The sequence below is a fragment of the Pseudomonas sp. 1D4 genome, assembly GCF_001728925.1.
GTDB lineage: Bacteria > Pseudomonadota > Gammaproteobacteria > Pseudomonadales > Pseudomonadaceae > Metapseudomonas > Metapseudomonas otitidis.
The window spans coordinates 110,242-166,954 of the sequence record NZ_LXJQ01000004.1 but is presented as its reverse complement, the minus strand read 5'-3'; the positions used below and the strand labels follow the sequence as shown (position 1 = coordinate 166,954).

Genomic DNA, 56,713 nt, shown 5'->3' with positions numbered 1-56,713 from the left:
CTTCAGGCGCTTGCCGCGCAGGTGCAGGGGCTCGAACAGATGAGGGAAGGCAGTCATGGGGGCCTCGGCGAGGTCGTTTCTTATAAATTCATTACTTGTTTGTTTTCAGTAAAAATCAACTTGTTTTTTTAATGGCGTCGTCCTAGCGTGAAAGCCCCCCTCGACGGGGCATCCCTGAACAACAACAAGACTGGGAGCACGTTCATGCGAAACCACACCTCATCTCTGTTCCACCGGCGCAGCGCGCCGTTCCTGCCCCGCCTGCTCACCTGCCTGGCCCTGCTGCTGCCCGCCCTGGCGGCCCAGGCGGCGCCCGACATGGTGGTGGTCGGCTACGGTGGCGACGGCCAGAAGGCCCAGGACGAAGCCTTCTTCAAACCCTTCGCGGCCGAGGATGGCCACCGGCTGATCCAGACCGAATACAACGGCGAGATGGCGCGCATCCGGGTGATGGCCGAGACCGGCCACGTGGACTGGGACCTGGTGCAGATCGAGGGGCCCGACCTGGTGCGCGGCTGCGAGAGCGGCCTGTTCGAGGCGCTGGACTGGTCGCGCCTGGGCGGCCGCGAGGCGCTGATCGACCAGGCCGCCCAGGACTGCGGCTCGGCTGCGATGGTGTGGGGCGTGGCCCTGAGCTACGACGCTGACCGCCTGAAGACGGCGCCGACGTCCTGGGCGGATTTCTGGGACCTGGAGAAATTCCCCGGCAAGCGCGGCCTGCGCAAGCGCGCCGTGTACAACCTGGAATTCGCCCTGCTGGCCGACGGCGTGCCGGTCGGCGAGGTGTACAAGGTGCTGGCCACGCCGGCCGGGGTGGACCGCGCCTTCGCCAAGCTCGACCAGATCAAGCCGCAGATCCAGTGGTGGGAGGCCGGCGCCCAGCCCACCCAGTGGCTGGCGGCAGGCGATGTGGTGATGACCTCTTCCTACTCCGGGCGGGTGGCCGCCGCGCACCAGAGTGGGCGCAACTTCGCCCTGGTACTGCCCGGCAGCCTCTACGGCATGGACTACTGGGCGGTGATCAAGGGCTCCCGGCACCTGCCCCAGGCCGAACGGCTGGTCGCCTACATGAACCGCAAGGCGCCGCAGTTGGACTACATCGGCCGCATCCCCTACGGCCCGACCAACCGTGAGGCTGCCGCCGCGCTGGATGCCGAGCAGGCGCGCTGGATTCCGGCCACGCCCCAGGCCCTGGCGGACGCCCTGCCCATGGACGTGGAGTTCTGGGTCGACCACGGTGAGGAGCTGGAGGAGCGCTTCAACGCCTGGGCGGTGCGCTGATAGGGTGCCGCTACCCGGCCCGCCCTGGCGGTGGGCCACTTCACCTTCCACCGACCCCGGAGCCTTCCATGACGCCGCTGCACGCCCCGCTGCCCCCTTCGTCCTGCTCCCCCGAGGAGCGCACCCTGCGTCAGGAGCTGGCCGCCTGCTACCGGCTGGTGGCGCACTTTCGCATGACCGACCTGATCTTCACCCACATCTCGGTACGCCTGCCGGGGCCCGAGCACCATTTCCTGATCAACCCCTACGGGCTGATGTTCGACGAGATCCGCGCCAGCGACCTGGTGAAGATCGACCTGCAGGGCCGCCCGGTGGAGCCGACCCGCCACAAGGTCAACCCAGCGGGCTTCGTCATCCACAGCGCCATCCATGCCGCCCGCGAGGACGCCCGCTGCGTGCTGCACACCCACACCCGCGCCGGGTGCGCGGTGGCCGCCCAGCCGGCCGGGCTGCTGCCGGTGAACCAGATTTCCATGGAGTTCTACGGCCGCGTGGCCTACCACGGCTACGAAGGGGTGGCGCTGAACCTCGACGAGCAGAAGCGCCTGGTGGCCGACCTCGCCGACAAGCCGGTGATGATCCTGCGCAACCACGGCCTGCTGACGGTGGGGGAGACGGTGGCCCAGGCCTTCCTGCGCATGTACTACCTGGAGAAGGCCTGCGACATCCAGCTGGCCGCCCAGGCCGGCGGCGAGCTGCTGCTGCCGTCCCACGAGGTCTGCGAACACACCCAGCGCCAGTTCAACGAACCCGCGCGCCCGCTGGCGGACGGCGAGTTGAGCGACCCGGATGCCAACGAACTGGCCTGGCAGGCGCTGCTGCGCCTGCTGGACCGGGTGGCACCGGACTACCGCGACTGAGCCGCCCCGCCCGCCGTGCGACGGGCGGGGCCGCCGGTCAGCGCAGCTCGGCCAGCAGGCCGCTCAGGTAGCGCTGCCCTTCGTCATCCAGCGCCTGCAGGGGCAGGCGCGGGACGCCGACGTCCAGCCCGGTCAGGCGCAGGCCGGCCTTCACGGTGGTGGGCAGGCCCCGGCGGGTGATGTAGTCCAGCAGCGCCAGCTGGCGATAGAAGGACTCCCGCGCCTCGTCCAGGCGCCCCTCGCGCACCGCCTCGTAGAGCGCCAGGTTGTGCCCGGGGATGAGGTTGGGCGCGGCGGTGCACCAGCCTTTCGCCCCGGCCACCAGGGCCTCCAGCGCCAGCGGGTTGCAGCCGTTGTAGAAGGCCACCTGGCCGTCGGAAAGCAGGTGCAGCCGGTGCATGCGCTGGATGTCGCCGGTGCTCTCCTTGACCATCGTGACGTTCTCCACTTCCCGGACGATCCGCAGGATCAGCTCCACCGGCAGGTCCGTGCCGCTGGTGCCCGGGTTGTTGTAGAGCATCACCGGGATGCCGATGGCCTCGCCCACCGCGCGGTAGTGGGCGAGGATCTCCGCCTCGCTGAGCTTCCAGTAGGACACCGGCAGCACCATCACCGCGCTGGCGCCCAACTGCTCGGCCAGGCGGGCGCGGCGCACGGTGCGCGCCGTGGTCAGGTCGGACACGCTGACGATGCTCGGCACGCGGCCGGCGACGGTGCTCAGGCTGAACTCCGCCACCGCGTCCCATTCCGGGTCGCTGAGGTAGGCGCCTTCGCCGGTGCTGCCCAGGGGCGCGATGGCGTGCACGCCGCCGTCCAGCAGGCGTTCGATGGAGTGGCCGAGGGCCGGCAGGTCGAGGGCGCCGTCCGCGCCGAAGGGGGTGATGGTGTAGCCGATGATGCCGTGGAGGAGGGAAGAGGACATGGGTGCACCTGGGGCAATGGGCGAAAGGTCTTGTGCGGTGGCGCGGTCAGCTCAGGCAGTCGCCGTGCTGACGCAGGCTGCGCCGTGCGTAGTAGCTGAAGGCCGCGCCATGGCGCTTGGGCGTGGAGATCCAGTCATGGGCCTCGCGGCCGAGGGCCGGCGGGATGGGGCGGATCTCGCCGGCGGACATGGCCAGCAGCTGCATCTTCGCGGCACGCTCGAACAGCAGCGCCAGCACGCAGGCTTCCTCGATGCTGGCACCGGTCACCAGCAGGCCGTGGTGAGAGAGCAGGATGGCGCGCTTGTCGCCCAGGGCGGCGGAGATGATCTCGCCCTCTTCGTTACCCACCGGCACCCCCGGCCACTCCTTGAGGAAGGCGCAGTCGTCGTACAGCGGGCAGAGGTCCATGTGCGAGACCGCCAGCGGCACTTCCAGCATCGACAGGGCGGCGGCGTGCAGCGGGTGGGTGTGGATGATGCAGTTCACGTCCGGGCGGGCGCGGTACACCCAGCTGTGGAAACGGTTGGCCGGGTTGGCCATGCCCTGGCCCTGGAGCACCTTGAGGTCCTCGTCGACCCGCAGCAGGTTGCTGGCGGAAATCTCGTCGAAGCCCAGCCCCAGTTGCTGGGTGTAGTAGGTGCCGGGCTCCTCGGCACGGCAGGTGATCTGCCCGGCCAGGCCGGAATCATGGCCGCCCTCGAAGAGGATTCGGCAGGTCAGGGCCAGTTTTTGCCGGGCCGTCCACGTATTATCCAGCAGGCTGGTCTGCATCTGCCGTTCGGCATGCTGGATCAGTTGGTCTTTGGGGAGGTGCATGGTGGTTGCCATGTGAGCGCCCTTTTTCGGGGTGACGCGAGTGGGGCTCGCGGTCATGTCGAAGCGAATGACACAAACAAAGCTAAATGACACAAAGTGTCATTGGCAAGAGAAAGTTTCCCGCACCGACGCCAAAGGGGCGTTCTGCATGTCCATGCGATTGAAATTGTTGAGAAAAAAACTGGGGATGACCCTGGAAACGCTGGCCGAGAAGACCGGCATGACCAAGAGCTACCTCTCCAAGGTGGAGCGGGGCCTGAGCACGCCGTCCATCGCCACCGCGCTGAAGCTGTCGAAGGCGCTCAGCGTGCCGGTGGAGGAACTGTTCGCCGAGGAGGGTGCCGCCAGCGAGGGCTACAGCCTGGTGCGCCACGACGAGCGGCAGCCGCTGGCGCGGGACGACGAGGGCCCGGCCTACGCCTCCCTCGCCCGGCAGATCGGCGACCGCGCGCTGCTGCCGTTCATCGTCCATCCCCCCCGGGACTTCAGCCATTCGACCTTCAAGGAGCACCTGGGCGAGGAGTTCATCTTCGTCCACCGGGGGCGGGTGGAGGTCGACTTCCTGTCCGAGCGCCTGACCCTGGAAACCGGCGACGCGCTGCACTTCAACGCCCAGAAGCCGCACCGCCTGCGCTCCCTGGGCGAGGAGCAGGCCGAGTTGCTGGTGGTGGTGCACAGCGAGGAGTGAGGCCGCTTCCCGGCCCCGTGCGGTTGAACGAACAGGAGCGTGGTGATGAATACGGAAGTGCGGTTTTCCCGGCTGGAGCCGGAGCAGCGCAAGGCCCTGCTGGTGGACGCCACCCTGGTCTGCCTAAAGCGCTACGGTTTCCAGGGCGCCTCCGTGCGCAAGATCTGCGCCGAGGCGGGTGTCTCCGTCGGCCTCATCAACCACCACTACGAGGGCAAGGATGCGCTGGTGGCCGAGGCCTACCTGGCAGTCAGCGAGCGGGTCATGGGCCTGCTGCGCTGCGCCGTGGAATCCGCCCCGGGGGCTGCCCGGCGGCGCCTCTCGGCCTTCTTCCAGGCCTCGTTCTCGGCGGAGATGCTCGACCCCCAGTTGCTCGACGCCTGGCTGGTGTTCTGGGGCGCGGTGACCCACATCGAATCCATCTGCCGGGTCCATGACCAGTCCTACGGCAACTACCGCAGCCTGCTGGCCGACGCCCTCGCCCTGCTGGCGGACGAGGAGGGCTGGCCCGCCTTCGACGCCGGTCTTGCGGCCATCAGCCTCAGCGCACTGCTGGACGGGCTGTGGCTGGAGTCCGGCCTCAACCCCGCCACCTTCACCCCCGAGCAGGGCGTGCTGATCTGCGAAGCCTGGGTCGACGGCCTGCAGGCCGGCGCCTACCGGCGTTTCCTGGGGGTGTGATCGAGCCGGCTGTGCGGGCCCTCAGTCGCCCGTCCGGCTCAGCCATTCGATGAACAGCGAGAACAGCTCCGCCTGGGAGCCGATCCCCAGCTTGATGTAGAGGTTCTTGCGGTGCATGCGCACCGTCTCGGGAGAGATCGCCAGGGCCTTGGCGCTGGACTTGGCCGAGTGACCGCGCAGCAGCAGGTGGCACACCTCCAGTTCGCGGGCCGTTAGGCGGCCGTCGCCGAAATGCCGGAACGCCTGCTGCAACTGCGCGGCGAAGCTCGGCTCCGCCTGGGCCGGGGGCGCGGTCTGCGCCCAGTGGCGGCGGCCCAGTTCCAGCACGGTGGGGGCGAGGGCGCGCAGCAGGGCCAGTTGCCCGGGCTCGAAGGGGCGGGCGCTGAGGCCGTTGTAGAGGCTGACGGACACCCGCTCCCGCGGGCTCAGTTCGAGCATGAAGTAGCAGTCCTCCACCGAGCCGGCGCCCAGGTAGTAGGTCTTGTAGTACTGGCTGCTGAAGAAGTCGTCCGGGGCGATCTCGCCGAGGGTGTAGAAGCCCTCGGCCAGGCCCTGGTCCACCGCCAGGCAGAACGGGTCCAGCAGGTAGCCACGGGAGAAGTAGCGTTCGAGCAGCAGCTCGCGGTTGCCGGGCGGTATGCCGCGCTCATGGAGCAGGGTGGGGGCGCTGCCGATGCGCTCCAGGCTGACCATCACCGACTCGATCGGCACCAGGCTGGCGAGGGCGTCCAGCAGGCGGCCGGGGAACGCCTCGGTGCCGCAGCTGGCGATGGCACCGGCGAGGAGTCGGTGCCAGTCCTGCAACCTGTCCAGTTCCACCTGCTGCACCTGTGTCGTCGCCCCGGCTCGCTGAGTTCGCGGCAGCATACCCCAGGGAAAAGGCGACGCCGAGCGTGGGGCCGTACCCTCAAATGGGGTATGTCCGTAGCGGGAGCGGCTGCCTAGGCTCGGGGCATCAACCAGCAGGAGTCCCCCCGATGTCCGTGTCCGTCCCGTTGCCGCCGCCCACCCGTGAACAGGCCCGCCTGGCGGCCCTGGACCGTGCCCACTACCTGCACGGCTACCACCTGTTCGACGAGCACCGCGTGCTCGATTCCCTGCAGATCGCCGGAGGGGAGGGCGCCTACATCCACGACCTGGCCGGCAACCGCTACCTGGATGCGGTGGGGGGCATGTGGTGCACCAACATCGGCCTGGGGCGCGAGGAGATGGTCGAGGCCATCGCCGAGCAGGCGCGCCAGCTCGCCTACTCCAACCCCTTCTGCGACATGGCCAACCCCCGGGCGGTGGAGCTGTGCGCCAAGCTGGCGGAGCTGGCGCCCGGAGACATCGACCACGTCTTCCTCACCACCGGCGGCTCGACTGCCGTCGATACCGCCATCCGCCTGGTGCACTACTACCAGAACTGCCGGGGCCTGCCGCAGAAGAAGCACATCCTCAGCCGTCGCCACGCCTACCACGGCTCCACCTACCTGGGCATGTCCCTCGGCGGCAAGCAGGTGGACCGCGAGAGCGGCTTCGACTTCATCCAGGACGGCATCCACCACCTCAGCGGGCCCTATCCCTACCGCGCCCCCGCAGGCATGAGCGAGGCCGACTACCTGGAAAGCCTGGTGGCCGAGTTCGATGACGCCGTGCGCGCAGTGGGGGCGGACAAGGTCGCGGCCTTCATCGCCGAGCCGGTGTTCGGCTCCGGCGGCGTGATGGTGCCGCCGGAGGGCTACCACGCCCGCATCTGGGCGCTGTGCCAGCGCTACGACATCCTCTACATCGCCGACGAGGTGGTCACCTCCTTCGGTCGCCTCGGGCACTTCTTCGCCAGCGAGGCGGTGTTCGGCATCCAGCCGGACATCATCACTACCGCCAAGGGCCTGACCTCGGGCTACCAGCCGCTGGGCGCGTGCCTGTTCTCCGAGCGCATCTGGTCGGTGATCGCCGCGCCGGATCAGGGCCGCTGCTTCACCCACGGCTTCACCTACTCCGGGCACCCGGTGGCCTGCGCGGCGGCGCTGAAGAACATCGAGATCATCGAGCGGGAGGGGCTGCTGGCCCACGTCGAAGACGTCGGCCGCTATTTCGAAGCGCAGCTACGCACCTTGCTGGACCTGCCCATGGTGGGGGACGTGCGCGGCATCCGCTTCATGGCCTGCGTCGAGTTCGTGGCCGACAAGGCCAGCAAGACCCTGTTCCCCGAGGCGCTGAACATCGGCGAGTGGGTCCACCTGCGGGCGCAGAAGCGCGGCCTGCTGGTGCGGCCGATGGTGCACCTGAACGTCATGTCGCCGCCGCTGATCCTCACCCGCGAGCAGGTCGACTTCATCGTCCGCGTGCTGCGCGAAAGCATCATCGAAACCCAGGAGGACCTGAAACAGGCCGGTCACTGGTAGCGCCGCTGCGGCGCACCCGCGCCGCCCACTCCCCTGCAGAGGAAAGCCCCCCCGATGGACGACAACAAGAACAAGGTCCTGCGCTTTCGTGATGTCACGCTGTTCACCGTCTCGGCCATGCTGTTCATGGACCAGATCGCCCTCGCCGCGTCGCTCGGCTCCACCAGCCTGTTCTGGTGGGGCTACGTGCTCCTGCTGCTGTTCATCCCCATGGGGCTGATGACCGCCGAGCTGGGCACTACCTTCCCCGGCAGTGGCGGTGTCTACCACTGGGTGCGCCTGGCCTTCGGGTCGCGCTGGGGTGCCCGGCTGTCGTGGATGTACTGGGCCAACAACGCCCTGTGGATGCCCTCGGTCTACATCCTCTTCGCCGCCATGCTCAGCGAGTTCTTCCTGCCCGGGTTGGGGCTGTGGAGCAAGATCGCCATCGGCGTGTTCCTGGCGTTGCTCACCGCCGTGTTCAACGCCATCAACCTGCGCATCGGCAAATGGCTGCCGAACCTGGGGGCGCTGATGAAGCTGGTGGCGGTGCTCGCACTGGGCATCGGCGGCATCCGCTACGGCCTGGAGCACGGCTTTGCCAACGCATTCAACCTGGAGGCGATCCTGCCGTCTTCCGGGGTGCAGTTCGCGGCGCTGGGGGTGATGGTCTACGGCATCATGGGCACCGAACTGGCCTGCTGCAGCGCCCCGGAGATGCGCAACCCGCGCCGCGACATTCCCCGCGCGGTGCTGGTCTCGGGCCTGCTGATCGCCGCCTTCAACGTGTTCGGCACCCTCGGCGTGCTGGCCGCGCTGCCGCCGGAGCAGACCGACGTCACGCAGATCTTCTCCGTGTCGCTCTACCAGATGTACGGCCATGAAGGCCTCGGCGGCGCATTCGCCACCCTGGTGGCCTGCTTCGTGCTCTTCACCCTGTTCACCAACATGGTCACCTGGAGCATGGGCACCAACCGGGCTGCCGTGGCGGCGGCGATGGCCGGGGAGTTGCCGGCGCTGTTCGGCCTGGTCCACCCGCGCTACCGCACGCCCATCGGCCCGGCGCTGCTGGCTTCCGGCGTGAGCATCCTGGTGATGCTGGTGTACGGCCTGGTCGCCGACAGCGCCGAGGAGCTGTTCTGGACCCTGCTGTCCATCTTCGCAATGATTTTCATGATGCCGTACGTGCTGATGTGCCTGGCCTTCATCCGCCTGCGCCTGGCTGACCCCACGCCGCGAGCCTTCCGCCTGCCGCTGGGCAATGCCGCCGCCTGCGCCTGGGCGGGCCTGGTCGGCTTGCACGTGGTGGCCGGCATCGTGCTCTTCGTGGTCACCCCCGGCGAGCCGATGGACTGGGGCAAAGCCTCCAAGATTCTCTGTGGCGTCGGCCTGGCGCTGCTTATCGGCGAAGTGCTGATCCGCGGCCAGGCGTTGCGCCAACTGGCGCCCCGTCCCTTGCTCGGCAGTCGCTGAGGCCGGCACCGACCCTGGGCCTGGCTGACCAGTGGCAGCCGGGCCCGCGTGCCTGCTTGTTGATCGGCCGTTCAGTAGTGGCTAGGCTGCTGCAGCCACCCTGGCCTCGGCCTCGGTGTCACCGTCCGACAACCAGAACAAGAAACGCCCCGGCACGCCGGAGGTGAAAGGTGATGGCGATGGTTCCCCGCGTATTGGTCGTCGATGACGATCCGGTGATTCGTGAGCTGCTGCAGAGCTACCTGGGCGATGAGGGTTACGAGGTGTTCTGCGCGGCCGATGCCGAGCAGGCCGAAGCCGTGCTGGCCAAGACCTCCCACCTCGGCCAGCCCGTGGAGCTGGTGCTGCTGGACGTCCGCCTGCCCGGCAAGGACGGCCTGACCCTGACCCGCGAGCTGCGGGTGCGCTCCGAGATCGGGATCATCCTGATCACCGGGCGCAACGACGAGATCGACCGCATCGTCGGCCTCGAATGCGGCGCCGACGACTACGTGATCAAGCCCCTCAACCCCCGCGAGCTGGTGTCCCGGGCGAAGAACCTGGTGCGCCGCGTCCGCCATGCCCAGGCCGAGCCCGGCCCCGTGCGCCAGGTGCTCAAGCAGTTCGGCGACTGGCTGCTGGACACCGATCGGCGCCGCATCATCGATTCCACCGGCCATGAAACGCTGCTCACCCAGGGCGAGTTCCAGTTGCTCAGCACCTTCCTGCGCAACAGCGGCCACACCCTCAGCCGTGACCAGTTGATGGACCAGATCCGCAACCGCGAATGGCTGCCCAACGACCGCTCCATCGACGTGCTGGTCGGGCGCCTGCGCCGCAAGTTGCGCGATGACCCCGCCGACCCGCAGCTGATCATCACCATCCACGGCGCCGGCTACCTGTTCACCGCCACCCCCAGCGAGGCCTGAGCGTGCGCTGGCTGGCACTCCTGGCCTGGGGCTGGTGCAGCCTCGGGCTGGCGGCCGAGACCCTGCGCTATTGCGACTACCCGGTGTACCCGCCCGTGTCCTGGAGCGATGGCCAGGCCGTGCGCGGCCTGGCGCCCCAGGTGGTGAAGCGGGTGCTCCAGGAGCTGGGCTACGAGATGCAGGTTGTGGTCCTCGGCAACTGGAAGCGCTGCCTGATGGATGCCGCCAGCGGCCGCGTCGACCTGGTGCTGGCCTACCGCACCGGGGAGCGCCAGCACTACCTGGCGTTCGCCGAGGCGCCGGTGCTGCGGGAGGAGGTCGCGCTGTTCTACAACCGCCACAAGCCCCTGGCGGTGAAGCGCCTGGCCGACCTCGCCGGCTACCGTGGCGGGCTGCTGTTCGGGGAAAGCTACGGTACCGAGTTCGACCGCTTCGTCACCCGCCAGGGGCGCATCGAATACGTCTCGGACAGCCGGCAGAACTTCGGCAAGCTGATCCGCCAGCGCATCGACTTCATCCCCTACGAGCGGCGCACCGGGCGGCTGTTCGTGGCGGGCATGCCGGGCGGCGAGGCCATCGTCGATGCGCCCGAGCCCCTGGCGGTGGACTACCTGCGGCTGGCCGTGTCGCGGCGTTCGCCGCTCCTGGCGCGGCTCGACGACATCGACCGCATCCTGCTGGCGCTGCAGGCCGACGGCAGCCTGCAGCGCTGGCTGGAAGAGAGCGAGCGCGACTACCGCACCCAGGGGCGCCCCCTGGAGGGCACCTCTAAAAACGTAGGCGAGGCCGTCAGTGCAAGGCAAAAACAGGCGAAAAAGCGCAGTTTACGCAGTGTAAATGAGCACTTTGAGCCTGTTTTTAACGCAGCAATGGCAACGCAGGTAGTTTTTAGAGATGCCCTGGAGGCGCCATGAAGGCCTGGCATGCCCCCGGACCGCTGGCCCGGCGCCTGCTGCAGCGGGTCCTCGGCTTCAGCCTGTGCGTCACCCTGCTGGCCGGTGCGGTGCAACTGGGCCTGGAATACCAGCGCGAGATGCAGGCCATCGAGCAGCGCCTGGAACTGATCCGCAGCGGCTACCTGGCCAGCTTCGAGCGCAGCCTCTGGGACCTCGACCAGGCCCAGCTCAAGGTGCAGTTGCGTGGGCTGGTGGATTTCCCCGATGTCGCCTGGGCGAGCCTCGCCAGCGAGGATTTCACCCTGGTCCAGGGCGACATCCAGGTGCCCGGCCCGGTGCGTGTGGAGCATTTCCCCCTCGACTACCAGCCGCCGGACGGTGAGCGCCGTCACCTGGGCGAGTTGACCCTGGCCACCGATCTTGGGGCTATCCACCGGCGCCTCTGGCAGAGCGGCCTGGACGGGCTGCTGTGGATGGGCCTGTTCCTCTGCGGTCTTGCCGTGGCCCTGAGCCTGCTGTTCCACAGCCTGGTGACGCGGCACCTGGAGCGCATGGCCGGCTTTGCCCAGCGCATGGCCGAAGGCGACCTGCAACAGCCGCTGCACCTGGACAAGCGCGCCCGGCCCCGGCCGGACGAGCTCGACACCGTGGCCCAGGCCCTCGACACCATGCGCCAGGCCCTGGGGCGCGAGCGCAGCGAGCTGCAGCGCCAGGTCGAACGGCGTACCGCCAGCCTGCAGCGGGCCAAGGAGGAAGCCGAGGCCGCGAACGAGGCGAAGATGCGCTTCCTGGCGACCATGAGCCACGAGATCCGCACACCGCTCAACGGCATCCTCGGCATGGCCGAACTGCTGCGCGACGCCGACCTGGGCACGCTGGAGCGCAAGCGCCTGCACGCCCTGCACAAGGCCGGGGAGGGGTTGCTGGCGGTGCTCGACGAAGTCCTGCTGTTCGCCCGCCTGGAAGACGGGGTGAGCCTGCCGGAGGCCGTCGAGTTCGACCTGGGCGAGCTGCTGGACGAGGTGCTGACGCTGCTGGAGCCCCGCGCCGAGGCCAACGGCACCGTGCTCTCGCTGCGCCTGGACCCGACGGTGAACCGCCGCTGCCGAGGGGCCGAGCAGTTCCTCCGCCAGGTGCTGAGCAACCTGCTGGCCAACGCCGTGAAGTTCACCGCCGATGGCGATGTACGGGTGGAGGTGACCGCCACCCCGGCCCAGGGCGCGGCCCAGCGCGTGCGTTTCGTGGTCAGCGACAACGGCATCGGCATCCCCGAGGCGGCCCAGGCGCGGATCTTCGAGCGCTTCGTCCAGGCCAGTGACGACGTCACCCGTCGCTATGGCGGCAGCGGCCTGGGGCTGGCCATCAGCAAGCGGCTGGTGGACGCCATGGGCGGGCAGATCGGCTTGCACAGTCGGGAAGGCGAGGGCAGTCGCTTCTGGTTCGACATCGACCTGCAGCCCGCGACGTCGCCGGTCGCCCGACCGCAGGGCAATGCGCCCGTGGGTCGTGCCCTGCAGGTGCTGCTGGTGGAGGACGTGGCACTGAACCGCGACGTGGCCCAGGGGCTGCTGGAGCGGGAGGGCCACCCGGTGCAGGTCGTGGAGGACGCCCAGCCGGCGCTGGATGCCTGCCGCCAGCAGGCGTTCGACCTCATCCTGCTGGACATGCACCTGCCGGGCATGGACGGCATCGAGCTGTGCCGGGCGATCCGCCGGCAGGCGGACGGACTCAACCGGGCGACGACCATCCTTGCCTTCACCGCCAGCGTCCAACCGGCCAGCGTCCGCCGCTACTTCGAGGCGGGCATGCAGGGCGTGCTGGCCAAGCCCCTGCGCCTGGACGCCCTGCGTCGTGCACTGGCCATGCCCGGCACCCCGCCGCCGGACGAGGCGGACGACGGAGCCGCACTCGACACCCGGCTGCTGGCCACCCACCGCGAACTGCTGGGGGAGAACCGCCTCGCCGCGCTGGTCGGCGCCCTGCGCCAACTGCTGGCCGAGCAGATGCCCCTGCTGCACGAAGCCATCCGCGCCGACGACCGGGACGAAGTCGCCGGCCTGGCCCACCGCCTTGCCGGCAGTTGCCGGTCACTGGGTTGGCGTGGCCTGGGGAACGGCCTGGCGGCCCTGGAGGCCGCTGCCCTGGCGGGCGAGGCGCTGCAGGGCTGGAGCGAGCGCCTGGACCGGGAGCGGGCGGCGGTCGAGGCGCAGATGCAACAGCTCGCCTGAAACTGTTGCGGTTTAGAGCAAACACTCAAGCGCAGTACTTTCGGGAGTTTTCGCCGTCTCCCTAGGGTGGGTTTTGCTCCGCTCTACCCACGAAACGTCGTGCGCACTAGGTGGTGGTGCGTCGGCAAAGAAAGGTGGGGCAGCCGCCAAATGCCCCCTTTCAGGAGGCCGAGCGGAATCGTCGTTACAGGGGGTGAGCGACATGGATGTCGCGAGAGCCGCGATGGGCCAGGGATGGCCCTTCGCGGCGTGCCCCGGGAACGACGATGAAGCGAGGGAAGTCTGGCGATAGCCAGACCCGTATGTCGGGGGCGAGTTTTTTGGTTCCTTTTCACCGGGCTGGCGCTCCAGCGATTGGAAAAGGGACTCGCCCGGGGGGGCGAAACCAAAAACACCAGCAAAGCTCGGCAATCAACTGGGCGGGAAAGCTTCTCGCAACACCTGACGCGGGAAGAGCCAGACAAAAATTACCCATAGAGCTCGATAACCAGTTCGACTAGACGTCGCTATACGGAAGGCCTCCTTAGGCGAGACAGCTTCATTACAGCTTTTTACAACTTCGATCCCGGCGATCAACGGCGCCTTACATCTCCTTCGAATAATCCGGCGGTATCCGTGCTCGAGCCACGGCCTCTGATCGATTGGAGATAACAACAATGACCCAACGTAGAGTTCCGCTCACCCGCACCCGCCGTTCCCCGGAGGTGCGCCATGTCTGAGACCCATCACGCCGGCAGCGGCGAGAAAATCCAGCTCACCCGCGCGCTCAAGAGCCGGCACATCTTCATGCTCTCGCTCGGCGGGGTGATCGGCACCGGCCTGTTCATGGGCTCGGGCGTCACCATCGGCTCCGGTGGCCCGATGGGCGCCATCCTCGCCTACCTGGTCGCCGGCCTGCTGATGTACCTGGTGATGGTCTGCCTCGGCGAACTGTCGGTGCAGATGCCGGTCTCCGGCTCGTTCCAGGCCCATGCCACGCGCTTCATCGGCCCGGCCACCGGCTTCATGATCGGCTGGGTCTACTGGATGAGCTGGGCCTCCACGGTGGGCCTGGAGTTCACCGCCGCCGGGATGCTGATGACGCGCTGGTTCCCGGATGTCCCCATCTGGGTGTGGTCAGGGCTGTTCGTGGTGGTGCTGTTCTCCCTCAACGCCCTGGCGACCCGGGCCTTCGGCGAGGCCGAGTACTGGTTCTCCGGCATCAAGGTGGCGGCCATCCTGGTGTTCATCCTGGTGGGGCTGCTGGCGGTGTTCGGCGCCATTCCCCTCGAAGGCCAGGCAGCGGCGCCGGGCCTGGCCAACCTGGTGGGCGATGGCCTGTTCCCCAACGGGCTGGCTGCCGTGTTCGCGGTGATGATGACGGTGGTCTACGCCTTCCAGGGCTGCGAGATCATGGGCGTCGCCGCCGGCGAGACCGACCAGCCGGAGAAGAGCATCCCCCAGGCGGTGCGCAACGTGGTCTTCCGCGTGCTGATCTTCTACGTGCTGGCCATCGGCGTGCTGGCCGCCATCGTCCCCTGGAGGGAGGCAGGGCTGATGGAGAGCCCGTTCGTCCAGGTGTTCGACAAGGTGGGCATTCCCTATGCCGCCGACCTGATGAACTTCGTGATCCTCACGGCGATCCTCTCCGTGGGCAACTCCGGGCTTTATGCCTCCACCCGCATCCTCTGGGCCATGTCCAAGACCGGCATGGCGCCGCGCCAGTTGTCGAAGCTGAGCGCCCGGGGCGTGCCGCTGTATGCGCTGCTGATCACCCTGTGCTTCGCCCTGCTGTCGCTGCTGACCAGCATCGTCGCCGCCGACACCCTGTTCATGGTGCTGATGGCGGTGAGCGGCATGGCCGGCACCGTGACCTGGATCGTCATCGCCTACGCCCAGTACCGCTTCCGTCGCGAACACATGGCCAAGGGCGGCACCCGGGCCGATCTGAAGTACTCGGCGCCGTTGTTCCCGCTGGTGCCGCTGGCCTGCATCGCCATCTGCTGCTCGCTGTTCGTCTTCCTCGCCCTGGACCCCACCCAGCGGCCGTCGTTGTACTGGGGCTTCGGTTTCATCGCTGTGTGCTACGGCGCCTACTTCCTGATCCGCCGCAGGCGTGGTGGTGATGTGGGGGAGGAGATCGTTCCCAGCATCGGCTGACCCTCTGTGTGACGACCAAGGCCCCGCAGTGCGGGGCCTTTTTCATGGCGTAAGGATCTTTGTTCGAAGTTGTAACGCTGCCGGAGGCCAGCGTCCTTCTCTTGCCCTTCGGCGCCAGGGCTGGCGCGTTCCGGCGGCTTTGCACGCTTCGTTACAGGCGGCTGCCGGGGTGGATTGTGGTCTTGTTGAACGACTGTTTAGCATGAGGCCACGCATTCGCCTCCACACAATCAACGACAAGAACGAGGGCCGCATGACACAGCCATCCCCGCTCAGCCGGGTCCAGGGCGGTATCGCCTGGATCACCCTGAACCGCCCTGCACAGCGCAACGCGCTGGACATCCCCACGCTCAAGCACCTGCTGGCCCTGCTGGACGCCCATGAGGCCGACCCGGCGGTGCGCGTCATCGTGCTGACCGGCGAGGGCCGCAGCTTCTGTGCCGGCGCCGACCTCGCCGAATGGGCCGAGGCCGAAGCCCGGGGCGAGCTGGAGACCTACGGCTGGACCGAAACCGCCCACGCCCTGATGCGCCGCCTGCATGGCCTGGACAAGCCGACCATCGCCGCCGTCAACGGCACCGCCGTGGGCGCGGGGATGGACCTGGCGCTGTGCTGCGATTTCCGCATCGCTGGCGCCTCCGCGCGCTTCAAGGCCGGCTACACCGGCATGGCCTACTGCCCGGACGCCGGCGCCAGTTGGCACCTGCCGCGCCTGATAGGCAGCGAAGCGGCCAAGCGCCTGCTGTTCCTCGACGAGCTGTGGAACGCCGAGCGCGCGCTGAATGCCGGCCTGGTCGGCGAAGTGGTTGCCGATGAACACCTGCTGGAACAGGTCGGCGAATTCGCCGCGCGCCTGGCCGCCGGGCCGACCTTCGCCTTCGCCCAGACCAAGCGCCTGATGCGCGATGGCGCCAGCCGCACCCTGGCCCAGCAACTGGAGGCCGAGCAGGCCGCCGGGCTGCTCTGTGGCCGCAGTGAGGATGCCGCCGAGGCGCTGCGCGCCGTGGCCGAGAAACGTTCCCCCCAATTCAACGGCCGTTGACGGCTGCAGGTGATGCCATGGATTTTCAACTGACCCAGGAACAGGACATGCTCGTCGAGGCGGTCAAGGCCTTCGTCGAGAAAGAGCTGCTGCCCCACGAGGAAGACGTGGACCGCGCCGACGCCGTGTCCCCGGAGCTGGCCGCGCAGATTCGCGGCAAGGCCATCGCTGCTGGTTTCTACGCCTTCAACATGCCCGAGGACGTCGGCGGCGGTGGCCTGGACTACCTGTCCCAGGCGCTGGTCGAGCGCGAGCTGTCCAAGGTGTCCTGGGCGCTGCATGTGTTCGTTGCGCGCCCGTCGAAGATCCTCATGGCTTGCACCGGCGCGCAGATCGGCGACTACCTGCTGCCCTGCGTGCAGGGCGAGAAGATCGACTGCTTCGCCCTCACCGAGCCGGGCGCCGGTTCCGACGCCAACGCCATCAAGACCCGCGCCGTGCGTGACGGCGACGACTTCATCATCAACGGCGCCAAGCACTTCATCAGCCACGCCGGGCATGCCGACTTCGCCATCGTCTTCGCGGTGACCGACACCTTCGAGCGCAACGGCAAGAAGCGCAACGCCGTGACCGCCTTCCTGGTGGACAAGGGCACCGCCGGCATGACCGTGCGCCGGGGGCCGAAGTGCGTGAGCAACAAGGGCTACCACACCTACGAAATCTTCTTTGATGACTGCCGCGTGCCGGCCTCCAAGGTCCTCGGCGAAGTGGACAAGGGCTGGGAAGTGGCCAACGCCTGGCTCACTGCTGGCCGCGTGATGGTCGCCGCCAACTGCGTCGGCCAGGCCCAGCGCGCGCTGGACCTGGCGCTGCAGTGGTCCGCCGACCGCAAGCAGTTCGGCCAGCCCATCGGCAGCTACCAGGGCATTTCGTTCAAGCTCGCTGACATGGCCACGCAGATCCGCGCCGCCGAGCTGATGACCCTGCACACCGCCTGGAAGATGGACCGCGGCACCATGAGCGACGGCGAGGCCGGCATGGCCAAGCTGTTCGCCAGTGAAGTGCTGGGCAAGGTGGCCGACGAGACGGTGCAGATCTTTGGCGGCATGGGCCTGATGGACGAAGGGCCGGTGGAGCGCATCTGGCGCAACGCGCGCATCGAGCGCATCTGGGAAGGCACCTCGGAGATCCAGCGCCACATCATTTCCCGCGAACTGCTGCGTCCGCTGCTGCGCTGAGGCCCGTGCCATGAAACGCGAAAACCTCCAGCGCCTGCTGGCGCCCCGTCACCTAGCCTTCATCGGTGGCCGCAGCATGGCGCGCGCGCTCAAGCGCTGCGCCGAAGGCGGCTTCGCCGGACCGATGTGGCTGGTCAACCCGCAATACGACGAACTCGAAGGCGTGCCCTGCGTGCGCACCATCGCCGAATTGCCCGAAGGGCCGGACGCAGTGTTCGTCGCCACCCATCGCGAGCTGACCCAGCAGGCCGTCGCCGAGCTGGCCGCCAAGGAGGCCGGTGGCGTCATCTGCTACGCCTCCGGCTTCGCCGAGACCGGCGCCGAAGGCGAAGCCCTGCAACGCCGCCTGCTCGCCAGCGCCGGCGACATGGCCCTGCTGGGCCCCAACTGCTACGGCTTGCTCGACTACCTGCACGGCGCCGCGCTGTGGCCGGTGGCCCACGGCGGGCAGCGGGTGGAGAAGGGCGTGGCGGTGCTCACCCAGAGCGGCAACTTCGCCTACAACCTGTCCATGAGCGACCGCTCGCTGCCCATCGCCTACATGGCCTCGGTGGGCAACCAGGCGCAGCTGGGCGTGGCCGAACTGATGGACGTGCTGCTGGATGAGCCGCGCGTCACCGCCATCGGCCTGCACCTGGAAGGGCTCAGGAACGTCCCCGGCTTCGCCCGCGCGGCTTACAAGGCGTTGCACAAAGGCATCCCGCTGATCGCCCTGAAGACCGGCGTGTCGCAGATCGGCGCCGAACTGGCGCTCAGCCACACCAGCTCCCTGGCCGGCTCCGATGCGCTGTACGACGCGCTGTTCGAGCGCCTCGGGGTGATCCGCGTCAGCGGCCCGGTGAGCTTCATCGAAACCCTCAAGGCGGCCGCCTGCGGCAACCTGCCGGCCGGTCCGCGCCTGGCGGCGCTGGCCTGCTCCGGTGGCGACGCCGGGCTGATCGCCGACTACGCCGAGCGCAACGGCCTGGCCCTGCCCAAGCTGGTCGACGCTCAGCGCGCCGAGCTGGCCCAGGTGCTGCCGGACTACGCCAACATCGCCAACCCGCTGGACTTCACCACTGCCATCTGGGGCGACGGCCCGGCGCTGGAGTGCATGCTCGACAGCGCCCTGCAGACCGACGCCGATGCCGCCCTGCTGGTGCTGGATTACCCCGGCGAGGAAACCGGCGAGCGCCCGCAGTGCGACCTGCTGCTGGAGCTTTACTGCGCGGCGCTGGAGCGCCACGGCAAGGTGGGCTTCATCGCCTCTGCGTTGCCGGAGCTGCTGCCCAGGCCGGCCCGTGAACGGCTGCATGCCCACGGCGTCGCGGCATTGCAAGGCGTGGAAGACGGCCTCGCCGCCTGGGGGCGCATCGCCCATTACCGCCAGCGCCGCGACGCGCTGCTGGCCCGTGGCGAAGCTGCCCTGGTGCCGCTCTGCCCGCAGGCGCTGGAAGGTGAAGGCCGGCTGCTGGACGAGTGGCAATCCAAGCAGGCACTGAAAGCCTTTGGCCTGCCGCTGCCGCGCGCAGCGTTGAGCACCCCGGCGCAAGCCCGCGAAGCGGCCGCCGATGTCGGCTTCCCATTGGCGCTGAAAGTGGTCAGCGCGCAACTGCCGCACAAGACCGAGGCCGGCGGCGTGGCGCTCAACCTGCGCAACGAGGCCGCGCTGGAAGCGGCGCTGTTCGACATGCGCGCGAGCATCGCCCGCCACGCGCCCGGCGTGCCCTTCGAACAGGTGCTGCTGGAGCGCATGGCCAACCCGCCATTGGCCGAGCTGATCGTCGGCATCAAGCGCGAGAACGGCTTCGGCCTGGCGCTGGTGCTGGGTGCCGGCGGCATCCTCGTCGAGTTGCTCAAGGACAGCCGCAGCCTGCTGCTGCCCACCACCGATGCGGCGATCCGCGATGCCTTGCTCAGCCTGCGCAGTGCGCCGCTGCTCACTGGCTTTCGCGGGCGCCCGGCGGTGGACCTGGAGGCGCTGGTGGAAGCCATCCGCGCGGTGGCCGACTACGCCTGCGAACACGTGGACAGCCTGCTTGAGCTGGACGTGAACCCGCTGCTGGCGGACGCCGAAGGCGCCGTGGCGGTGGATGCACTGATCCGCCTCGCCGAATGACCGTCACGCTTCAGCCCTTGGGGAGACCACCCATGCAACAGACCACACCTCTCACCGGCGGCCAGGCCCTGGTCCGCCTGCTGGCCAACTACGGGGTCGACACCGTGTTCGGCATTCCCGGTGTACACACCCTGGAGCTGTACCGGGGCCTGCCCGGCAGCGGCATCCGCCACGTGCTGACCCGCCACGAGCAGGGTGCCGGCTTCATGGCCGACGGCTATGCGCGGGTCAGTGGCAAGCCGGGCGTGGCCTTCATCATCACCGGGCCGGGGGTGACCAACGCCGCCACCGCCATCGGCCAGGCCTACGCCGACTCGATCCCGCTGCTGGTGATCTCCAGCGTCAACCACACCGCGAGCCTCGGCAAAGGCTGGGGCTGCCTGCACGAGACCCAGGACCAGCGCGCGATGACCGCGCCGATCACCGCGTTTTCCGCCGTCGCCCTGAGTGCCGAGGATTTGCCCGAGCTGATCGCCCGCGCCTACGCCGTGTTCGACAGCGAGCGCCCGCGCCCGGTGCACATCTCCGTCCCGCTGGACGTGCTGGCCAACCCGGTCGCCCGCGACTGGACCCATGAGGTGGTGCGCCGTGCCGGCCGTGGCCAGCCCTGCGCCGCCGCGCTGCGGCAGGCTGTGGATAAACTCCAGGCCGCCCGGCGCCCGATGATCATCGCCGGCGGCGGTGCGCTGCAGGCCGCCGATGCCCTGGCCGCGATGAGCGAGCGCCTGGCCGCGCCGCTGTTCACCAGCGTCGCCGGCAAGGGCCTGCTGGCGCCGGAAGCGCCGCTCGCCGCTGGCGCCACCCTGTGCACCCAGGCCGGTTGGGACATGATCGCCGAGGCCGATGTGGTGCTGGCCATCGGCACCGAGATGGCCGACACCGATTACTGGCGCGAGCGCCTGCCGCTGTCCGGCGAGGTGATCCGCGTCGACGTCGACTCGCGCAAGTTCAACGACTTCTACCCGTGCGCCGTGGCGCTGCTGGGGGATGCGAGGGCCACCGCCGAGGCGTTGCTCGCCGCGCTGCCGGCTGCCGCCCGGGATGCGGCCAGCGCCCGCGCGCGCATCGGCCGGCTGCGTGAGCAACTGGAGGCCAGCCATGCCCCGTTGCAGCGCATCCACCAGGCGATCCTCGAACGCATCGCCCAGGCGCTGCCGGACACCGCCTTCATCGCCAGCGACATGACCCAGCTGGCCTACAGCGGCAACTACCTGTTCCCCAGCCGGGCGCCGCGCAGCTGGCTGCACCCCACCGGCTACGGCACCCTCGGCTACGGCGTACCGGCCGGCATCGGCGCCAAGTTCGGCGCGCCGGAGCGCCCCGGCCTGGTGCTGGTGGGCGACGGCGGCTTCCTCTACACCGCCCAGGAACTGGCCACCGCCACCGAGGAGCTGGACAGCCCGCTGGTGGTGGTGCTGTGGAACAACGATGCGCTGGGGCAGATCCGCGACGACATGCTCGACCTGGACATCGAGCCCATCGGCGTGCTGCCGCGCAACCCGGATTTCGCCCTGCTCGGCCGCGCCTACGGCTGCGAGGTGCGCCAGCCACAGAGCCTGGACGCACTGGAACAGGACCTGCGCGAGGGCTTCCGCCATCCAGGGGTGACCCTGATCGAGCTGAAACACGCCTGCGCCCAACAGGCCCGCTGACCCAAGGAGCTGCCCATGCGCTACTCGAACTTCACCCAACGCATCGCCGGCGACGGTGCCGCCGCCTGGGACATCCACTACCGCGCCCTGGCGCGTATGGAGCAGGGCGACGACATCCTGCTGCTGTCCGTTGGCGATCCGGACTTCGACACGCCGGTGCCCATCGTGCAGTCGGCCATCGACAGCCTGCTGGCCGGCAACACCCATTACGCCGACGTGCGCGGCAAGCGTTCGCTGCGCGAAGCCATCGCCCGTCGTCACAGCCAGCGCAGCGGCCAGGCCGTCACCGGCGATGACGTGGTGGTGCTGGCCGGCGCCCAGTGCGCGCTCTACGCCGTGGCGCAATGCGTGCTCAACCCCGGCGATGAAGTGATCGTCGCCGAGCCGATGTACGTCACCTACGAGGCGGTGTTCGGGGCCTGTGGCGCCACCGTCGTGCCGGTCCCGGTGCGCTCCGAGCACGGCTTCCGCGTGCAGGCCGAGGACGTGGCGGCGCGGATCACCCCGCGTACCCGCGCCCTGGCGATCAACAGCCCGCACAACCCCTCCGGCGCCAGCCTGCCGCGCACCACCTGGGAAGCACTCGCCAAGCTGTGCGTGCAGCACGACCTGTGGATGATCTCCGACGAGGTCTACAGCGAGCTGTTGTTCGAGGGCGAGCACATCAGCCCCGCCAGCCTGCCGGGCATGGCCGAGCGCACGGCGACTCTCAACAGCCTGTCGAAGTCCCACGCCATGACCGGCTGGCGCGTGGGCTGGGTGGTGGGGCCGCGGGCGCTCTGTGGGCACCTGGAGAACCTGGCCCTGTGCATGCTCTACGGCTCGCCGGACTTCATCCAGGACGCCGCCTGCACCGCGCTGGAGGCCCGCTTGCCGGAGCTGGAGGCCATGCGCGAGGCCTACCGCCAGCGCCGCGACCTGGTGCTCGACTGCCTGGCCGATTGCCCCGGCGTGCGTGCCCTGCGGCCCGACGGGGGCATGTTCGTGATGGTGGACATCCGCGCCACCGGGCTCTCCGCCCAGGCCTTCGCCGACCGCCTGCTGGACGGCCACGGGGTCTCGGTGCTGGCCGGCGAAGCCTTCGGCCCCAGTGCGGCCGGGCACATCCGCCTGGGCCTGGTGCTGGGCGCCGAGCCCCTGCGCGAGGCCTGTCGCCGCATCGCACGCTGCGCGGCCGAGGTGCTTGAGCAGGGTGCGTCCTCTTCCAATGACCCTGCGCGACGGGAGTTCGCATGAATGTATTGATCGTCCACGCTCACAACGAACCGCGCTCCTTCTGCGCCGCGCTGTGCCGGCTCGCCGAGCAGACGCTGCGGGAGCAGGGCCACGCGGTGAAGGTGTCGGACCTGTATGGGATGAACTGGAACCCCGTGGCCAGCGAGGCGGACTTCCTCGAACGGCGCAACCCGGACTATCTGGTGTACGCCCTGGAGCAGCGCGAGGCGGTAACGGCCCGGACCCTGGCCGCCGACATCCGCGAGGAGCTGGACAAGCTGCTGTGGGCGGACCTGGTGATCTTCAACTTCCCGGTCTACTGGTTCTCCGTGCCGGCCATCCTCAAGGGCTGGTTCGACCGGGTGCTGGTCTCCGGCATCTGCTACGGCGGCAAGCGCTTCTACGACCAGGGCGGGCTCGCGGGCAAGCGCGCCTTGCTGACCCTGACCCTGGGCGGGCGCGACCACATGTTCGGCCCGGGGGCGATCCACGGCCCGCTGGAGGACATGCTGCGACCGGTCCTGCGCGGCACGCTGGCTTACACCGGCATGACGGTGCTGCCGCCGTTCGTCGCCTGGCACGTGCCCTATGTGAGCGACGACGTGCGGGCCGGCTACCTGCAGGCGTACCAGGCGCGGCTCGCCGGGATCGAGCAGGACGCAGCGCTGGTCTTCCCCCGTCTCGACCAGTTCGACACGCGGCTGTACCCGTTGCCCGCAGAGGGCTGAACGGTCCAGGAACGAAAAAGCCCGGCATGTGCCGGGCTTTTTCATGGGGCCTGTCAGTCGGCCTTGTTGCGCAGGCTGGCTTCCGCCGCCTTGGCCAGGTCCGGGGGGAGGAAGTCCTTGTCCGGGTCGTAGTCCGCCTTGAGGAAGCCGGCCAGGGCTTCCAGGTCGGCCGGGCTGAGGGTGCCGGCGGCCTGCTTCAGGCGCAGGTTGTCGAGGATGTAGTCGTAGCGGGCGTTGTTGTAGTCGCGCACGGAGCTGTAAAGCTGGCGCTGGGCGTCCAGCACGTCGACGATGTTGCGGGTGCCGACCTGGTAGCCGATTTCAGTGGCTTCCAGGGCGCTCTGGTTGGAGATGATCGACTGCTTGCGGGCCTTCACCTGCTCGACGTCAGTGTTCACCGCGCGGTGGTAGTTGCGGGTGTTCTGCACCACCTGGCGGCGCAGGCTTTCGCGCTGCTGCTCGGTCTGGCTCAGACGCTGGTAGGACTCGCGCACCTGGGAGCTGGTCAGGCCGCCGCTGTAGATCGGGATGTTCAGTTGCAGGCCGATGGTGCGCTGCTCGACATCGCTGCCGTAGCGCACGGCGCTGTTGCCGCTGTTGGTGAAGCCGAGGCTGTCGTTGTCACCCTTCTGGTACTGGGCGACGGCATCCAGGGTCGGGGCGTGGCCGGACTTGCGCTGGCGCAGGGTTTCCTCGGCGGCGTCCACGGCGTGGTTGCTGGCCTGCAGGTTGAGGTTCTGCTGGGCGGCGGTGTCGACCCAGGCCTTGGCGTCGTTGGGGCTGGGCACCACCACCGGCAGGGTGTGCTGGATGCCTTCGAGGGCGGCGTATTCGCGGTTGGTCAGGGTGATGAGCGCCTGGAAGGCGTCCTCCACGTTGCGCTCGGCGATCATGCGGTTGGCGCGGGCGGTGTCGTAGCCGGCCTGGGCTTCGAGCACGTCGGTCTTGTCCGAGAGGCCCACGTCGAAGCGCTCGTTGGCCTGGTCGAGCTGGCGCTTGAAGGCGGCTTCCTCGGCCTTGGTGGAGGCGAGGTTGTCCTGGGCGCGGAGCACGGCGAAGTAGCCTTCGGCGGTCTGCAGGATCAGGTTCTGCTGGGTCGCCGAGAACTCCAGGGAGGCCTGCTCGGTGCTGGCTTCGGCAGCCTTGAGCTGGAACCAGCGATCAGCGCGGAAGATCGGCTGGCTGAGGCTGGCCTGGTAGACGATGCCGCTGCGCGAGCTGGTGGCCGAGGGCTCGTCCAGCTTGGTGCGGGTGTCGTTGGCGGTGGCGCCGCCACTGATCTGCGGCAGCAGGCCGGCACGTGCCTGGGGCACGGCCTCGCGCTGGGCTTCGAAGTTGGCGCGGGCGGCGGCGAGGTCGGCGTTGTTGTCGACCGCATCCTTGTACACGGTTACAAGGTCCGTCTTGGCTGACAGCGGGGCGTCGGCTGCCCAGGCGGTTCCGGCGAATGCGGAGGCCACGGCAACAGCCAGTGAGAGTCTGCGCAGCATGATCAATCCTGGATTCAGTGGGGTCGGGCAAGGCTACGGGTGCCATGGTACGCGGTCAAGACAACCGCCAGGCGGGCTGAGTGTAGTTTGCCGGACGTTATGTTGCCTGCCCGGAACAATGATGTTCCCGGCGGACTTCCTGACGCGCGGGTCATTTATTTACCGGCGCGGGCTTGGTTTGTGGCGGCGGGGTTGATTAGACTGCGCGAGTTCTTGTCGGGGTGCCTCGAATCGGAGGCTGAGATCGGAAAGTTCCGGATCCCGTTGAACCTGATCAGGTTAAGGCCTGCGTAGGGAACAAGATGTGCCTCTCCCGCCTTGCACTCCGGAGAGGTCCCTCTCGGCACCGGCCCAGGTGCACTCTGCCTTTCAGGTTCGCTCCGACATCACCCAGGAGCCTGCCGATGACCGCAAAACAACAACGAAACCTGAGCGAGAGCGCCCAGGTCGATCAGCAATCCGTCCAGCCGTTTCCCCGTTCCCACAAGGTCTATGTACAGGGCTCGCGCCCCGATATCCGCGTGCCCATGCGCGAGATCGCCCTGGACGTGACCCCTACCGCCTTCGGTGGCGAGATCAACGCGCCGGTGACCGTCTACGACACCTCCGGCCCCTACACCGATCCGACTGTCGCCATTGACGTGCGCAAGGGCCTGGCGGACATCCGCAGCCCCTGGATCGATGACCGCAACGACACCGAGCGCCTTCCGGGCCTGACCTCCGAGTTCGGCCAGCGCCGTCTGGCGGACGCCGAGCTGTCGGCCATGCGCTTCGCCCACGTGCGCAACCCGCGCCGGGCCAAGGCCGGGCACAACGTCACGCAGATGCACTACGCGAAGAAGGGCATCATCACGCCGGAGATGGAGTTCGTCGCCATCCGCGAGAACATGAAGCTGGCCGAGGCCCGCGAGGCCGGCCTGCTTAAGGAGCAGCACCCGGGGCACAGCTTCGGCGCCGCCATCCCGAAGGAGATCACCCCCGAGTTCGTCCGCGAGGAAGTCGCCTGCGGCCGCGCCATCATCCCCGCCAACATCAACCATGTGGAGCTGGAGCCGATGATCATCGGCCGCAACTTCCTGGTGAAGATCAACGGCAACATCGGCAACTCGGCCCTGGGCTCTTCCATCGAGGAAGAGGTGGCCAAGCTGACCTGGGGCATCCGCTGGGGCTCGGACACGGTGATGGACCTGTCCACCGGCAAGCACATCCACGAGACCCGTGAGTGGATCATCCGCAACTCGCCGGTGCCCATCGGCACCGTGCCGATCTACCAGGCCCTGGAGAAGGTCGGCGGCATCGCCGAGGACCTGACCTGGGAGCTGTTCCGCGACACCCTGATCGAGCAGGCGGAGCAGGGCGTGGACTATTTCACCATCCACGCCGGCGTGCTGCTGCGCTACGTGCCGCTGACCGCCAAGCGCGTCACCGGCATCGTCTCCCGTGGCGGTTCGATCATGGCCAAGTGGTGCCTGGCGCATCATCAGGAGAATTTCCTCTACACCCACTTCGAGGAAATCTGCGAAATCATGAAGGCCTACGACGTCAGCTTCTCGCTGGGCGATGGCCTGCGCCCCGGCTCCATCGCCGACGCCAACGACGCGGCGCAGTTCGGTGAGCTGGAGACCCTCGGCGAGCTGACCAAGGTGGCCTGGAAGCACGACGTGCAGACCATGATCGAGGGCCCCGGCCACGTGCCCATGCACCTGATCAAGGAGAACATGGACAAGCAGCTGGAATGCTGCGACGAGGCGCCGTTCTACACCCTCGGCCCGCTGACCACCGACATCGCCCCCGGCTATGACCACATCACCAGCGGCATCGGCGCCGCGATGATCGGCTGGTTCGGTTGCGCCATGCTTTGCTACGTCACGCCCAAGGAGCACCTGGGCCTGCCGAACAAGGATGACGTGAAGACCGGGATCATCACCTACAAGATCGCCGCCCACGCCGCCGACCTCGCCAAGGGCCACCCCGGGGCGCAGATCCGCGACAACGCGCTGAGCAAGGCACGCTTCGAGTTCCGCTGGGAGGACCAGTTCAACCTCGGCCTGGACCCGGACACCGCCCGTGCCTTCCACGACGAGACGCTGCCCAAGGAGTCGGCCAAGGTGGCGCACTTCTGCTCCATGTGCGGGCCGAAGTTCTGCTCCATGAAGATCACCCAGGAAGTGCGCGACTACGCCAAGGAGAACGGGCTGACCGATGAGCAGAAGGCCATCCAGGCCGGGTTCGCCGAGCAGTCCGGGCGGTTTCGTGAAGAAGGCTCGGTGATCTACAAACAGGTCTGACCGAGCCGGGCCCGGCGTGCCCCAGGCATCGCCGGCGCCCCGAACCCTCCTCTTTCGCAAGCCGGGCCTGATGCCCGGCTTCGCGCTTTGTGGGGTGAGCCTTGCCAACGTTCAACCGGGGCATCCGCCGCGTGAACAGCGCTCTGCGTGCAGTCGCCTTCAGGCGGGTCAGCCTCGGCCGGGGAAATACTCCGGCTTGAGGATGCCGTTGAGCTGCGGGTAGGGAATGGTCAGCTCCGGGTGCCCGCTGGCGTAGGGCGCGATGCTGTAGACGTCGTACTTCAGCAGCATCGCGCCACGGGCCAGGGTCACGTGCTCGGTGCGCTGAAAGGGCCAGGTGCTGGCGAAGTCGGCGTCCTGGTCCAGCTTGTTGGCCGCCAGCCAGCGCTGGTGCGCCGCTTCCGCCAGCTTCCAGAAGGCTTCTTCCTGGCCGGGCAGCAGCATGTCGCGCAGGGTCAGCACCTGCTCGCGCTTGCGGTCGTAGGTGATGAAGCCGCGTCCCGGCATGCCATGGGCGCCGCCGGTGGCCAGGTAGCTGGAGAGCTCGATGATCGTCAGTTGGTCATGCTGCTCGCGTACCTTGGCCTGCAGGTAGCTGGCCCAGCCGGGTTCGGCACGGGCGAGGAAGTCCCGCTCGTAGGAGGCCAGCGAGGCCGGTAGCGGCGTGCCGGGGGCGTCCTGGGTCATCTGCAGCAGGCGGCGGGTGACCAGGCTTTCCAGCGCCGGTGCGTCGGGGAAGTGCACCACGTCGATGTTCACCAGCGGGCAGCTCTCGCCCTGGCAACCAGGCTTGAGGTGTTCCCAGGCCTGGCGTTCGACCTTCAGGCCCGTGTCGGGCGCAAGGCTCTGGCAGGCGCCGAGCTGGAGGGTGAGGGCGATGAGCGCCAGTTTTTTGCGCAGGGAGAGGGAATCGGTCATCGGATCGGCTGTCTGCTGGACGGTGCGGTTTTCGACTGTTCCCGGTGTCATGAGTTCGCGGCGCCGGGCAAGAAGGGGCGCATGATCCCAGCCCATGGCCCGCCTGCAAAGAGGCTGCGCAAAGCTGAAACGGCAGAGTAGGATGCGCGGACGCAGGACCACCCGAAAGAGCGAGATGCAATGACAGACACCTTCAAACCCGGCCCCGATGCGATCGACGTGATTGAGCGCGAGGTGTGTTTCCGCGGCTTCTACCGCCTGGACCGCCTGCGCCTGCGGCATCGGCAGTTCTCCGGGCAGATGGGCCCCGAACTCAAGCGTGAGCTGTTCGTGCGCCATGATGCCGTCTGCGTGCTGCCCTACGATCCGCGCCGCGATGAGGTGGTGCTCATCGAGCAATTCCGTGTCGGCGCCATGGAGAAGAGCGAGAACCCCTGGATGCTCGAACTGGTGGCTGGCCTGATCGACAAGGCCGAGGAGCCGGAGGAAGTGGCCCGGCGCGAAGCCGTCGAGGAGGCTGATCTGACATTGACCTCCCTCTGGCCCATTACTGCCTACTATCCTTCACCCGGCGGCTCCGACGAATTCGTGCATTTGTACGTAGGCCGCTGCACCGCCGAAGGTGCCGGTGGCGTACACGGTCTGGCAGAGGAAGGTGAGGACATCCGTGTCCATGTGCTGTCCTTCGCCGATGCCCTGGCCGCCTTGCGCGAGGGGCGCATCATCAACGCTGCCGCCATCATTGCCCTTCAGTGGCTGGCGCTGAACCGCGACGAAGTACGGGGGATGTGGACGTGAACCTGTTGCGCGACCGCTACCGTGTGGACCTGGCCGGGCTGCAAGCCGCCTGCGAGGCCAACTACGCCCGGCTGATGCGGTTGCTGCCCCAGATGCGCGAGGCCCAGGCCTCGCGCCGCGTGGCCCTGAGCCAGGGCGAGCACCTGCTGGGGGTGCTGGCGCTGGACGTGGTGGAGGCGTGCCCCTACACCACCACGCTGAAGGTACGCCAGGAGCTGCCGCTGCCGTGGCTGCCGTCCCCGCAGCTGGAGGTTCGCGTGTACCACGACGCGCGCATGGCCGAGGTGGTCGCCGCCGAGAACGCACGGCGCCTGCGCAGCTTCTACCCCTACCCCAATGTCGACATGCACCAGCCGGACGAGAAGAGCCAGCTGAACCTCTTCCTGGGCGAGTGGCTGTCCCACTGCCTGGCCTGTGGTCACGAAGTCGAACCCGTCGTCCTGTAGGAAACTTCTTTCCGCCCATCTCCCGGGGCGCGCTAACTGTGAACCATTCCCGGTTCTCGGGTTTACCACGTCACGCCTGTGCCACCATAATTCGTGGCATTCACCCCCAGGAGACTGTCTTGTCCAGCGCGAACCGCCACGCCGCTGCTCCTTCGGTCCTGCTCGTGCAGTTGTCCGACAGCCACCTCTTCGCCGAAGAAGAAGGACGGCTGCTGGGCATGAATACGCACGACAGCCTGAGCCGCGTCATCGACCAGGTGCTGGAGGAACAGCCCGCCATCGACCTGGTGCTGGCCACGGGGGACCTGTCCCAGGACGGCAGTCCCGAGTCCTATGTCCACTTCCGTGATCTCTGCGCCCGCATCCCCTCGCCGTGCCGCTGGTTCCCCGGCAATCACGACGAGGTCCAGGTGATGGAGCAGGTGTGCCGCGGCAGCGACCTGCTGCAGCCAGTGATCGACTTCCCCGCCTGGCGCGTGGTGCTGCTGGATTCCACCATCGGCGGCGCCGTGCCCGGGCATTTCCCGCCGGCCCAACTGGCCCTGCTGGAGCAGGCGCTGACCGAAGCCGGCGATCGCCATGTGCTGGTGAGCTTCCACCACCACCCGGTGCCCATCGGATGCCGCTGGATGGACCCCATCGGCGTCCTCAACCCGGACGCCCTGTTCGAGGTGCTGGCGCGTTTCAGCAATGTACGCGGCGTACTCTGGGGCCATGTGCACCAGGAGTTCGACCAGTTGCGTGACGGCGTGCGTCTGCTGGCCTCGCCCTCCACCTGCGTGCAGTTCGCGCCGGGGAGCGAGGAGTTCCAGGTCGGCGGCGAGGCCCCGGGCTACCGCTGGCTCAGGCTGCACGGTGATGGCCGCCTGGAGACCGGCGTGTCGCGGGTCACCGGAATCGATTTCGAAGTGGACTACAGCGTCAAAGGTTATTGACCTTGGCGCCGAGGCACGGCAAGAAGTACGACTGCCAGCCACACACCCCAGGACGCCACGTGCCCACCGCCGCCCCCGCCATTCTCTATATCCACGGCTTCAACAGCTCACCCGACTCCCGCAAGGCCCTCCAGCTCAGCGCCCTGATGCAGCGCATGGGGCTGGCCGAGCGGCTGCGCGTGCCGGCCCTGCACCATGACCCGCGCCAGGCCATCGAACAGCTGGAGGCGGCCCTCGCCGAGCTGGGCCGGCCGGTGCTGGTCGGCAGCTCACTGGGCGGCTACTATGCGACCCACCTTGCGGAGCGGCACGGGCTGAAGGCCATCCTGATCAATCCGGCGGTGAACCCGCACCGGCTGTTCGAGGGCCGCCTCGGGCCGCAGAAGAACTATTACAGCGGCGAGGAATGGGAGCTCACCCAGGCCCATGTCGACGCCCTGGCGGCACTGGAAGTGGCTCCCCCGCAGGACGCCAGCCGCTACCAGGTCTGGTTGCAGACCGCCGACGAAACCCTGGACTACCGCGAAGCCGAGCGCTTCTACCGTGCCTGCGCCCTGCGCATCGAGGCGGGCGGTGACCACGGGTTCCAGCGCTTCCCCGCCCATTTGCCGGCCCTGCTGGCGTATGCCGGTTTCCCCGCCCAGCAGTGGCGGGACATCGATTTTTCCGACCTTTGAACGAAAGGGAATCCATGGCCACTTACAACGCAGATGCCATTGAAGTCCTCTCCGGCCTGGACCCGGTGCGCAAGCGCCCGGGCATGTACACCGACACCAGCCGGCCCAACCACCTGGCCCAGGAAGTCATCGACAACAGCGTCGACGAAGCCCTGGCCGGCCATGCCAAGAGCGTCCAGGTGATCCTCCATGAGGACAACTCCCTGGAAGTGATCGACGACGGCCGCGGCATGCCCGTCGACATCCACCCCGAGGAAGGGGTGCCCGGCGTCGAGCTGATCCTCACCAAGCTCCATGCCGGCGGCAAGTTCAGCAACAAGAACTACCAGTTCTCCGGCGGCCTGCACGGCGTGGGCATCTCGGTGGTGAACGCCCTGTCCACCCGTGTGGAGGTGCGCGTCAAGCGCGAGGGCAACGAATACCGCATGGCCTTCGCCGACGGCTTCAAGGCCAGCGACCTGGAAGTCATCGGCAGCGTCGGCAAGCGCAACACCGGCACCAGCGTGCACTTCTGGCCGGACGCCAAGTACTTCGACTCCCACCGCTTCTCCGTCAGCCGGCTGAAGCACGTGCTCAAGGCCAAGGCGGTGCTCTGCCCGGGCCTGCTGGTCACCTTCGAGGACAAGGCCGCCGGCGAGCGCGTCGAATGGCACTACGAGGACGGCCTGCGCTCCTACCTGGTGGACGCCGTCAGCGAATACCTGCGCCTGCCCGACGAGCCCTTCGTCGGCAGCCTGGCCGGTGACAAGGAAGCGGTGGACTGGGCCCTGCTGTGGCTGCCCGAGGGCGGCGAGTCGCTGCAGGAGAGCTACGTCAACCTGATTCCCACGGCCCAGGGCGGCACCCACGTCAACGGCCTGCGCCAGGGCCTGCTGGACGCCATGCGCGAGTTCTGCGAATTCCGCAACCTGCTGCCGCGCGGGGTCAAGCTGGCACCCGAGGACATCTGGGAGCGCATCGCCTTCGTCCTCTCGATGAAGATGCAGGACCCGCAGTTCTCCGGTCAGACCAAGGAACGCCTGTCTTCCCGCGAGGCGGCGGCCTTCGTCTCCGGCGTCGCCAAGGACGCCTTCAGCCTCTGGCTCAACGCCCACCCTGAGCTGGGCCTGCAACTGGCCGAACTGGCCATCAGCAACGCCGGCCGCCGCCTCAAGGCAGGCAAGAAGGTCGAGCGCAAGAAGATCACCCAGGGCCCGGCGCTGCCCGGCAAGCTGGCCGACTGCGCCGGCCAGGACCCGATGCGCGCCGAGCTGTTCCTGGTGGAGGGTGACTCCGCCGGCGGCTCCGCCAAGCAGGCGCGGGACAAGGAGTTCCAGGCGATCATGCCGCTGCGCGGGAAGATCCTGAACACCTGGGAAGTCGACGGCGGCGAAGTGCTCGCCAGCCAGGAGGTCCACGACATTGCCGTGGCCATCGGCATCGACCCCGGTTCCAGTGACCTGTCCCAGTTGCGCTACGGCAAGGTCTGCATCCTCGCCGACGCCGACTCCGACGGCCTGCACATCGCCACGCTGCTCTGCGCCCTGTTCGTGCGTCATTTCCGCCCGCTGGTGGAAGCCGGCCATGTCTACGTCGCCATGCCGCCGCTGTACCGCATCGACCTGGGCAAGGAGGTCCACTACGCCCTCGACGACGCCGAGCGCGACGGCATCCTCGACCGCCTGGCGGCCGAGAAGAAGCGTGGCAAGCCGCAGGTCACCCGCTTCAAGGGCCTGGGCGAGATGAACCCGCTGCAGCTACGCGAAACCACCATGGACCCGAACACCCGGCGCCTGGTGCAACTGACCCTGGACGACGGCAGTCTGACCCACGAGATGATGGACATGCTGCTGGCGAAGAAACGCGCCAGCGATCGCAAGAGCTGGCTCGAATCCAAGGGCAACCTGGTCGAGGTCCAGGTGTGAGGGCGGGCCTGTTCCTCGCCCTGCTGCTGTCCACTCCGTCGCTGTGGGCTGCTGCCTCGGTGGAAGAGCTGCAGTTGGTGGCCGAGTACCCGGTGGCGGGTCTGGATGGCGGTAACCTCTCCGGCCTGGCGCTGTGCGGCAAGGTGCTGCAGAGCGTGTCCGACCGGGTCGATGACCGGCTGTTCGTGCTGGAACCGGTGGATGGTGTCCTGCAGGCGCGTGCGGAAGCCTTCGAGGCACCGCCGCCGCCGGCCAGCGGCCTGCCCTGGGGCGTGCGCACGCGCACCTGGTTCATGAACCTGTTCCGTGGCAACGAGCTGGACCTGGAAGGCATCGCCTGTGATGCCGCCGGCAACCGTTACCTGCTCAGCGAAGCCCATGCCGCCGTGCTGCAGGTTCGCCCGGACGGCACCGCCGACTGGCTGCGCCTGCCGGACAGCCTGGTCCGCCAGGCCCGCGCCAGCGGCATGCTGCTGCACTTCAATGCGCTGCTCGAAGGGATCGCCATCGACCTCGCCGGGGAGCGCCTGTGGCTGGCCGCCGAGCGCGAGCGTCGCGGGCTGATGGTGGTGCACCGCAAGCAGTCCACCTGGTCATGCTCCGGTGGCTGCGTGATCTTCAGCGAGTCCGGCGAGGACACTCCACCGCCGACCCTGGGGCGTGCAGTGCCGATGTCCAAGGACTTCTCCGACCTGTCGCTGTACAAGGGCAAGCTGTTCACCCTGGAACGCCATGCCCACAAGGTCTGCCGCCGCGATCCGGCCAAGGGCCTGGTGGAGCGTTGCTGGTCGTTCGCCGCCGAAGCCCTCACCGAGCCCCGTCGCTACGACGTGGACTGGGGCATGGCCGAGGCGCTGGTGGTCGACGCCGACGGCGCCTGGATCGGCGTCGACAACGGCTCCAGTGTGCGCGCCGATGGCGAGTCGCGCCCGATCGTCTGGCGCTTTGCCAAACCGACCGGAGGCTGGGAAGCGCCATGACCCAGCAGGCGCCGGGCAAGCGTGTGGGCCGGGTGATGCTGGTGCTCGCCTGGGGTATTGCCATGCTCCTGGCCACACATTTCCTCGGCCGCTGGGAAGACGGCAAGCGCAATCCCAACCAGGCGCCCACCTCCACCCATGGCAATGGCTATGTGGAAGTGCGCCTGGCCAGTGGCAGCCAGGGGCATTACCTCGCCAACGGCCGCATCGATGGGCAAGCGGTGACCTTCCTGCTGGACACCGGCGCCACCGCCGTTGCCGTGCCCGAAGCGCTGGCCCGGCGCCTGGCGCTCAAGCGTGGCGAGCCCATCACCCTGAGTACCGCGAATGGCCGCACCACCGGCCATCGCACCCATCTGGACGAGTTGCAACTGGGCGACATCCACCTTGCCCAGGTGCCCGCCATCATCGCCCCCGGCATGGATGGCGACGAGGTGCTGCTCGGCATGAGCGCCCTCAAGCAACTCGAATTCACACAGCGCGACGGCACCCTGGTGCTGCGCCAACACCTGACACCGTGAGGCACGCATGAGCGAATCCCTCGATCTCTCCCTGGAAGGCGTGGAACGCCGGTCCCTGGCCGAGTTCACCGAGCAGGCCTACCTGAACTACTCCATGTACGTGATCATGGACCGCGCCCTGCCACACATCGGCGACGGCCTGAAGCCCGTGCAGCGGCGCATCATCTACGCCATGAGCGAGCTGGGCCTGGATGCCGATTCCAAGCACAAGAAGTCCGCCCGTACCGTCGGCGACGTGCTCGGCAAGTACCACCCCCACGGCGACTCCGCCTGCTACGAGGCCATGGTGCTGATGGCCCAGCCCTTCAGCTACCGCTACACGCTGGTGGACGGCCAGGGTAACTGGGGTGCGCCGGACGATCCCAAGTCCTTCGCCGCCATGCGCTACACCGAAGCGCGGCTGTCCCGCTATGCCGAGGTGCTGCTCTCCGAGCTGGGCCAGGGCACCGTGGACTGGGGCCCCAACTTCGACGGCACGATGCAGGAGCCCCTGACCCTGCCGGCGCGCCTGCCCAACCTGCTGCTCAACGGCACCACCGGTATCGCCGTGGGCATGGCCACCGACGTGCCGCCGCACAACCTGCGGGAAGTGGCCAGTGCCTGCGTGCACCTGCTGGACGAGCCCTCGGCCACGGTCGAGCAGCTCTGCGAACACGTGCTCGGCCCGGACTTCCCCACCGAGGCGGAGGTCATCACCCTGCGTGCCGACCTGCTGAAGATCTACGAAACGGGCCGTGGCTCGGTGCGCATGCGCGCCGTGTACCGCGTCGAGGACGGCGACATCGTCGTCACCGCGCTGCCCCACCAGGTTTCCGGTGCCAAGGTGCTGGAGCAGATCGCCGCGCAGATGCAGGCCAAGAAGCTGCCCATGGTGGCCGACCTGCGCGACGAGTCGGACCATGAGAACCCCACGCGCATCGTCATCATCCCGCGCTCCAACCGCGTGGACGCCGACGAGCTGATGCAGCACCTGTTCGCCACCACCGACCTGGAGTCCAGCTACCGGGTCAACATGAACGTCATCGGCCTCGACGGGCGTCCCCAGGTCAAGGACCTGCGCACCCTGCTCACCGAGTGGCTGACCTACCGCGTCGGCACCGTGCGCCGCCGCCTGCAGTTCCGCCTGGACAAGGTGGAGAAGCGCCTGCACCTGTTGGATGGCTTGCTGATCGCCTTCCTCAACCTCGACGAGGTGATCCACATCATCCGCACCGAGGACCAGCCCAAGCCGGTGCTGATGGAGCGCTTCCAGCTCAGCGAAGCCCAGGCCGATTACATCCTCGACACCCGCCTGCGCCAACTGGCCCGCCTGGAAGAGATGAAGATCCGTGGCGAGCAGGACGAGCTGCTGAAGGAACAGAAGAAGCTGCTGGCCCTGCTGGGCAGCGACGCCAAGCTGAAGAAGCTGGTGCGTGAGGAGCTGATCAAGGACGCCGAGACCTATGGCGATGCGCGTCGCTCGCCGATCGTCGCCCGCGCCGAAGCCCGCGCCCTGTCGGAAACTGAGCTGATGCCCACCGAGCCGGTCACCGTGGTGCTCTCGGAGAAGGGCTGGGTGCGCTGCGCCAAGGGCCACGACATCGACGCCACCGGGCTTTCCTACAAGGCGGGCGACGGCTTCAAAGCCTCTGCGCCGGGCCGCTCCAACCAGTTCGCGGTGTTCATCGACTCCACCGGCCGCAGCTACTCCCTGGCGGCCCATTCGCTGCCGTCCGCCCGTGGCCAGGGCGAGCCGCTCACCGGCCGCCTGACGCCGCCGCCGGGGGCCACCTTCGAATGCGTGCTGCTGCCGGACGACGATGCGCTCTACGTGATCGCTTCGGACGCGGGCTACGGCTTCGTGGTCAAGGGTGCCGACCTGCAGGCCAAGAACAAGGCCGGCAAGGCGCTGGTCAGCCTGCCAGAAGGTTCGCGGGTGATGGCGCCGCGTCCCCTCGGCAGTCTGGAAGAGGACTGCCTTGCCGCCGTGACCACCGAAGGGCGCCTGCTGCTGTTCAGGGTCGCGGACCTGCCGCAGCTGGCCAAGGGCAAGGGCAACAAGATCATCGGCATTCCCGGCGAGCGGGTCGCCAGTCGCGAGGAGTACCTGGCCGACCTGGCCGTGCTGCCCGCCGGCGCCACCCTGGTGCTGCAGGCTGGCAAACGCACGCTGTCGCTCAAGGCCGACGACCTGGAGCACTACAAGGGTGAGCGTGGGCGGCGTGGCAACAAGCTGCCCCGTGGCTTCCAGCGGGTCGATGCATTGCAGGTGGAACTGCCGGGCTGACCGCCCGGCGGCGCCCTGGCGCCTGCCATTCGACGCGCGAAGCTGGAGTCGTCCGCCGCATTGGCGGATGATAGTGCCCCCTGACGGCCCCGCCATGGCGGGCGTCCCGAGATGAATTGGAACAGGGCCGCCACAAGCGGCCCGGAAGAGCAGACAGATGAACGTCGTACGACTTCCACTCCTGGCGCTGCTGGCCAGCCTCCTGGGGCTGGTGGGTTGCGTCCACGCCCCACCCGCGCCGCTTTACCAACTGGAGACCGGCAGTTCCGAGCTGCCGTCCCAGACCGCCGGCATGGCCGTGTTGCTGGGCCCGGTTTCCGTGGCGGACTATCTCCAGCGCGAAACCCTCCTGCAACGCCAGCCCGACGGCAGCCTGACCGCCTCCACCGAAGGGCGCTGGGCCGGTAGCCTGGCCGGCGACATCGACCAGCTCCTGCTGCGGCAATTGGCCTGGCGCCTCGACAGCCAGCGCCTGGTGCTGGCGCCTGCCAATCCGGGATTCACCCCGGAGGCTCAGGTGCTGCTGAGCATCAACCGTCTGGATTCCGGCCCCCAGCGCCCGGCGGTGCTGGAAGCCCAATGGCGTGTGCTGGACAAGGGCGGCCAGTTGCGTGACAGCCGACTGGTGCGCCTGGAGCACCCCCATGATGGTTCGGCAGGCGATCAGGTTCGCGCCCAGAGCCAGTTGCTGCAGCAACTCGCCGAGCAGTTGGCGGGTGCCGTGAAACCCCTGGAGGGCCAGGCCTCCGCGCCGGCTGCCGGGGAGACGCGCAAGCCCAGCCCCGCCCCCGCACGCAACAGCCGGGAGCCGGCTCAGCCGAAAATCCCGATGGCGGCTCCGGTGCGTACCGATGTGGAAGTGTTCCGCTTCTAGCGGTGTGCTGTTCCACCTGTGAAAACGCCGCGCATCCCAAGGGAGCGCGGCGTTTTTCATTTCAGCCAGGCGTTCAGGCGTGGTCGCGTTGCGGCGAGCGCAGCAGCAGATGGCGCAGGGTGAAGCCGGACAGCGCGACGGCCAGGCAGGGCAGCCAGACCCAGCGGGCTTCCGAAGCCAGCACGGCCAGGCCGCGGGCGCTGAAGAAGCCCTTGATGAAGGGCGATACCTCGATGGGGCGCCAGGGCAGGAAGTGGCGCTCCTGGCTCCACGGCCAGAACCAGGCGACACCCAGGCCGCCGTTGGTGAGCGCGTCCAGGGCGCTGTGGCTGAGGGCCGCCAGGCCGACGAACAGGCCCGCTCTCAGCGGTCCGCAGCGCAGCGGGCGACAGAGCAGGGCGGCCACTACGGCACAGAGCGCGGCGAACAGCAGCGAGTGGCTGAACCCCCGGTGGCCGAAGGCATCGGCATAGGCGATGCCCAGCTTGAAGGCGAGCACGTCGGCGTCCGGCAGGCACGCGGCAACGAGGCCGGCCAGTAGCAGGCGCGGGGGAATGACACGGCTGCCGAGGGCGATGCCCACGGCCAGCACAGGCAGGGGATGGGTGATCAGTGTGGTCATGTTGCCGTTCCGTGGCGCCCGGCTCAGTGCCGGGCTTCGTGCATGCGCGCCAGCTGGCGTTCCAGCAGCGAGGGATAGGGTTCCAGCAGGCGCTCGACGCAGCAGGCGCCTTCGGGGCTGGCGATGGCACGCACGCGCGCACGCTGGCGCACCAGTGGGTCATCGGCGATGGCGCGGTCCACCAGCAGCAGGTTGCGGCTGTGCTGGCTGAGGGCGAGAGCGGCCTGGGTCACGTCGTCCAGCAGCAGGTCGCCCTGGCTCATGCCGGCCAGGCTGTTGCCAAGGGTCAGGCCCAACTGCAGTTGGAGGGTGATGCCGCTGTCGGCCACCTCGATCTGCAGGGCGTGGCCCAGGGCACGCAGCAGCTCGCCGCAGCACAGCGCATGGGTGAGGTGGTCCTCGCCGCTGTCGAGGCTGTGGAACAGCATCAGGCTGCTGCCGTCGTTGAGGGTGTGCAGCTCGCCCTGGTAGAGGGTGGCAGCCTGGTCGAGGCAGTCGCGGTAGCGTTGCAGCAGGTCCAGCAGGCGCGAGCGCGGCAGGCGGCGCAGTTGGTCCTGGGCGCCCAGTTGCACGGCGAGCACGGCGCTGCGCTGGGGCACGCTGGGTTGCACTGGCGCTGACGGCTCGACGGCCGGTGCGCGAGACGGCTCTTCCGCCGGACGCAGCTCGGCGAAGGGGTCGTCATCGTCCGGGGTGAACAGGCGGCTGGGCAGCTCGTCCTCCACGTCGTAGCGGGTGTCGCTCAGATCGCGGACCTCGAAGCCGTCTTCTTCGTTTTCCAGGCCCGGCTCGGGCTGGAGGTCTTCGTCTTCGATTTCCGGGTAGTCCGGTTCGGGCTCGGGTTCCGGCTCGGGCTTCTCCGGTACCAGGCGGGCCTGGAGCTGGCGGGCGAGGTCGCCCAGCTCGTCCTGACGGCCGGCGCCGGGAGCGGGATCGTCCGGGTCACGCAGCCACACCCGCAGTTGCAGCAGCGGCGTGGACAGGTGGCGACCCAGGCGCAGGCTGAGGGACAGCGTCAGGGCCAGCAGGATGAGGCTCAACAGGCCCATGCTCTGCAGGCTGATGGTCATCGGCTGCTGGAACTGTTGCATGTCCAGGCTCAGGCGCAGGTGCCCGGCGATGACTTCCTGGAAGGTGATGGGGGTGGAGTACAGCCCGGTGGTCTCTCCCAGCAGGCTCTGTTTGGGCCGGGAGCCGGCCTCGGCGAGGATGCGGTTGTCCACGCTGTAGATGGCGGCGTGGGCCACCAGCGGGTTCTTCACCAGATTGTTGAGCAGGACGTTGAGGCTGAGGATGTCGTTGGACACCAGCAGCTCGGTGGCAGAGGCAGCGGTCTGCGCGGTGAGACTCTGGCCGAGAGCGTCGGCCTGCTGCTGCATGGCCTGGCGGAACTGCATGCCCATCACCCAGGCGTAGATCACCAGCGCCAGGGCTACCAGGAGCAGGCTGTGGCTGGCGATACGCAAGGCGATCGGCACACGGCGCTGGCGCAGGGCGTTGAAGATCAGCAGGAAGAAGTTGTCGGGTTTGACGGACGTGGGCCGGTTCACAGAGCTCGGCTCTTCTCGGACGGAATTGGCGCGCAGTATAGCGAGCGCCCCCCGCAGGGCAAAGCCGCCGGCATGCTCGCCGGGCCGGGAAAGTGGGTAGAATGTGCGCCTTTTCCACTGCAGGAGGTGCGCCTTGCGCGAAATAGTCCTGATCAACATCACCGGTGAGGATCGGCCTGGTCTGACCGCGGCGATCACCGGGGTCCTGGCGCAGGGCGGCGTCAACATCCTCGACATCGGCCAGGCCGTCATCCACGACACCCTGTCGTTCGGCATCCTGGTGGAGATCCCCGATACCGAGCAGGCTTCGTCGGTGTTGAAGGATGTACTGTTCACCGCTTACAAGCTGGACCAGCAGGTGCGCTTCACGCCGGTGTCGGAAACCGACTACCAGACCTGGGTGGGCGGCCAGGGCAAGGCCCGCCACATCGTTACCCTGCTGACCCGCAAGGTCACCGCCGAGCAGTTGCAGCGGGTGAGTGCCATCACCGCGAAGTACGGACTGAACATCGATCACATCGACCGCCTCTCAGGGCGCATGCCGCTGGACATGCCCGACAGCCAGGGCAAGGGCTGCATCGAGTTCTCCGTGCGCGGTGAGCCGGCCGACCCGGCAGAGCTGCGGGCCGAGTTTCTCAGCGTGGCCCAGGAGCTGAACGTCGACATCGCCTTCCAGCGCGATTCGGTGTTCCGCCGCAACCGCCGCCTGGCCGTGTTCGACATGGACTCGACGCTGATCGAGGCCGAGGTCATCGACGAACTGGCCAAGGCGGCCGGGGTGGGCGATCAGGTGGCTGAGATCACCGAGCGTGCGATGCGCGGCGAGCTGGATTTCCGTGCCAGCTTCAAGGAGCGCCTGGGGCTGCTCAAGGGGCTTTCCGAGGACGTGCTGCAGGAAATCGGTGCTTCCCTGCGCCTGACCGAGGGTGCCGAGACGCTGTTCGCCGAGCTCAAGCGTCTGGGCTACAAGACGGCGATCCTTTCCGGGGGCTTCACCTATTTCGCCAAGCAGCTGCAGGCCAAGCTGGGCATTGATTACGTGTTTGCCAACGAGCTGCAGATCGTCGACGGCAAGCTGACCGGCGTGGCGGTGGAACCCATCGTCGATGCCCAGCGCAAGGCTGATCTGCTGCGTGAACTGGCCGAGCGCGAGGGGTTGCGCCTGGAGCAGACCATCGCCGTGGGCGACGGCGCCAACGACCTGCCGATGCTGGGCCTGGCCGGTCTGGGCGTGGCTTTCCGTGCCAAGCCGCTGGTCAAGCAGTCCGCCAAGCAGGCGATCTCCACCCTGGGGCTGGACGGCATCCTCTACCTGCTGGGGTTCCGCGACCGCGACGGCCAGGACTGAGCCTGGCCAACCGGCTACGAAAAAGCCGCCCTCGGGCGGCTTTTTCGTGTGCGGCTGAAGGGGCTCACTCGTCTCCGGAGGAGAAGTCGTAGTCCATCGATTGGCTGGGACCCTGCAGGTAGTAGCCCTGAATGTAGTTGACCCCAGCCTGCCAGAGGGTGGCCAGCACGCTGGCGCTCTCGACGAAGGGCACGACGGTCAGCTTGGCCTGGGCGTGCAGGCTCGCTAGCAGGGTTTTCAGGGCTTCCTGGTTCTCGGCCTTGCCCAGATCCTGGGTGAAGGAGCCGTCGACCTTCACGAAGTCGATGTTCAGGTGCTTGAGGGTGTTGAAGGGGTTCAGCGCGCAGCCGAACTGGCTCAGTGCCACTTTGCAGTGCAGTTCCGTCAGACCCTGGGTGAGTGCTTTGGCCTGCTTCAGATAGGCGATGGCGTCGGGCTCGCCGATCTGGAAGATCAACGCGTCGGAAGGCAGGCGTGCGGCCTTGAGGGCGACGCTCAGCCAGGGCAGCAAGGTCTGGTCCTGCAGGCTGGAGCCGGACAGGTGCACGAAGAGGCGGGTGCTGTGGCCCTTGGCACGGTGTTCGGAGAGCAACTTGACCGAGTTGAGGATCACCCAGCGGTCGATCTTCTCGGCCAGTCCGGCTTCGCGCGCGGCGCCCAGGAACTCCACAGGAGGCACTTCCTCGCCCTGGGGGCTGAGGAGGCGGAGGAGGACTTCATAGTGTTCGTGGCTGTCGCCGCGCAGGCTGATGATGGGCTGGAACAGCAGGCGGAAGCTGTTGGTTTCCAGTGCCTGCTGGACCATGGCCACCAGGTTGCCGCGGTTGGCGGCAGCGGCCAGCTCGCTGGCGGGGTCATACAGGCGGACGTCGTTGCCGTCGGTGATTTCGTCGGCACAGCGATGGGCGCGGTCGATGACTTCTTCTGCCCGTGGTGTGGTCTCGTTGAGACCGGCAACACCGATGGACAGGGTCAACTGGGCAGTGCGGCCGCTGACGTCGAACAGGTGACCTTCGACTTTCTTGCGCAGGGCCTGGAGGCCGTCGCGGGCCTGCTCCGGGCTGAGGCCGGGTTGCAGCACGCTGAAGACGTCGTCGCTGAAGCGGGCGAGCTGCGCCTCGGCGGGGAAGTGGGTGCGGAGCAGGTTGGCCAGGTCGGTCAGCACCAGGTCGCTGCCGCCGATGCCGATGTCGGCCTGCAGGGCGGAATAGCGATCAACGCGGATGTAGGCAAGGCTCGCGGGCTGCCCAGCGTTGACCGCGCGTTCAGTGGCGGCATCCATCAGCTCGGTGAAGTGGTTGCGGTTGAACAGGCCGGTGACCAGATCCTGGCTGCTGATCTCGCGCAGTTTTTCTTCCAGCTCGGCGCTGGCCACTTCGGCACGGATCACCACCTGGATGCAGGGTTCTCCATCGTAGGTGGCGGGGGAGAAGCTCATGCGGGCCTGGAACGCCTGTCCGTCGACCTTGCAGCCGGAGCAGGTGAGTTCGCTTTGGCCTTCGCCGTCTCGGTAGTTCTTGAGGAAGTCTTTGAACGCAGCCTGGTCGTCGCCGCGGATCAGGTCGATCATCGGCATGCCTTCGAGTTCGTCGGCATCTTCATAGCCGAACATCTCGACGTAGGCGCGGTTGGCGTAGATGTGCATGCCGTCGTGGACGTAGGTGATGGCGTCCACGGAGCTGTCCAGCAGTAACTGGCAGCGTTTCTCGGCTTCGCGCAGGCTCACTTCGGCGGCGCGACGGGCGCGGCGTTCCTCGAGGTTGGCCAGTTCGCGATTGGCCACCAGCACCAGGCGTTCGTCCTCGCCCTGGGGCACCGCATCCTGAGCGCCGAGGGCCAGGGCTTCGGTGACGAGGTCAGGGTCGTTGTCCTTCACCAGTTGGATGAAGGGGATGTCCTTGGACTGGCGGCGGATAGCGCCGAGCGCTTCGCCGGGGGAGAGATTCTCGCTCTCTGGGGCTGCGATGAGCAGGTCCCAGGTTTGCTGGAGTGCTTCAGCGAGGTCTTCGCTGGACACCAGGCGATGGACGCGGGTGGCACGTCCTGCGTTGCGAAAAAGGCTGACCAGGCGCTCGGCTTCGTTCTGCGAGTCTTCCAGGATCAGCAGACGGATGGTTTTCTTCTCGATTGCCATGGCGTGTGCTTAGACCGCGCCGAACGGGCGCTAAATGGCGACAAATGGGAGTGGCTGGGGAATCTACAGCGACTTCCAGAGCGAGTCAAAGTCTTCGTCCCCACCCGATCCGCGCTCTCCCGAAGCTGTGACAGGCTTCCCGTGCTGCTCCGTCGCCTGCTCGAACGGACGGTATTCGAACTGGCTGAAGCTGCCCGTCGAGGTCTGCCGGCTGGTGAGGACGGCACGGCGTTCGTCGCCGTGAATGTTGATCTGCACCTTGTTGCCCTCCTGGAAGGGGAGGCGTGGCGTGATGAGAGTCGCCGGGCGGGAGATGGCCGAGATTTCCGGAAGCAGCAGCGCGCGCAGATACTGGCTGTGCTGGTCGGCCTTGCGCAGCAGCTGCAGGCCGCACGGCTGGGCATGGGGGGCGATCAGTTCGATGCCCATCTGGGTGCCGCCGCCGCGTACCTGGCGGATCCAGCGCACCACGGCGACGCTCCAGCCCTGGCTGGGGGCGTCCTGCACGCCAAGCAGTTCGCCGGCCTGGAGCTGGCTGGGGACTTCCTTGGGCCAGCTGAGGCAGTAGCCACCGGGGCTGTGGTTGACGATGGCCAGTTCGAAGGTCGGGTAGTCCTCGCCGCTGGCCGAGGGCTCCGGTTGGGCACTGGTGTCGCCTGGAGTGACCGGTTTGCTGTACTGGATTTCCTCGTAGGGCAGGCCTTCGTCCCAGTTTTGTGGCTGGGCGTCGAAGGCGGTGCTCCAGACGTCGCCTTCGTCCTTGTTGATCGGCTTGAAAACTGCCTGGCCGGCTTCCTTGATCTTCAGGATCGCGCCGAACGGCTGCTTGCCGGAGAGGAAGAAGTGCAGGGCGCTCATGCCGATGCAGAGGGTGAGTGCGCCGCGCCCGGGGGTGCGCTGGAAGGTGCGCTCGGAGATGTCGCCCCAGGCGGAGCCGAGGTGCTGCAGGAGGTCGAGGCTGATGCCTTCCGGTACCAGCAAGCGCGCTTGGGCACGCTCCTCGGTGGCCAGAGTGAGGTAGTGCTTGATGGCGTCCACCAGCGGCAGCGGGTCGATGCCCAGCAGACCAGCCATTTCGCTGGCCTGGAACAGCGATTTGTAGCGGGGCGGGCCGTCGACCTGCGGTGCGACGGCGAACAGGCTGGAGACCAGCTCGGCGCCTTGCAGGCGTACCAGTGCGCTCCAGGGCTCCAGCACTTCGGCGAGCCGGGCGATGTTGTTCTGGCGCATCTGGTTGCAGCGGGCGCAGCCCAGCAGCAGAGCGACCAGGTAGGTCTGCTCGACGCTCAGGCCTTCGGTGTGACGGGCCAGGTCGTCGCGCACGACGACACGGTGGGCTTGCCGGCTGGTGGCCAACTGGTAGAGCTGGTGCAGCTCCAGCCACAGGCCCTCCGGAACCGGGCAGTAGAGTTGGCTGGCGCGGATGAGGGCGGAGTTGAGGCTATGCATGGCGCGCTGCAGCGCGATGGTCAGCAGTTGCTGGCCGTCACGGGCCTGGCGCTGGGCTTCCTGCACGACGATCTGCTTGTAGCCGATGGCCAAATGGTTTTGCAGGGCCTGGCACAGGTTGGCCACCTTGCGCGGGCGTTCGTCGAGGACGATGGCCTGGTTGAGGAAGTGGCGTTCGAGGTGCTGGCAGACGAAGTACACCTCAGGGCGGATCAGCTCCAGCAGGTGCAGGCGGTTGTCGCTGGGGGTGATGAGCTGGTTCAGCTCCACCAGCGCCTGGTAGAGCTGGCGGGCGGTCTCGCCGATGTTGGCCTTGGGCAGCAGGGAGATCCAGCGTTTGATATCGCGGGGCGTGGCTTCACAGAGGGACAGGCTCTGCTTGCTCGGAGTCGGAACACGCAATAACAGGTGGGGACTCTGCTTGTCCATGTAACTCGGGTACTCCAACAGCAACGGGCCAGGCGTGTGAGAACGTTCTTTCGCACTCTAGCAGCATCATCGTGCCGCCGCAGCCTAACGAGAGGCCGGTGGCGGTATCGCGCGGACAGGCGTGGTCGAGCAGGCGTGTGGGACGTTGGACCGGGTCGGGCGGCCCTGCGTTCAACGTCCCAGGGCCTGGCGGTCAGGCTTCCTTTGGCAGTGCCAGGAGCTGGCCCATGCTGACCGCGCTGCCGGCGGCCAGGCCCTCGGCCCAGCGAATCTGCTCGGGGCCGAAGAGCACAATGGCGGTGGAGCCGAGCTTGAAGCGGCCCAGTTCGGCGCCCTTTTCCAGGCTGATCGGCGCTCGCGCGGCTTCGTCGTAGCGGAAGGTCTTCAACTCGCGCTTGGGTGGCGTCACCAGGCCGGCCCAGACGGTTTCGATGGAGGCGACGATCATCGCACCCACCAGTACCACAGCCATCGGGCCGCGCTCGGTGTCGAACAGGCAGACCACGCGCTCGTTGCGTGCGAACAGTTCCGGCACGTTCTCGGCGGTGCACTGGTTCACGGAGAACAGGCGTCCTGGTACGTAGACCATCTCGCGCAGGGTGCCGCCTAGCGGGGCATGCACGCGGTGGTAGTCGCGGGGCGACAGATAAATGGTGGCGAAATCGCCACCCATGAAGGGCGCTGCACGCTCGGCGTCACCGCCCAGCAGTTCCAGCACGCTGAAGCTGTGGCCCTTGGCCTGGAAGATACGGCCGTGCTCGATCGGACCGAGCTGGCTGACGGCACCGTCGGCGGGGCAGAGAATCGCGCCTGGGGTGCTATCCAGCGGACGAGCACCCTCCTTGAGGGCGCGGGTGAAGAAGGCGTTGAAGTGTTCGTAGGCGGTGAGGTCCTCTACCAGCGCTTCGCTCATGTTCACCTGGTAGCGGCGGGCGAACCAGGCGGTGAAGGCGTTCTTGAACCAGCGAATGCGGCATTCGGCCACGCATCCGGCCAGGCGTGAGAGCAGGTGATGGGGGAGCAGGTGCTGGCTGATGATGAACAGGCGTTCTTTCATGGGATTTCCTTGCGGTTCCGGGGCCTCAGGCCTCGACGGGCGTGTCCGGGTGGTTGCCCCACTCCGACCAGGAGCCGGCGTAACCCTTTACGCGAGGGTAGCCGAGCGCCTTGGCCACCAGGTAGGTGAAGCCGGAGCGGTGGTGAGTCTGGCAGTGGGTGATCACTTCCTTGTCGGGCGTGATCCCCAGCCGGTTGAGGATTTCAGGCATGTCGTGGCGAATGCGCAGCGCGCGTGACGGGTCCATGCCGGCAGTCCATTCGAAGTTGACCGCGCCGGGGATGTGCCCGCCCTTGGCAGCCAGCACTTTGGTGCCGGTGTACTCGGCGGGGTTGCGGGCATCCCAGATCGCCAGATCGGCTGCGCCGAGGCGGCTCTGCAGGTATTCGCGGGTAGCGGTCGGGGCGTCGTTCAGCACCAGGGGCAGCGGGCCGCCGGCGTGCTTTGGAGTATCGGTGGAAGTGGCTTGGTCGTCGGCTAGCCAGGCGTGCAGGCCGCCGTCGACGTAGTGGTAGCGTGGGTGGCCGATCACGTCCAGCAGCCAGATGAAGCGTCCGGCCCAGCCGCCGCCTTCGTCGTCGTAGACCACGTAGACCGCGCCGGGGCGATGGCCCAGTTCGCCGAACAGCGCCTCGAGGTCAGCCTTGGCCGGCAGCAGTCCGGGCGCAGGTGGCTGGCCCCACTGGGTGCGTTTGGGGTCGACGAAACGGGCACCCGGGATGTGCCCCTCGGCATAGCGGGCAGCGCTGGTGAGGTCGACCAGAATCAGCTCGGGGGCATCCAGGCGTGCGGCCAGGTCGGCGGGTTCGATGACCAGTGGCAGGCCGGCAAAGGCGGGCATGTCGGGCTCCGTTAGGGGCGGAAAGCGGGAGATTGTAGCGGAAAGGTCAGCGTCCGCGACTGGCGAAGCCATGCAGGGCGCGCTCGATGCATTGCATGGTCTTTCCGAAGGCCTGCAGGCCGATGTCGGAGAACGGCTGCCCGCCCTGGTCGGCGATCACCAGCAGGACGACCCGCCCATTGGCTGCCACGGAGCGCAGCAGCAGGTGGTCGGCGGGGAAAAGCGCTTTGAGGTTGCCAGGGATAAAAGCGGAGTACTGGGCCGCGTTCTCTGGGCTCAGGCGAAGCTGGCCCGGTTGAGCGAGGAGGCGTTTGAGAACCTGGCTCTGAGATGGGGCCAGTTGAAGGCTGACGGCCTCCTTGGGCAGTCCGTCACTCTGCTGGACCATCAGGCGGGTCTGGGTCTTGTCCGCCAGTAACAGCAGGCTGCGACGCATGCCGCAGGCGGCAAGCGCATCGCGGGCGCAGGCAGTGAGCTGGACGATGTTGGCGAAGGGCGTTGGTTCTTGAAGCAACTGGGTGCACAGCGTGCGCCATTCCTGCAGGGCTGCCGGTGGCGGCGGCGCGGGCTTGGCTACCTCCACTGGCCAGCGGCTGGTTCCCCACGGCCAGATCAAAGCCTGTGCCGGGTGCCAGAGATCGGGCGTGGCGTGGTGGCGTGCGCTTTCGGCTGCTTGTTGGTGAACGAGTTGCTGCACGTCGCCCAGCGGCAGCTGCATGTAGAGTCCGGTCAGGCGCTGCCAGCGCAGGCTGTGGTCGCAGGTCCATGAGTTGTGCGCGGAGATCGCCAGTCCGTTGGCCAATAGCACGGTGTTGGCGGGTTGGGTCAGCCAGCGGCGCAGGTCGTTGTCGGCGTCCAGCAGGTGTTGCTGGTGCAGGGGGTGTTCGTTGTCCCGGGCGATGTGCAGGGCCTTGACCAGCATGCGCTGCTGAGCATTCAGCAGGCGATAACCGTCGGTGATCCACTCTGGCAGTCGCCAATGCTCTGCAAGGGCCTGGCAAAGGCGCAGCAGGGGGACCCCGAGCAGTTCGCGCTCGACTCTGCGGGCAGGCTCGCCGCGTACCAGTACGCGCTTTTCCCAGGACTCCAGGAGGTCGGGATGGAGTGCCAGCAAGGGCCAGATCGGTGACAGGAAGAGCAGGCTGTTCCAGTGGATCTCCTGCCACAACCTGGCCAGGCGGGCGGCGAAAAGGCCATTCGCCTGCTGGGATGCATGCAGGCTGATCAACTGGATCTGGCGGAGGGGCAACGGGATATCGTTCTCGGCCACGGCAGGCAGGCGGTTGAGCAACTCTTCAGAGCGCTTCAGGCCGAGGCGGGTAAGTGCAACTTCCAGGCTTTCTGCCGGGCCACCCAAGGTGGTCACAGTGCGATTGGCCTCGCGCATCAGGCTCAGTGCGAGGGCGGGGCTGTCTTGGATCATGTCGGCGATTTCGCGCAGCGAACGCCGGCTGTCTCCCATGGCCCGTCGTACCCGTTCATGGCTAGTGGCAGGGATAGGCAGGCGAACTCCGTCGAGTTGCTTGATCCACCCTTCAAGGCTTGTAGGGACGGGCTTTGAGGTCTTCATGGGGTTTGAGCCGAACTGGCTTTTCGCCTTAACTGGCTATAGTCTGGCGAGCAAGCTTCAGCAATTTCGGGGCGTCAATTCAAGCCCCCCTTACCAATCTCTAAATAAACGAATCCGTGTATGGCAAAGATTATCGGAATAGTTGTTGTTCTTGCGTGCGTTTTTGGCGGTTTCGTTTTGTCGGGCGGGAAGCTGATGGCGCTGGTCCACCCCTTTGAAGTGCTGATCATTGGTGGCGCCGCATTGGGTGGCTTTCTGCAGGCCAACCCGGGAAGCATGTTCATGACGGTCTTCAAAAAGTCATTGACCATGTTCGGTACGCGTTTTACCCATAGTTTCTATTTGGATGTCCTAAAGTTGCTCTACGAGATTCTCAACAAGAGCCGCCGTGAGGGGATGATGGCGATCGAGGCAGATCTCGAAGATCCCAACGCCAGTCCGATATTCAGCAAGTATCCGACTGTGCTTAAAGACCCGCGGATGACCTCCTTCATTTGTGATTACTTGCGGATCATGTCGTCCGGGAACATGGCCCCTCATGAACTAGAGGGCTTGTTCGACCTGGAACTGGCCAGTGTGAAGGAGGAACTGGAACACCCTTCTCATGCGGTTGCGAAAATCGCGGATGGTCTGCCGGCAATGGGTATCGTGGCTGCCGTACTGGGTATCGTTATCACGATGTCCATTCTGGCCGAGGCCACCAACGCACAGATCGGTGAAAAGGTCGCGACAGCGTTGGTGGGGACGTTCCTGGGCATCCTGGCGTCCTACGGTTTCTTTGGCCCTCTCTCCACTGCCTTGGAGCATGACGCCAAGGAGGAACTGAACCTCTATGAAGCGATCAAGGCCACGCTGGTGGCTTCCGCCTCGGGGATGCCGCCCTCCCTGGCTGTCGAATTCGGTCGCAAGGTCCTGTTCCCGGCGCACCGCCCGAGCTTCAGCGAGCTCGAGCAGGCTGTTCGTGGCAGCTGATTGAAGGTCGAGCATGGACAACAATCAGCCGATCATCGTCAAGCGCGTCAAGAAGAGCGCAGCCGGTCACCATGGGGGCGCCTGGAAGATCGCCTTTGCCGACTTTGCCACAGCGATGATGGCGTTCTTCCTGGTGATGTGGCTTATGTCGTCGGCGACGCCTGAGCAGAAGAAAGCGATCTCTGGCTACTTCCAGGATCCGATCGGTTTCACTGAGAGCGCCAGTCCATACGTCATCGATCTGGGCGGTACGCCTACCCCAGCGCCCGACCGGACCTTGAACCCCGAGTTGAAGGATGCCCCTGACGCCCAGGAACAGACCGTCGACTCTTCCAGCAACGAGGAGATCCAGGCTCGCCAGGTCGATCCGACCCAGGCCCAGAACCTGGCCGAGCAGGTAGAGCGCGAGCGCCTCGAGCTGCTGTTGCAGGAGCTGCAGAACAAGGTCGAGGAGAACCCCGAGCTGCGCAAGTTCAAGGATCAGATCCTCTTCGAGATCACCCAGGATGGCCTGCGCATCCAGATCATGGATGCTGCCAACCGGCCGATGTTCGATCTGGGCAGCGCGCGTCTGCAGCCGTACTTCGAAGACATCCTGTTGATCATGGCCGAGACCATCAAGGCGGTGCCGAACAAGATCAGCGTCAGCGGCCATACCGACGCCAAGCCATTTGCCGGCAGCGGCGAGTTTGGCAACTGGGAATTGTCAGCCAACCGCGCCAACGCCGCGCGCCGCACTCTGGTGGCTGGCGGGTATCCGGATGATCAGGTGGCGCGCGTGGTGGGCTATGCCTCGTCGGCCCTGTTCGACCGTGATGATCCGCTCAACCCGGTGAACCGTCGCATCGACATCATCGTCCTGACCAAGCGTGCCCAGCGCGACATCGAGGACGAGCCCCAGCAAGGCAAGGACGGCGCGCCCGCCAATACTCCGGCATCAGCGCCTGGCATCGCACCTGCCGGAGGGCAGTCGGCTTCCGGAACGGAGCCGCTGCAGCCTGGTGAGCTGCAGCAGAAGCTGAACATCTTCGAAGATGGGGTGCTGAAGATGGACCCGCAAAAGCAGCCCTGAACCTGGCTTGCCGCACAAACCGGAAAGGCCACGCATTGCGTGGCCTTTCTGCATCAGTAATCCGGTTCGGGGAGGCTGGCGATGATGTGCCGGTAGCTGCCCATTCGCTGTGGATGAATACGGCCTTCTTCCAGGGCCTGGAGCAGAGCGCAGCCCGGTTCGCGGTCGTGCTTGCAGTCACGGAAGCGGCAGTGGCCAAGCAGGTCGCGGAATTCGATGAAGCCAGCTTCCACGTCATCACGGCTGACATGGCCGAGACCGAACTCGCGGATGCCGGGGGAGTCGATCAGGTTGCCGCCCCCGGGGAAGTGGAACAGCCGAGCGGTGGTGGTGGTGTGGGTGCCCTTTCCGGTGAGTTCCGACAGTGCGCCGACACGGGTATCCACGCCGGGTAGCAGGCTGTTCACCAGGGACGATTTGCCTACGCCGGACTGACCGACGAAGACGCTGGTGTGGCCATCCAGGCGTGCACGCAGGTCATCCATGCCGCCTCCGCCATGTGCCGAGACCTCCAGCAGCGGGTAGCCCAGTTGCCGATAGGCCTCCAGCAGGCTGTCGAGCATTGCACCGTTCTGGTCGTCCACCAGGTCGCACTTGTTCAGCAGCAGCAGCGGTTGGATACCCGCGTGTTCAGCGGCCACCAGATAGCGGTCGATCAGGTTGGCGTGGGGCGTGGGCAGTGGCGCGAAGACGATGACGATCAGGTCGACGTTGGCCGCCACCGGTTTGAGCAGGCCGCGCATGTCCGGTCGGCACAGCTCGCTGGTGCGCGGCAGTTGCGCGACGATCACGCCGCTGCCCTGGTTGCCGGGGCGCCAGACCACGCGGTCGCCGGTTACCAGGGCGGGCAGGTTAGCGCGCAGGTGGCAGCGGACGACCTGGCCGGCGAGTTCGCCTTCCAGTGCTTCGACTTCCACCTGGACGCCGAAGTGGGCGATGACCAATCCGGTCTGCTCGGGGCCGAGGTCGCCGCCTTCCAATTCATCGACCAGGCGCGATTCGCGCTTGGCAGCGCGGGCGGCGCGTTCTTCCTGGATTTTTTCGATGCGCCAGCTTTGACGGCGGCTGAGGTGGCGTTTGGCCATGGGCTTCCGGGTCGGTAGAGTTTCGTGCGGGTTGGGCGCGGCGAGTCTAGCATGGGCGGCTGCTGAACACGGTTGGGAGAGGTGGATGAAGACAGGGTTTGGCCTGTTCGGCCGGCCGTTGGGGCGCGCGCTTATGGCGCACGGGGCGGCGGTCGTGCTGCTGGCAGTGCTGGTGTATGCGCTCGCCTGGCTACTGGGGCAGCGGCTGCCTTTATGGGCGCTGGCGCTGCTGGAGGGTGGCCTGGCGGCGGGTATTGGCCAATGGCTCGGGTTGTCTCGCTGGTGGGGGTGGATCAATCTGGCGTTCCTGCCCGCGCTGTTGCTGGTCCAGCACCTGGCGCTACCGCCCTGGTTGTTCCTGCTCGGTTTCGCTCTGGTTGCGCTGGTGAACTGGAACAGCGTGTTCGAGCGTGTACCACTCTATCTCAGCGGTGATCGGGCCGTTCAGTTGCTGGGGGACTGGCTGGATGAGCAGCCACAGGTGCTGCGCTTTGTCGATCTGGGCTGTGGCACTGGTGGTCCGTTGGTACGCCTGGCGCGGCGCTTCCCGGGGCGGCACTTTGTCGGTGTGGAGACCGCGCCACTGCTGTTTCTGTTTGCCTGGCTGCGCTGCTTGCCGCTGTGCAATTGCAGCGTGCGTTACCAGAGCCTCTGGCGCACTGACCTGGAGGCGTTCGACCTGGCCTACTGCTTTCTCTCGCCGGAGCCCATGCCGCGTCTGTGGGAAAAGGCCGTTGGGGAAATGCGTGGCGGCAGTTGGCTGGTCAGCAACACTTTCGGGGTGTCGGGCGTGGCGCCGCAGCATTCCCTGCCCGTGATGGTCGGGCGCCAGACGGCACTGCTTTTCTGGCCGATGGGGCGTGCGTAATCCGCTAGAATTGCGCTCTGTCCCTAGAGAGCATTTCCGACATGCAGAACCCTCAGAACCTCATCTGGATCGACCTGGAAATGACCGGGCTGGATCCGGACAACGACGTCATCATCGAAATGGCCACCATCGTCACCGACAGCCACCTCAATGTGCTGGCCGAAGGGCCGGTGCTGGCCATTCACCAGAGCGACGAGATTCTTGCCGGCATGGACGAGTGGAATACCCGCCAGCATGGCCAGAGCGGCCTTACCCAGCGCGTCCGTGAGAGCCGCATCAGCCTCGCCGAGGCAGAGGCGCAGACCCTGGCTTTCCTCGAACAATGGGTGCCCAAGGGCAAGTCGCCGATCTGCGGCAACAGCATCTGCCAGGACCGTCGCTTCCTCTATCGGCAGATGCCGAGCCTGGAGGCCTACTTCCACTACCGCAACCTCGACGTCTCCACCCTCAAAGAGCTTGCTGCCCGTTGGGCGCCCCACGTTCGTGATGGGGTGAAGAAGAGCAGCAGCCACCTGGCTCTGGACGATATCCGCGACTCCATCGCGGAGCTGCGTCACTACCGCGATCACTTCATCAAGCTTTGATCCGTCAGGCCTCGCTCGCACCATGGCGGGCGAGGGCCCACCGCACGTGCTCGCGCACCAGCTCGGACGGGTGATCCCGCCGGGCGCGCAACGCCTCTAGGACCGGCACGGTGCTCGGGGCATTGCCCAGGCCCACGGCCAGGTTGCGCAGCCAGCGCTCGTAGCCGGCCCGGCGTAGCGGGGAGCCTTCCGTACGGCTGAGGAACTCCTCTTCGGTCCAGGCGAACAGGCTGGCCAGTTCGGTGTTGTCCAGGCTGTGTCGCGGCTGGAAGTCGCCCTGGTCGCTGGGGCGGGCGAAGCGGTTCCAGGGGCAGACGATCTGGCAGTCGTCGCAGCCGAACACGCGGTTGCCGATCAGCGGGCGCAACGCTTCCGGGATGGAGCCTTTCAGCTCGATGGTCAGGTAGGAGATGCAGCGGCGCGCGTCCAGTTGGTAGGGCGCGACGAAGGCGGCGGTGGGGCAGATGTCCATGCAGGCCGTGCAGCGCCCGCAATGCTCGCTGCCATGAGGCGAGTCCACGGGCAGCGGCAGGTCGACGAACAGTTCGCCGAGAAAGAAGTAGCTGCCGGCCTTGCGGTTGAGCACCAGGGTGTTCTTGCCGATCCAGCCGAGGCCCGCCTTCTCGGCGATGGCTTTCTCCAGCACGGGGGCGCTGTCGACGAAGGCGCGATGGCCGAAGGGGCCGATGGCCGCCTGGATGCGGTCGGCCAGTTGCTGCAGGCGCTTGCGGATCAGCTTGTGGTAGTCCCGGCCCAGGGCATAGCGGGAGACGTAGGCCTTCTCGGGCTCGCCCAGCACCTGCGCCATGCGCGTGTCGCCGGGCAGGTAGTCCATGCGCAACGACACCACCCGCAAGGTGCCAGGCACCAGCTCGTCCGGGTGCGAGCGCTTGCTGCCGTGGGCGGCCATGTACTCCATCTCGCCGTGGTGGCCTGCCTCCAGCCAGCGTTGCAGGTGCGCCTCGTGCTCGCCGAGGTCGACATCGCTGATGCCCACTTGCTGGAAGCCGAGTTCGCGCCCCCATGTCTTGATGGAGTCGGCCAGTTCGTCGAGTTGCTGCGGGGAAAGGGGCATCGGAGAGAGGGAAACGGTGGCGAGGTGCGTATAATTCTGCCAGACCCCTGCCTGAACTACCGAATCGCATGTCCGATCCTGCCGATGATCTGCCGCTGTCGCTCTATTCCGCCGAGCAGGTGCGTGCACTCGATGCCCGCCTGATCGCCGCGGGTACCCCCTGCTTCGAACTGATGCAGCGGGCAGCCCATGCCGCCTGGCGGGCCCTGCGTCGCCGTTGGCCAGAGGCTGGCGAAGTGACGGTGCTGGCCGGTCGCGGCAACAATGCCGGGGATGGCTACCTGATAGCGGCCCTGGCAGCTCGTGCGGGCTGGCAGGTGCGCGTCCTGGCGGTTGGGGAGCCCCAGGCGCTGGCGGGTGATGCGGCGCTGGCCCGGGACGATGCGCAGGCAGCAGGTGCGCCGATCATTGCCTGGCGCACCGGTGAACCCCTGCGCGGCGTGCTGGTCGATGCGTTGCTCGGCACCGGCCTCTCCGGACCCGTGCGCGCCCCCTATGAAGCGGCTATCCGCCAGATCAATGACGGCGGTTTGCCGGTGCTGGCTGTCGACATACCCTCGGGGCTCAGTGCGGACACCGGCCAGGTGTTGGGTGCGGCGGTGGTCGCGACGATGACGGTGAGCTTCATCGGTCTCAAGCTCGGCCTGTTTACCGGCCAGGCCCCTGATCATGTTGGGGCGTTGGTATTTGATGATCTCAAGGCCGATCCGGAGGTGATCGCCGATCACCCCGTCCTGGCCCGCAGGTTGGCACCGGGTGGCCTCCCATCCCTGCTGCCGAGGCCGCGCGCGGCCCACAAGGGGCGCTATGGGCAGGTTTTGGTCGTGGGTGGCGAGCGTGGCACCGGCGGCGCAGCGCTGTTGAGTGCCGAGAGTGCGCTGCGCAGTGGGGCGGGGATGGTCTCCCTGGCGACCCGGGGCGAGCACTTGGCCGCTGCCCTGGCGCGGATGCCGGAAGTGATGAGCGTGGCCGTTGAGTCGGCAGGGACGCTGCAGCCGTTGTTGGAGCGCGCCGATGTGTTGGTAGTGGGGCCTGGGCTTGGGCAGGGCCCATGGGGGCGGGCTTTGCTGAGCGTTGCGTCGGCCGCCGTACTTCCCCAGGTCTGGGATGCCGATGCACTGAATCTGCTGGCTGCGGGCGCAATTCAATTGCCACCCGATTGCGTGATAACGCCCCATCTCGGCGAGGCGGCACGCCTGCTGGGTGTGGATGTGGTCAGGGTCCAGGCTGACCGGCCCGCCACAGCAGTGGCGCTGGCCCAGCGCTACGGCGCCGTGGTGGTGCTCAAGGGGGCCGGCAGTCTCGTGGCCGCGCCCGATGGTCGACTGGCGCTTTGTGATCGGGGGCACCCTGCCATGGCCACTGCCGGGCTCGGGGATGTGCTGGCAGGGCTGATCGGAGCCTTGCTGGCGCAGCACCTCTCACCATTCGAGGCCGCTACCCTGGGCACCTGGCTGCATGCTGTCGCCGGGGAACGTCAGGGCCTCAGAGGTCGCGGCCTGGCGGCCAGCGATCTGATACCTACCATTCGTCAGTTGATCGAGGAGTATTCGCCGTGCCTGAGCTGAAGCTGTTCGCCCAGGGAGAAGACGCCATGACCGCCCTTGGGGCCCGGTTGGGGCATGTCAGCGGTGGGCGAGGGGTGATCTACCTTCATGGCAACCTGGGGGCGGGCAAGACGACACTTTCGCGGGGCCTGCTGCGGGGCCTTGGGCACGCCGGTGCGGTCAAGAGCCCGACCTTCACCCTGGTGGAGCCTTACGAGATCGGCGGGGTCGCGGTCTACCACTTCGACCTGTACCGCCTGGTCGACCCCGAGGAGCTGGAATTCCTCGGTATCCGCGATTATTTCGAGGGCGATGCCTTGTGCCTGATCGAGTGGCCTGAGCGGGGTCGGGGCGTTTTGCCAAAGGCGGACCTTGACATTACCATTAGCGCCCATGCAGGCGGCCGCTCGCTGCATTTCTCGCCGCACACTGCGCGCGGCGAAGCCTGGTGTGCCGCCTTGGCCACGGGAGAATGAAGACGAGTATGGGGTGGAGTATGCGCTCGCGCGCACTGTTTGCCGGGATCGGTCTGCTGCTCGCAGCCTTTGCCACCAATATCCTGGCTGCCACCGAGGTCCGCAGTGTGCGGCTCTGGCGTGCTCCCGACAACACCCGCCTGGTCTTCGACCTGTCCGGCCCCGTGCAGCACAGCGTGTTCACGCTGACCGCACCCGATCGTATCGTCATCGACATCAACGGCGCCCAACTGGCGACCCAGCTGGACAAGCTGTCGATCACCAACACGCCGATCAAGAGCGTCCGTTCGGCCCAGCGTTCGCCGACCGACCTGCGGGTGGTAATCGATGTGGCGCCCGGTGTCACACCCAAGAGTTTCACCCTCGCGCCCAACCAGCAGTACGGTAACCGCCTGGTCGTCGATCTTTACGACCAGCCTTCCGCTGCCGAAGAGGCTAGCGCACCTCAAATCGCGACGGCGCCCAGCAAACCGCAGCCACCCGTTTCCCCCACTCGGCCGTCCTCGGGCAAGCTGCCACCGGTTTCCGGCGGCAAGCGCGACATCATCGTTGCCATCGACGCCGGCCACGGTGGTGAGGACCCGGGGGCTCTCGGGCCCAAGGGGCAGCATGAAAAGGATGTGACACTGGCCATCGCCAAGGAGCTGCAGCGGCAGATCAACCAGGAGCGGGGCTTCCGCGCCGAACTGGTGCGTACCGGCGACTATTTCATCCCGTTGCGCAAACGCACCGAGATTGCACGCAAGAAGGGCGCTGACCTGTTCG

The 56,713-nt window shown here is 67.3% G+C and carries 48 protein-coding genes, 1 pseudogene and 1 riboswitch (2 of these 50 running past the window's edge); of the genes and pseudogenes, 34 read left to right on the top strand and 15 right to left on the bottom strand.

Annotated elements, in window-relative coordinates:
• Positions 1 to 57, bottom strand: the 5' end (the start) of a protein-coding gene (locus A7D27_RS03725) for an FAD-dependent oxidoreductase (RefSeq protein ID WP_069563483.1). It extends 1,893 nt beyond the left edge of the window; only the first 57 of its 1,950 coding nucleotides appear in the window; its start codon is at positions 55 to 57; its stop codon lies beyond the left edge, outside the window.
• Positions 58 to 318: 261 nt separating this feature from the next.
• Between A7D27_RS03725 and A7D27_RS03720 the strand changes: the two genes are divergently transcribed.
• Both A7D27_RS03720 and A7D27_RS03715 read left to right on the top strand, forming a co-directional pair.
• On the top strand, positions 319 to 1,281 hold the full coding sequence (locus A7D27_RS03720) for an ABC transporter substrate-binding protein (protein ID WP_371914805.1): 963 nt from the start codon (positions 319 to 321) through the stop codon (positions 1,279 to 1,281).
• 68 nt (positions 1,282 to 1,349) lie between these two features.
• Positions 1,350 to 2,141 (top strand): class II aldolase/adducin family protein, encoded by a 792-nt coding sequence (locus A7D27_RS03715; protein WP_069564105.1) that lies wholly within the window; start codon positions 1,350 to 1,352, stop codon positions 2,139 to 2,141.
• A gap of 37 nt (positions 2,142 to 2,178) precedes the next feature.
• Here A7D27_RS03715 and A7D27_RS03710 read toward each other — a convergent pair whose 3' ends face one another.
• Together A7D27_RS03710 and A7D27_RS03705 are read right to left on the bottom strand one after the other, a co-directional pair.
• A complete protein-coding gene (locus tag A7D27_RS03710; protein ID WP_069564104.1) occupies positions 2,179 to 3,063 on the bottom strand; it encodes a dihydrodipicolinate synthase family protein in 885 nt (294 codons plus the stop codon).
• Positions 3,064 to 3,109: 46 nt separating this feature from the next.
• Positions 3,110 to 3,892: an aldolase gene (locus tag A7D27_RS03705; protein ID WP_044401056.1), complete on the bottom strand. Its 783-nt coding sequence runs from the start codon at positions 3,890 to 3,892 to the stop codon at positions 3,110 to 3,112.
• A 136-nt stretch (positions 3,893 to 4,028) separates the two neighbouring features.
• Between A7D27_RS03705 and A7D27_RS03700 the strand changes: the two genes are divergently transcribed.
• Positions 4,029 to 4,568, top strand: coding sequence for a helix-turn-helix domain-containing protein (locus A7D27_RS03700; RefSeq protein WP_044401059.1), 540 nt, complete (start codon positions 4,029 to 4,031; stop codon positions 4,566 to 4,568).
• Positions 4,569 to 4,613: 45 nt separating this feature from the next.
• Positions 4,614 to 5,249 carry a TetR family transcriptional regulator C-terminal domain-containing protein gene (locus tag A7D27_RS03695; protein ID WP_069563478.1) on the top strand — a complete coding sequence of 212 codons (636 nt, stop codon included), beginning with the start codon at positions 4,614 to 4,616 and terminating at the stop codon, positions 5,247 to 5,249.
• A gap of 21 nt (positions 5,250 to 5,270) precedes the next feature.
• On the opposite strand, the gene A7D27_RS03690 is transcribed toward A7D27_RS03695, so the two are convergent.
• Complete coding sequence (locus A7D27_RS03690; RefSeq protein ID WP_069563477.1) at positions 5,271 to 6,077, bottom strand: helix-turn-helix transcriptional regulator; 807 nt, start codon at positions 6,075 to 6,077, stop codon at positions 5,271 to 5,273.
• 149 nt (positions 6,078 to 6,226) lie between these two features.
• Here A7D27_RS03690 and A7D27_RS03685 point away from each other — a divergent pair, with 149 nt between their 5' ends.
• The 12 genes and pseudogenes from A7D27_RS03685 to A7D27_RS03630 all read left to right on the top strand — a co-directional run bounded on the left by A7D27_RS03685 (position 6,227) and on the right by A7D27_RS03630 (position 23,172).
• Entirely contained in the window at positions 6,227 to 7,636 is a 1,410-nt protein-coding gene (locus A7D27_RS03685) for an aminotransferase (RefSeq protein WP_069563476.1), read from the top strand.
• A gap of 54 nt (positions 7,637 to 7,690) precedes the next feature.
• On the top strand, positions 7,691 to 9,088 hold the full coding sequence (locus A7D27_RS03680; protein ID WP_069563475.1) for an APC family permease: 1,398 nt from the start codon (positions 7,691 to 7,693) through the stop codon (positions 9,086 to 9,088).
• 173 nt (positions 9,089 to 9,261) lie between these two features.
• Complete coding sequence (locus A7D27_RS03675) at positions 9,262 to 9,996, top strand: response regulator transcription factor (RefSeq protein ID WP_107331359.1); 735 nt, start codon at positions 9,262 to 9,264, stop codon at positions 9,994 to 9,996.
• Positions 9,993 to 10,736 (top strand): annotated as a pseudogene (locus A7D27_RS03670) (substrate-binding periplasmic protein); the annotation flags it as partial. The gene A7D27_RS03675 and the pseudogene A7D27_RS03670, both read left to right, overlap by 4 nt.
• Positions 10,737 to 10,906: 170 nt before the next feature.
• Positions 10,907 to 13,120, top strand: coding sequence for an ATP-binding protein (locus tag A7D27_RS03665; protein WP_069564103.1), 2,214 nt, complete (start codon positions 10,907 to 10,909; stop codon positions 13,118 to 13,120).
• A gap of 711 nt (positions 13,121 to 13,831) precedes the next feature.
• A complete protein-coding gene (locus A7D27_RS03660; protein ID WP_069560639.1) occupies positions 13,832 to 15,259 on the top strand; it encodes an amino acid permease in 1,428 nt (475 codons plus the stop codon).
• A gap of 253 nt (positions 15,260 to 15,512) precedes the next feature.
• Positions 15,513 to 16,301: an enoyl-CoA hydratase/isomerase family protein gene (locus tag A7D27_RS03655; RefSeq protein WP_069564102.1), complete on the top strand. Its 789-nt coding sequence runs from the start codon at positions 15,513 to 15,515 to the stop codon at positions 16,299 to 16,301.
• A gap of 17 nt (positions 16,302 to 16,318) precedes the next feature.
• Complete coding sequence (locus tag A7D27_RS03650) at positions 16,319 to 17,479, top strand: acyl-CoA dehydrogenase family protein (RefSeq protein ID WP_069564101.1); 1,161 nt, start codon at positions 16,319 to 16,321, stop codon at positions 17,477 to 17,479.
• Between the two features lie 10 nt (positions 17,480 to 17,489).
• A complete protein-coding gene (locus A7D27_RS03645; protein ID WP_069564100.1) occupies positions 17,490 to 19,577 on the top strand; it encodes an acetate--CoA ligase family protein in 2,088 nt (695 codons plus the stop codon).
• 32 nt (positions 19,578 to 19,609) lie between these two features.
• A complete protein-coding gene (locus tag A7D27_RS03640) occupies positions 19,610 to 21,229 on the top strand; it encodes a 5-guanidino-2-oxopentanoate decarboxylase (protein WP_069560635.1) in 1,620 nt (539 codons plus the stop codon).
• A 15-nt stretch (positions 21,230 to 21,244) separates the two neighbouring features.
• The gene (locus A7D27_RS03635; RefSeq protein ID WP_069560634.1) at positions 21,245 to 22,465 is read left to right on the top strand and encodes a pyridoxal phosphate-dependent aminotransferase; all 1,221 of its coding nucleotides are present in this window, start codon (positions 21,245 to 21,247) and stop codon (positions 22,463 to 22,465) included.
• Positions 22,462 to 23,172, top strand: coding sequence for an NAD(P)H-dependent oxidoreductase (locus A7D27_RS03630; RefSeq protein WP_069560633.1), 711 nt, complete (start codon positions 22,462 to 22,464; stop codon positions 23,170 to 23,172). Before A7D27_RS03635 ends, A7D27_RS03630 begins: the two co-directional genes overlap by 4 nt.
• Positions 23,173 to 23,225: 53 nt before the next feature.
• Here the strand turns inward: A7D27_RS03630 and A7D27_RS03625 are convergent, their stop codons facing one another.
• Positions 23,226 to 24,662, bottom strand: coding sequence for a TolC family outer membrane protein (locus tag A7D27_RS03625; protein ID WP_069560632.1), 1,437 nt, complete (start codon positions 24,660 to 24,662; stop codon positions 23,226 to 23,228).
• Positions 24,663 to 24,869: 207 nt separating this feature from the next.
• Positions 24,870 to 24,976: riboswitch (TPP riboswitch) on the top strand.
• Positions 24,977 to 25,066: 90 nt separating this feature from the next.
• Here A7D27_RS03625 and thiC point away from each other — a divergent pair.
• Positions 25,067 to 26,950 (top strand): phosphomethylpyrimidine synthase ThiC, encoded by a 1,884-nt coding sequence (gene thiC / locus A7D27_RS03620; protein ID WP_069564099.1) that lies wholly within the window; start codon positions 25,067 to 25,069, stop codon positions 26,948 to 26,950.
• A gap of 168 nt (positions 26,951 to 27,118) precedes the next feature.
• On the opposite strand, the gene A7D27_RS03615 is transcribed toward thiC, so the two are convergent.
• The gene (locus A7D27_RS03615; RefSeq protein ID WP_069560630.1) at positions 27,119 to 27,868 is read right to left on the bottom strand and encodes an RsiV family protein; all 750 of its coding nucleotides are present in this window, start codon (positions 27,866 to 27,868) and stop codon (positions 27,119 to 27,121) included.
• 180 nt (positions 27,869 to 28,048) lie between these two features.
• On the opposite strand from A7D27_RS03615, the gene A7D27_RS03610 reads away from it, so the two are divergent.
• From A7D27_RS03610 to A7D27_RS03570, 9 genes are all read left to right on the top strand, one after another.
• On the top strand, positions 28,049 to 28,666 hold the full coding sequence (locus tag A7D27_RS03610) for an NUDIX domain-containing protein (RefSeq protein WP_069560629.1): 618 nt from the start codon (positions 28,049 to 28,051) through the stop codon (positions 28,664 to 28,666).
• A complete protein-coding gene (locus A7D27_RS03605) occupies positions 28,657 to 29,112 on the top strand; it encodes a DUF1249 domain-containing protein (RefSeq protein WP_069560628.1) in 456 nt (151 codons plus the stop codon). Before A7D27_RS03610 ends, A7D27_RS03605 begins: the two co-directional genes overlap by 10 nt.
• Before the next feature lie 119 nt (positions 29,113 to 29,231).
• Entirely contained in the window at positions 29,232 to 30,047 is an 816-nt protein-coding gene (cpdA, locus tag A7D27_RS03600; protein ID WP_069560627.1) for a 3',5'-cyclic-AMP phosphodiesterase, read from the top strand.
• A gap of 59 nt (positions 30,048 to 30,106) precedes the next feature.
• Positions 30,107 to 30,724, top strand: a complete 618-nt coding sequence (locus A7D27_RS03595) for a YqiA/YcfP family alpha/beta fold hydrolase (protein WP_069564098.1) — start codon at positions 30,107 to 30,109, stop codon at positions 30,722 to 30,724.
• 14 nt (positions 30,725 to 30,738) lie between these two features.
• Positions 30,739 to 32,628, top strand: coding sequence for a DNA topoisomerase IV subunit B (gene parE, locus A7D27_RS03590; RefSeq protein WP_069560625.1), 1,890 nt, complete (start codon positions 30,739 to 30,741; stop codon positions 32,626 to 32,628).
• A complete protein-coding gene (locus tag A7D27_RS03585; protein WP_069560624.1) occupies positions 32,625 to 33,608 on the top strand; it encodes an esterase-like activity of phytase family protein in 984 nt (327 codons plus the stop codon). Before parE ends, A7D27_RS03585 begins: the two co-directional genes overlap by 4 nt.
• Positions 33,605 to 34,129 (top strand): TIGR02281 family clan AA aspartic protease, encoded by a 525-nt coding sequence (locus tag A7D27_RS03580; RefSeq protein WP_069560623.1) that lies wholly within the window; start codon positions 33,605 to 33,607, stop codon positions 34,127 to 34,129. Before A7D27_RS03585 ends, A7D27_RS03580 begins: the two co-directional genes overlap by 4 nt.
• 7 nt (positions 34,130 to 34,136) lie before the next feature.
• Positions 34,137 to 36,395, top strand: a complete 2,259-nt coding sequence (gene parC / locus A7D27_RS03575) for a DNA topoisomerase IV subunit A (protein WP_069564097.1) — start codon at positions 34,137 to 34,139, stop codon at positions 36,393 to 36,395.
• A gap of 157 nt (positions 36,396 to 36,552) precedes the next feature.
• On the top strand, positions 36,553 to 37,269 hold the full coding sequence (locus tag A7D27_RS03570) for a membrane integrity-associated transporter subunit PqiC (protein ID WP_069564096.1): 717 nt from the start codon (positions 36,553 to 36,555) through the stop codon (positions 37,267 to 37,269).
• 73 nt (positions 37,270 to 37,342) lie between these two features.
• Here A7D27_RS03570 and A7D27_RS03565 read toward each other — a convergent pair whose 3' ends face one another.
• The gene (locus tag A7D27_RS03565) at positions 37,343 to 37,891 is read right to left on the bottom strand and encodes a metal-dependent hydrolase (protein ID WP_069564095.1); all 549 of its coding nucleotides are present in this window, start codon (positions 37,889 to 37,891) and stop codon (positions 37,343 to 37,345) included.
• Positions 37,892 to 37,914: 23 nt separating this feature from the next.
• Positions 37,915 to 39,441, bottom strand: a complete 1,527-nt coding sequence (locus A7D27_RS03560) for an AhpA/YtjB family protein (RefSeq protein WP_069560619.1) — start codon at positions 39,439 to 39,441, stop codon at positions 37,915 to 37,917.
• 133 nt (positions 39,442 to 39,574) lie between these two features.
• Between A7D27_RS03560 and serB the strand changes: the two genes are divergently transcribed.
• Positions 39,575 to 40,789 (top strand): phosphoserine phosphatase SerB, encoded by a 1,215-nt coding sequence (gene serB, locus A7D27_RS03555; protein ID WP_069564094.1) that lies wholly within the window; start codon positions 39,575 to 39,577, stop codon positions 40,787 to 40,789.
• 64 nt (positions 40,790 to 40,853) lie between these two features.
• On the opposite strand, the gene A7D27_RS03550 is transcribed toward serB, so the two are convergent.
• The 5 genes from A7D27_RS03550 to A7D27_RS03530 form a co-directional block, all read right to left on the bottom strand.
• Positions 40,854 to 42,923: an EAL domain-containing protein gene (locus A7D27_RS03550; RefSeq protein ID WP_069564093.1), complete on the bottom strand. Its 2,070-nt coding sequence runs from the start codon at positions 42,921 to 42,923 to the stop codon at positions 40,854 to 40,856.
• A gap of 63 nt (positions 42,924 to 42,986) precedes the next feature.
• Positions 42,987 to 44,801: a molecular chaperone gene (locus tag A7D27_RS03545; protein WP_069560616.1), complete on the bottom strand. Its 1,815-nt coding sequence runs from the start codon at positions 44,799 to 44,801 to the stop codon at positions 42,987 to 42,989.
• Positions 44,802 to 44,994: 193 nt separating this feature from the next.
• Positions 44,995 to 45,858, bottom strand: coding sequence for an archaetidylserine decarboxylase (gene asd, locus A7D27_RS03540; RefSeq protein WP_069560615.1), 864 nt, complete (start codon positions 45,856 to 45,858; stop codon positions 44,995 to 44,997).
• Between the two features lie 25 nt (positions 45,859 to 45,883).
• Positions 45,884 to 46,699, bottom strand: coding sequence for a thiosulfate sulfurtransferase (gene rhdA, locus A7D27_RS03535; protein ID WP_069564092.1), 816 nt, complete (start codon positions 46,697 to 46,699; stop codon positions 45,884 to 45,886).
• A 46-nt stretch (positions 46,700 to 46,745) separates the two neighbouring features.
• The gene (locus A7D27_RS03530) at positions 46,746 to 48,269 is read right to left on the bottom strand and encodes an HDOD domain-containing protein (RefSeq protein ID WP_069560613.1); all 1,524 of its coding nucleotides are present in this window, start codon (positions 48,267 to 48,269) and stop codon (positions 46,746 to 46,748) included.
• A gap of 120 nt (positions 48,270 to 48,389) precedes the next feature.
• Between A7D27_RS03530 and motA the strand changes: the two genes are divergently transcribed.
• Both motA and motB read left to right on the top strand, forming a co-directional pair.
• Positions 48,390 to 49,241 (top strand): flagellar motor stator protein MotA, encoded by an 852-nt coding sequence (gene motA / locus A7D27_RS03525; RefSeq protein WP_069560612.1) that lies wholly within the window; start codon positions 48,390 to 48,392, stop codon positions 49,239 to 49,241.
• 13 nt (positions 49,242 to 49,254) lie between these two features.
• Positions 49,255 to 50,313, top strand: coding sequence for a flagellar motor protein MotB (motB, locus tag A7D27_RS03520; protein ID WP_069564091.1), 1,059 nt, complete (start codon positions 49,255 to 49,257; stop codon positions 50,311 to 50,313).
• A gap of 53 nt (positions 50,314 to 50,366) precedes the next feature.
• Here motB and rsgA read toward each other — a convergent pair whose 3' ends face one another.
• Positions 50,367 to 51,398 carry a small ribosomal subunit biogenesis GTPase RsgA gene (gene rsgA, locus A7D27_RS03515; protein WP_069560610.1) on the bottom strand — a complete coding sequence of 344 codons (1,032 nt, stop codon included), beginning with the start codon at positions 51,396 to 51,398 and terminating at the stop codon, positions 50,367 to 50,369.
• An 85-nt stretch (positions 51,399 to 51,483) separates the two neighbouring features.
• Between rsgA and A7D27_RS03510 the strand changes: the two genes are divergently transcribed.
• Both A7D27_RS03510 and orn read left to right on the top strand, forming a co-directional pair.
• Positions 51,484 to 52,266 carry a class I SAM-dependent methyltransferase gene (locus A7D27_RS03510; protein WP_069564090.1) on the top strand — a complete coding sequence of 261 codons (783 nt, stop codon included), beginning with the start codon at positions 51,484 to 51,486 and terminating at the stop codon, positions 52,264 to 52,266.
• Between the two features lie 41 nt (positions 52,267 to 52,307).
• Positions 52,308 to 52,850, top strand: a complete 543-nt coding sequence (orn, locus tag A7D27_RS03505; protein ID WP_069564089.1) for an oligoribonuclease — start codon at positions 52,308 to 52,310, stop codon at positions 52,848 to 52,850.
• 4 nt (positions 52,851 to 52,854) lie between these two features.
• On the opposite strand, the gene queG is transcribed toward orn, so the two are convergent.
• Positions 52,855 to 53,925, bottom strand: a complete 1,071-nt coding sequence (queG, locus tag A7D27_RS03500; protein ID WP_069564088.1) for a tRNA epoxyqueuosine(34) reductase QueG — start codon at positions 53,923 to 53,925, stop codon at positions 52,855 to 52,857.
• A 68-nt stretch (positions 53,926 to 53,993) separates the two neighbouring features.
• Here queG and A7D27_RS03495 point away from each other — a divergent pair, with 68 nt between their 5' ends.
• The 3 genes in view from A7D27_RS03495 to A7D27_RS03485 are tightly spaced (at most 26 nt apart) and all read left to right on the top strand, a layout consistent with a single transcriptional unit that may run on beyond the window.
• Positions 53,994 to 55,493: a bifunctional ADP-dependent NAD(P)H-hydrate dehydratase/NAD(P)H-hydrate epimerase gene (locus tag A7D27_RS03495; RefSeq protein WP_069564087.1), complete on the top strand. Its 1,500-nt coding sequence runs from the start codon at positions 53,994 to 53,996 to the stop codon at positions 55,491 to 55,493.
• Positions 55,494 to 55,519: 26 nt separating this feature from the next.
• Entirely contained in the window at positions 55,520 to 55,948 is a 429-nt protein-coding gene (gene tsaE / locus A7D27_RS03490; protein WP_371914804.1) for a tRNA (adenosine(37)-N6)-threonylcarbamoyltransferase complex ATPase subunit type 1 TsaE, read from the top strand.
• A gap of 8 nt (positions 55,949 to 55,956) precedes the next feature.
• A protein-coding gene (locus A7D27_RS03485; protein WP_165667528.1) for an N-acetylmuramoyl-L-alanine amidase crosses the window boundary here: on the top strand, positions 55,957 to 56,713 show its 5' portion. It continues 683 nt past the right edge of the window; the window shows 757 of its 1,440 coding nt (coding positions 1-757); its start codon is at positions 55,957 to 55,959; the stop codon falls past the right edge of the window.

Excerpts from the sequence above, each read along its gene's own strand:
- A7D27_RS03675 (WP_107331359.1), top strand. The coding sequence starts at position 9,262 with ATGGCGATGGTTCCCCGCGTATTGGTCGTCGATGACGATCCGGTGATT.
- A7D27_RS03565 (WP_069564095.1), bottom strand. The coding sequence starts at position 37,891 with ATGACCACACTGATCACCCATCCCCTGCCTGTGCTGGCCGTGGGCATC.
- A7D27_RS03665 (WP_069564103.1), top strand. The coding sequence starts at position 10,907 with ATGAAGGCCTGGCATGCCCCCGGACCGCTGGCCCGGCGCCTGCTGCAG.
- orn (WP_069564089.1), top strand. The coding sequence starts at position 52,308 with ATGCAGAACCCTCAGAACCTCATCTGGATCGACCTGGAAATGACCGGG.
- A7D27_RS03700 (WP_044401059.1), top strand. The coding sequence starts at position 4,029 with ATGTCCATGCGATTGAAATTGTTGAGAAAAAAACTGGGGATGACCCTG.
- A7D27_RS03530 (WP_069560613.1), bottom strand. The coding sequence starts at position 48,269 with ATGAAGACCTCAAAGCCCGTCCCTACAAGCCTTGAAGGGTGGATCAAG.
- parC (WP_069564097.1), top strand. The coding sequence starts at position 34,137 with ATGAGCGAATCCCTCGATCTCTCCCTGGAAGGCGTGGAACGCCGGTCC.
- A7D27_RS03655 (WP_069564102.1), top strand. The coding sequence starts at position 15,513 with ATGACACAGCCATCCCCGCTCAGCCGGGTCCAGGGCGGTATCGCCTGG.
- queG (WP_069564088.1), bottom strand. The coding sequence starts at position 53,925 with ATGCCCCTTTCCCCGCAGCAACTCGACGAACTGGCCGACTCCATCAAG.
- A7D27_RS03685 (WP_069563476.1), top strand. The coding sequence starts at position 6,227 with ATGTCCGTGTCCGTCCCGTTGCCGCCGCCCACCCGTGAACAGGCCCGC.
- asd (WP_069560615.1), bottom strand. The coding sequence starts at position 45,858 with ATGAAAGAACGCCTGTTCATCATCAGCCAGCACCTGCTCCCCCATCAC.
- thiC (WP_069564099.1), top strand. The coding sequence starts at position 25,067 with ATGACCGCAAAACAACAACGAAACCTGAGCGAGAGCGCCCAGGTCGAT.
- A7D27_RS03570 (WP_069564096.1), top strand. The coding sequence starts at position 36,553 with ATGAACGTCGTACGACTTCCACTCCTGGCGCTGCTGGCCAGCCTCCTG.
- A7D27_RS03705 (WP_044401056.1), bottom strand. The coding sequence starts at position 3,892 with ATGGCAACCACCATGCACCTCCCCAAAGACCAACTGATCCAGCATGCC.
- A7D27_RS03680 (WP_069563475.1), top strand. The coding sequence starts at position 7,691 with ATGGACGACAACAAGAACAAGGTCCTGCGCTTTCGTGATGTCACGCTG.
- A7D27_RS03580 (WP_069560623.1), top strand. The coding sequence starts at position 33,605 with ATGACCCAGCAGGCGCCGGGCAAGCGTGTGGGCCGGGTGATGCTGGTG.
- A7D27_RS03545 (WP_069560616.1), bottom strand. The coding sequence starts at position 44,801 with ATGGACAAGCAGAGTCCCCACCTGTTATTGCGTGTTCCGACTCCGAGC.
- A7D27_RS03645 (WP_069564100.1), top strand. The coding sequence starts at position 17,490 with ATGAAACGCGAAAACCTCCAGCGCCTGCTGGCGCCCCGTCACCTAGCC.
- A7D27_RS03495 (WP_069564087.1), top strand. The coding sequence starts at position 53,994 with ATGTCCGATCCTGCCGATGATCTGCCGCTGTCGCTCTATTCCGCCGAG.
- A7D27_RS03625 (WP_069560632.1), bottom strand. The coding sequence starts at position 24,662 with ATGCTGCGCAGACTCTCACTGGCTGTTGCCGTGGCCTCCGCATTCGCC.
- motB (WP_069564091.1), top strand. The coding sequence starts at position 49,255 with ATGGACAACAATCAGCCGATCATCGTCAAGCGCGTCAAGAAGAGCGCA.
- A7D27_RS03510 (WP_069564090.1), top strand. The coding sequence starts at position 51,484 with ATGAAGACAGGGTTTGGCCTGTTCGGCCGGCCGTTGGGGCGCGCGCTT.
- A7D27_RS03610 (WP_069560629.1), top strand. The coding sequence starts at position 28,049 with ATGACAGACACCTTCAAACCCGGCCCCGATGCGATCGACGTGATTGAG.
- A7D27_RS03710 (WP_069564104.1), bottom strand. The coding sequence starts at position 3,063 with ATGTCCTCTTCCCTCCTCCACGGCATCATCGGCTACACCATCACCCCC.
- motA (WP_069560612.1), top strand. The coding sequence starts at position 48,390 with ATGGCAAAGATTATCGGAATAGTTGTTGTTCTTGCGTGCGTTTTTGGC.
- A7D27_RS03650 (WP_069564101.1), top strand. The coding sequence starts at position 16,319 with ATGGATTTTCAACTGACCCAGGAACAGGACATGCTCGTCGAGGCGGTC.
- parE (WP_069560625.1), top strand. The coding sequence starts at position 30,739 with ATGGCCACTTACAACGCAGATGCCATTGAAGTCCTCTCCGGCCTGGAC.
- A7D27_RS03720 (WP_371914805.1), top strand. The coding sequence starts at position 319 with ATGGTGGTGGTCGGCTACGGTGGCGACGGCCAGAAGGCCCAGGACGAA.
- rsgA (WP_069560610.1), bottom strand. The coding sequence starts at position 51,398 with ATGGCCAAACGCCACCTCAGCCGCCGTCAAAGCTGGCGCATCGAAAAA.
- A7D27_RS03715 (WP_069564105.1), top strand. The coding sequence starts at position 1,350 with ATGACGCCGCTGCACGCCCCGCTGCCCCCTTCGTCCTGCTCCCCCGAG.
- A7D27_RS03640 (WP_069560635.1), top strand. The coding sequence starts at position 19,610 with ATGCAACAGACCACACCTCTCACCGGCGGCCAGGCCCTGGTCCGCCTG.
- A7D27_RS03660 (WP_069560639.1), top strand. The coding sequence starts at position 13,832 with ATGTCTGAGACCCATCACGCCGGCAGCGGCGAGAAAATCCAGCTCACC.
- A7D27_RS03630 (WP_069560633.1), top strand. The coding sequence starts at position 22,462 with ATGAATGTATTGATCGTCCACGCTCACAACGAACCGCGCTCCTTCTGC.
- tsaE (WP_371914804.1), top strand. The coding sequence starts at position 55,520 with ATGACCGCCCTTGGGGCCCGGTTGGGGCATGTCAGCGGTGGGCGAGGG.
- A7D27_RS03615 (WP_069560630.1), bottom strand. The coding sequence starts at position 27,868 with ATGACCGATTCCCTCTCCCTGCGCAAAAAACTGGCGCTCATCGCCCTC.
- rhdA (WP_069564092.1), bottom strand. The coding sequence starts at position 46,699 with ATGCCCGCCTTTGCCGGCCTGCCACTGGTCATCGAACCCGCCGACCTG.
- A7D27_RS03550 (WP_069564093.1), bottom strand. The coding sequence starts at position 42,923 with ATGGCAATCGAGAAGAAAACCATCCGTCTGCTGATCCTGGAAGACTCG.
- A7D27_RS03695 (WP_069563478.1), top strand. The coding sequence starts at position 4,614 with ATGAATACGGAAGTGCGGTTTTCCCGGCTGGAGCCGGAGCAGCGCAAG.
- A7D27_RS03635 (WP_069560634.1), top strand. The coding sequence starts at position 21,245 with ATGCGCTACTCGAACTTCACCCAACGCATCGCCGGCGACGGTGCCGCC.